The organism is Flavobacterium cheongpyeongense (assembly GCF_003202435.1).
Classification (GTDB): Bacteria; Bacteroidota; Bacteroidia; order Flavobacteriales; family Flavobacteriaceae; genus Flavobacterium; species Flavobacterium cheongpyeongense.
In genome coordinates, this window is the sequence record NZ_QJHK01000022.1 from 1 (window position 1) to 57,671 (window position 57,671).

The window sequence follows — 57,671 nt, forward strand, 5'->3', positions numbered from 1 at the left end:
CGTCGGTTATCACATAAGGGATGCTTACCGATCCGTTATAGTTGGCTGAGGGAGTGAAACTAATCACGCCCGCTGCGGTGATGTTAACCGTTCCGTTGGTCACGGCAATTACCTGAGCCGTGCCTGGGGTTAACGCTGTGCCGTTGATGCTGGTGATGCTTAATGTATCCCCATCTGTATCGGTATCTAAGCTTAACGGGGTCAGGGTCACGGTGCCTTCTTCGGCTACGGTATAGTTGTCGTCAACGGCTACCGGTGCACTATTTGCAACAGTTACTGTTAAAGTAGCACTTCTTAATTCATTAATACATACATTGTTAGAATGGCTGATAATTACTGTATAAACTTTGCCATTTAAACCTGTAACATTTGAAATATTTAAAGTTGCTGTATTAGTTCCGCTATAAACACCTGCATTACTTAAATTAACTCCATTTTCCTGCCATTGATACAATAATCCACTTGATGCATCTGTTGCGGGCGGAATTGTATAATTAGGTGTTCCCGATACAAAAGTAGTTGTATTTACAACATTTGCAACAACCGAAAAACTTGCTGAATTCCCTGCTGTTATTGTTTGATTACCAGGCGCAGTAGTTACCGTAGCGTTTGTTGCTGTTGTTACATTTGAATTAGTTCCTGAATAGGATGCTCCTGTAACTCTACCACTAGAGTCTACCTGACCAGATCCTATTACTCCCCCATAAGTTCCATCACTATTTGTATCTGTAGCACTACTTCCATAAGCTTCATTCGCATCATTACAACTATCATTATCGGAATCTAAATCAATTTGATCTGGCACGCCATCTTTGTCAGTATCACAAATATATTCAGATCGAAGAAATATTACTTGTTTTCTATTTACAGTTCCAATACGAGGTCCTGTAATACCAAATACAAATTGTCCAGCAGAATAATTATTAAACAATGCCTGATATGCATAAGTAAAATCAGTATCCAAAACATTTGGAGCAGGTATTACATTAGGTCTAAACGAATTATAACCAGATGGACCTCCAGACAAAAAACCATCAGCATTCAAATTTGAACCGATTAGCAAAGCCTCAGGACTTAATGCTGTAGCATATCCTCCAATATCACCATAATTATTACCCCCTCCATTACCATCTAAATCTGAAACAGTAATCCACAATTTATCAATTGCAGCAACTGTTCCTGTAGGATTACCAACTGTAGCTGAACCAGATTGAACAATACTTACCGAAAAAGTAACGTATGGATTTTCATTTGGCACTGCCCCTGTCAATTGTAAAGTACCTAAAGGAGTAGCTGTCGTTATATCTAATGTACCGGTTGGTACCTGTTTATTAATTACTCTTATGACAGCATCATAATTTACCCCTAAATAATTTATTGCATTCGTTTTTAGCAAATAATCTCCTGAGTTAATACTAGCTCCCGAACCCGTACCCGACAAGAACGTTAACCCATCCATAGCAACATTTGTAGTCGAACCTGAACATTCATTAGTATCTAAAATCCCATCATTATCATCATCTAAATCAACAGAATCCGACACACCATCACTATCTTTATCCAAAGGAATCATTGTAACAATAATATTCTTAGATACCTGACATCCATTTGTATTTGTATAAGTAACAAGTGCAGAACCTGCCGAAACTCCAGTTACTACCCCAGAGCTATTTACTGTTAAAATCGCTGTATTATTAGAAACCCACGGATTACTGCTAGCAGCAGTTGCACTACCTGTTAACGTTATTGAGGCTCCTTGTACTACCGAACTTAAACCCGTAATTGTAGGCAAAAGATTTACTGTTACAGTAGCTACTGATGAATTAGCAGTAGCACAAGAACCGTTTTGTAAAACAGCTCTATAATAAGTAGTCGCTGTTAAATTGGTTACTGTTAATGAGGTGGTAGTATTAGCAATAGTGATACCAGCAGTTGCAAAGTTATCTAATGATGATTCCCATCTTACTATTGAACCCGTATGTCCAGATAAACTTAAGTTGGTAGAATTAGTACCTGTACAAACAGAAGTACTTCCGCCAATTGTTCCACCGACCGTTGCTGGATCTATTGTTACAGCCACACTTCCTGTCATGGACGCGGTACATGTTGTAGAGGTATTAGTAGCAACAACCGTATAAGTTCCTGCCACTGTTTTATTTCCAAAACTAATTGCAGATCCTGTTCCCGCAACTACAGCTCCATTATTAACTCCGCCTAATTGTAATTGATAATTTACACCTGTTTGAGAATTACTTAATCCAACTACAACTCCTGATCCTCCTGAACAATAAGAACCACCTCCTGTTACAGTATAAACTGTTGGCGATACTAGAATTGCAGCATTACTAAATGAGGCTGAAGCTGCAGATATACAGGTTCCGTTACCTGCTCTTACTGTATAACTTGTACCTGTTACCATTCCTGTTATTGCTCCTCCTGCACCAACTATTGGTCCACTTGGAGTAAATGTATAAGCTAAAGTAGGATTATAATTGGATACCGTAGAACTGCCAGCTGCGGAGCAAGTTGGCGCAACAGATGTAATAGTTGGAACTGATTCTACCACACCAACACATAGATTACCACTTTTTGAAGTCGGACCACAAACAAAATTACTTTGCGTAACCAGATCCCTATAATCATAACCACTCATTCCTGCAGTTGCACCTGTAATGGTTAAAGTTCCGGTAGTAGCTCCTGAATATACACCACCGTTTGTAATATTAGTCCAGGACACTCCATTATTAGTACTTAATTGCCACTGATGTTGTGTCGTTCCTGAACCAGGAGTTGTAACAGTGGTTGTAAATGTTGTATTACCCCCAGCAGCTATAGATCTGTCTATTGGCGTCGCAGAATTTAAAACACTTGCAAAACCACCTGTATTGGTTGCGTTTGTATAATTTCCAGTATATGAAGCTGCAACTGGACCAGTTACAAGCCCCATGCTACTAACTGTTGGAACTCCTACTCCATAAACACCTCCGTCATTGCCATCGGCAGTAGATAAATTATAGTATTCATTGGCATCCGAACAGCCATCATTATCTGAATCTAAATCAAATTTATTTATAATTCCATCACTATCGCTATCACACATGCCAATCAAATTTGCATTGTCAAAATTAATAGCATTGTCCATTGATACAACATATGAATATGTCCCTGCTGGCAAGCTTACAGTACCTTCAATAAAAGTCCAACTCGTATTGTTGGTGACTGTAATATCTCCAGTAGTGGCCATTTGGGTTCCCCCGATTCCAGTACCACTCAAAATCCTTATAGATCCTACACCTGTGGCGGGAGCAGGATTACCAGTGGCAACATTTCTTGAAGAGAAAAACCCACTAAAAGTTAATACAGTTGTTCCTGCTCCTGTTAATGTAAAAGTTTGATAAAAATCATTTGAACCATTTGCTATATCTAAGTAATGTTGCTTTGTATTAACGCCAGCTAGCGCAGGATCAGCACTACTTTGCGGGCCAAATCCATTTGGATATACATAGGGTCCAGGTCCATCAACCTGAACTACGTTCGACTGACTCCCGCCTCCCAGAACCCAAGGGCTTATACTTACATTTATGTTATTTCCATCAGACAATCCGGAAACATTCTCAAAACTACCTGATAAGATTAAATTAGTACACTCATCAGTATCCAAAATCCCATCATTATCATCGTCTAAATCCTGAGAATTGATAATACCGTCTCCATCATAATCATCTGAGGGACCTGTTTGAGCATGTACAGAAACAACAAAACATAATAATATTACTGATAATATTGTTTTTGAAATTAAACATGCTCTTAATTTTTGTACAAAATAAGAAGGTATTAAACTGCAATTAGATAACAGTAATATTCTATTTTTGAACAAAATAAAAAACACATTAAAAGAATTTCTCTTAAAATAATTAAGCTCTTTAAAAGTAAAGTTAGACATAGACAACTCTGGTTTTGGTATAATAGAAACAAAAGATCCTGAAATACAAAAAGTATGTCAGAACAAATAATGGTTTAATTAAAAATTAAAATTTTGTGGTTCAGAAAAGATTTTTACGAGAATTTTATAACAGCACAGTGATATACTTTATCATAAATTACAGATTGAACCTACAAATGTTTTTTTATTATAAAAACATAAGCAAAAGTAAATAAACCAAAAAAGAATAAATATCTTAATCGGTAATCTGCATTTATAAACGTTGAAATAGACTTTTTTTAAAAAATAAACAGTATTAAACCTACAAATAAAAAGAGAGAATTTAGTAATTTCGAAATGTACTCAAAAAACATTTAGTACTTATAATCAGTGCTTTAACGGAATATCTTCTTTTCAAAAAAAGTGGATTACTATCCCATTAGCTTATTTCAAAAAATTAATATTTCTTCTTAAACCATCAAATTTGGTTCTTTTTACAGGAGAATTTTTAAAAACCATCTTAAAAGTTTCTTCTGTTATTTCAATCCAGTCTTTTTTGGAAAAAGAAAGCAGTTCCGGGTTTGGATTAAGCAATGGTTCTGAATGTGGCTTTGAGAAACGGTTCCAAGGACAAACATCCTGACACGTATCACAACCAAACATCCAATCATCGAATTTCCCTTTCATTTCGTAAGGGATATTCTCTTTGAGTTCGATTGTATAATAAGAGATGCATTTACTTCCGTCTACCACGTAAGGTGCGACTATAGCCTGCGTTGGACAGGCATCAATACAAGCTGTACATGAGCCACAGTGGTCTGTTACTGCTTGATCATATTCCAAATCTAAATCCAGAATAAGTTCTGCGATAAAATAAAAAGAGCCTACTTTTTGAGTTAATAAGTTACTGCTTTTTCCAATCCAGCCCAAACCGCTTTTGGCTGCCCATGCCTTATCCAAAACTGGTGCAGAATCTACAAAAGCCCGACCCGAAACATCTCCTATGTTTTCCTGAATTGAATAAAGAAATTCTTTCAGTTTTTCTTTAATAACAAAATGGTAATCCTGTCCATATGCATATTTTGAGATCTTGAAACTTTGATTGTTCTGAACTTCTGAAGGGTAATAGTTTAATAAAAGCGAAACCACACTTTTAGCACCATCAACCAATAATGTTGGATCTAAGCGTTTATCAAAATGGTTTTCCATATACTTCATTTGACCATTTTGGTTGTTTTTTAACCATTTTTCCAAACGAGGTGCCTCTTCTTCAAGGAATCCTGCTTTAGAAATACCACAGGAAAGAAAGCCAAGTCGTTTTGCTTCAGATTTAATCAATTTCGAGTATGTCTCTTTAGCGTTAATGCTCATCTTTTAGAAAATAAAACTTCAGCTCCAACCGGATTAAACGGTATCTTACGTTTAGCAGATTTAGTCACATATCTTTTTACAATATAAGAAAGTGTGAGGCACATTTCATAAATAGCAAAAACGGCTCCAATACACATTCGTGATCCGGCATCAAAAGGATAGAAACATTACAAGGAATGCTTTTTTTGTTCCCCAAGGAAAGGTTCCGGAATAAATTCATCCGGATTTTTCCAATATTTTAGGATCCTCTATTTTAAGAGAAAATGAATCCCTGTATTTATCGAAATATTTTTGATGAAACGGAATAGGATTTTTACGTATGCATTCAGCATCCAAAAGAAATCTTAATATTGAAAGCCTTTTTGGATAATTATATTTATTCCTAAACATTGATAAAATATTAAAATAATCCTCCTTGAATATTGGTATTTATTTTTCCTAAATGTTTATAAGCCTTATCAGTAACTTCACGTCCTCGTGGTGTACGCATAATGAATCCTTCCTGAATCAAAAAGGGTTCATATACCTCTTCAATGGTCTCACTACTTTCAGAAACAGCGGTGGCCAAAGTCGAAAGACCAACAGGTCCCCCTTTAAATTTGTTAATAATAGTTAACAATATCTTGTTATCCATTTCATCAAGACCATGTGCATCAACATTCAGTGCTTTTAAGGCATAACGGGAAATTTCGAGGTCAATAGTACCATTTCCTTTTATTTGGGCAAAATCACGTACCCTGCGCAGCAATGCATTAGCAATACGAGGTGTGCCTCGGCTACGTCCTGCTATTTCAATGGCAGCATCTAATGAAATTGGCATTTTAAGAATAGAAGAACTCCTTTCAACAATGGTCGTTAAAAGTTCAGTTGTATAATATTGTAAACGTGATGAAATTCCAAATCGAGCTCGCATTGGAGCTGTTAATAATCCTGAACGAGTAGTAGCTCCAATTAATGTAAAAGGATTTAAATTGATTTGAACCGTTCTTGCATTTGGTCCAGACTCTATCATAATGTCAATTTTGAAATCCTCCATAGCAGAATACAGATATTCTTCTACAATTGGGCTTAAACGATGAATTTCATCAATGAATAAAACATCTCTTTCGTCAAGATTTGTAAGTAATCCTGCTAAGTCGCCCGGTTTATCCAGAACCGGTCCGGAAGTAATTTTTATTCCAACTTCAAGTTCGTTTGCTAAAATATTCGCTAAAGTAGTTTTTCCTAATCCCGGAGGCCCATGAAAAAGAGTATGATCAAGTGCCTCACCACGCTGATTGGCTGCAGCAACAAAAATCTTTAAGTTTTCTAAAACCTGGTCTTGTCCGGCAAAATCATCAAATGATAGTGGACGCAATCTTTTTTCAAGATCTAACTCTTCTGGGTTGTATCCTTTTGCTGTAGGATCTAGATTTTCATTCATTCTACAAAGATATACAAAGTAATCAGTTTGTAAAACCGTAAAAGTAAGTGGATAAAACTTTAACTATTTACAATAATAGCCAAAGCCATTTAATTAAAGCCTTTTTATCTTTTTTGCTATCCAATATCTACTCCTGTGTAAGCTTTTTAATTAAAATGAATTATCAAACAGTCTTTGCTTTTATCAGAACCAAATACAATAATGAAACTATCCGCAGGAGCGCCTTTGCGCTAAAATACTATCCTAAAAGTACTCTTTAAGTAACTTTATAAGTATGGCGAATCGTGCATCTTTTTATTCGTATTCTCCAATAATGACTAAAAAGGAATGGTATCCGCTAATATTCCGCCCCTCTAAGTCTGGATGAAGATGGCTACTCGCAAACTGATTGGTTTATGTATACTCTGTGAACAGAGACTGATTCAATATAAGTTCAGGTTTAAAAACTACAAAATACCAAGAAAAGCTGCCTAATATGAGTTAAACTTATAAAGATTAATAAATAGAATAGGCCGTTTATTTTTAGATTTTTAACATTGTTTATTTCTTCAATTCTTTAAAAATTAATGCTACTCCTCCATTTGCTTTCAGATCAAAAGACAACTCTTCCCCCCCTTTTATTAATTGTTGTTTAACGGCAACTTTAGTTCTATTCTGAACCTCATCATTGTCTTGAAATGATTTCATTAAATACTTTTTTCCTTTTTCAAGAAATGTTGTTGGAACCTTGATTTTACGGGCTTGTTTATTTGTAATCGCCCCAACAAACCAGTCTGTATTATTTCTACGAGCTACAGTAATGTATTCTCCTATTTGTCCATTAAGCACTTTTGTTTCATCCCAAACTGTTTTTACTTCATCAAAAAACTCAATTTCGGGTTCGCCCTGATAATCCGAAGGTTGATCGTACCAATATAAAAACTGGACAGGGCTATAATAAACCACCGATAAAGCCAGTTGATGTGCATGGGTATTTTTTATTGCTTTGCTGTAATATGCAATAGTGTAATCGGCAGGACCGGCTAAAAAACGAGTAAATGGCAGAATGGCATTATGGTCAGCATCAGGCATTTCTTCGTTTCCACGAATTCCTTCCTGTGTCATTAAATTAGGATAGGTACGGCTAAAACCTGTTGGGCGATATTCGTCGTGAATGTCAACCATCAAACCATATTCGGCACATTTTTTTACCGCTTCATGCATCCACGTTGTCCAACGTTGATTTCCTACTTGTACAAAACCAAATTTTATCCCTTTGATTCCCCATTTTTTATAAAGAGGTAAAATAGTGTCTAATTGCTGAATCAACGCACGTTGGTTCACATATACCCAAATCCCAATTCCTTTTGAAGCAGCATAGGCTGCCAATTCCGGTATATTGAAATCTTTTGTTTCGGAAACTGTTGTCGCATCCGAACTCATTTTCATTTCTGGTCCATACCAGCCTGCATCCAAATGAACATATTGCAATCCTCTTTCATCTGCAAAATCGACACATTTTTTAGCATTCTCCTGGGTCATTTTTGATACACGAATTACTTTCCCGGGTTTAATCCAGGACACATCTTTCAATTGATTTTCAGGATTTAAATTTAAAACAATGGTATTGTTTGTAATTAAATCAGTCGCTTTCTCTGCAGCCATAATCAAACGCCATGGCGTAGCATAAGCAGGAATAACATCTACACTACCATATAGTGATGCCTGAAGCGTATTGCGCTTTTCAGTATTCAAACTAAATTTCATACGGGCATAATCGGTCATTTGAGCTTCAGCAATAGCTACAGTTAAACCATTAGCCAATTTCATTGTCAGTGGACGCTCGCTTTGTCCCTTCCAGTCTTTTAGAGGAAGTAATGAATATGGTCCCTGGGCCCATGGTTCGTAGTACGCCAATGTTTCTTCGGGCATGGTAAACTGCGTTTGTTCGCCTACAATATGTAGAAACAAACCGTTAGTTGGTTCCGGAAAATGGTATCGAACAGCAACTCCTTCGTTATAAGCACGAACAATTACGTTCATAAAATAACTTTTATTTTTATCGTAGCCCTCGGTTGCTACTTTCTTTACAGTCTCTCCTTTTTGAAATGAGATGATCATCTCATTATAGTTGTTACGGATAGTGGAATTTTCACCGTAAACAGGCTTCCATGTTTCATCTACAGCATTGCGCTGAACTCCTGTAAAATTTAAATTCTCACCCCATACTTTACAGGTATCATTTGGTATTGCAAGTGCTGATTCGAAAGTTTGATTTTCTATCAAAACACCTAGTTCCGATTCTAATAGTACTGTTTTCTCCTTAAAGGAAATTGTATAATACATTTGTTTTTCTTTTGAATCATTCTTTTTTTGATAAAAGGTAAATTCATAAGCTCCGTTTGGAGATTTCAATTTCTGAACTGTTTCCTGTAGTATAGACTGTGCCTGAATTGTTAAAAAACAAGAGAATAACATCCCTAAAACATACATTTTATTTTTTATCATTTTGTATTTGAATTATTTTAGACTACCAAAAATTTTATTGTCATTTAACTTTAAAATTTATTGTACTATATTAAAACTACGTTCTACATGCTCAGCCGATTGCAATTTTCCAGCAATCCCATATTGCCAAGCAACGACCGTAACCTTTACTGGAAATTTTGTTCTTGGAGGAATTTTAGTAAAATGTAACCTATCTTCTTCAATATAAGCAGGCCCTTCTTTTACGTAATAGTGTACTTTGGTTCCTATATCTGATTTAGCATTTAACTTTATCGTTTTTAATCCCAATTTCACATCATTTATTGTGTTGAAATTGATAATTTGTGTTTTACCTTCTTTATTTATTAATGGAAAGTGTAAATCAATTTGCTGAACTGCACTTTTATAATTTTCATCACCATCATTATGAGCCAAAAGCCAAATGTTATTGCTCCGTTTGGTATTATTAAACCCTAATTTATCGAAACTGATTTGAAAAATAGAATCGTTTATTTTTTTAACCGGCCCACAAATTCTATCAATTCCAATAGGCATTTTTACAAAATTACTTGTAGTTTTTACTCTTGAAGTGTCTGCAAAAAAAGCATTTAAATTAAAACTTATTCCATCTTCTAATGGTTTGAATATCAATTGAAAAACGGCATGAGTATTAACCGGTTTTAGTACTTCCCCATTTTGCTTAAACCCTATGTATTGATTTATTTTACCACGGGCTTGGGTATAAAAATCCTCTGTTGCTTTCGCCATTTGTTTGTCAAAAACCCACGAAGCTATTTTCCTGTCACCCTGGTATTTATTGTACTTAGCTGCTGCAAATTCTGGTATTGAGTCATGTCTCCATTTATCCATTAACCATCCAGAACTTGGATTTATTTTTTTAAGACTGGCGTAATGATCTACAGGCATCTTTGAGGGAAGCCTTTCCTTAGCTGCCTTTTTAATATAATCAGCAACATATTTTACCATCTGGTCAGAATAATCAAAATGTCCGTGGCCTGCATCGGCAAATAAAGTAATGACACTTTTGGGATGTTTTCCAATATACTTATATGCTGGTTGAATTCGTGCATCCCACCATTCATATTCACCCATTATAAACAAGGACGGAATTCCATCAATATTCTTGTTGCCCCAATCTGGATTTGGCTTTCCACTCCCTGTCAAATTACTTTGCGGTGTGTCTCCATGTACAGAAACTAAGGCTAAGGTACGTTCTGGATTAAAAGCAGCGTAATTCCATGGAAAACTTGCCATCGCCGAATGTCCAATAGGAATAATTGGTACATAAGCCAACTCCTGGTAACCTGATGTATTGGCCAATGTTTTAAAGATTTCATCAATAGCTTTATCTTCGTTTTTACTTATATCATAGGTCCAACTCGCTACAGGAGTAACCCAAACCTCAGCAAAACCAAGTTCTGTTAATACTTTTCTAAAGTAGGAATTCTCAAGCATCCCTTCTTCTATCATGTTGTGTTGACCAAACACAACCCCTTTAACTTGTTTGCAATTTTCTGGAATCCATAAAAACGCTTGCGGATGATCGTTTGTTTCTGGAGAAATAACGCTATTGACTTTTGCACTCCATTGCCATACTGATTGCGCTTGGATACCACAACTCAATTGAAAAAAGATTAATACTCTAAAAATTCGACTCATTTTTTGATTTCATTATTTTAAATTCCAATAAATGTTATAACGTTCTCTATGCAAATCAAATAAGGGTACAAAGGTTAATTCTTCTTTATCTCCAACTTTTATACTTTTAAAAGTTAATGGCTCCTTCGGAACTCTTTTTAACCATTTGTCAAACTGCCTCCCTTTAACTTCTAATTCATTATTAATTGTACCTGGTACAGCAAAGTCATAAGTATAATAATCATTGTGTAAGGCCGGATTAGAAAAAGGGGCAGGTTTTTCCATCCCTTTTGTTCCTAATTTTGCAGCCATAACAACTGGTCCATACATTAATGCTTTCATATTAGAATTCCCTTCTGAACTCCAATGCAATTCCATAGGAAATGTAATTTCAATTTTATCTTCGTTTCTCCAAATCCTGTCTAAATTGATATAACTCCCTTTAGCAGCTTTAACTTTTATTTTTTTTCCATTAACTTTTACAACAACCCCGGATGTAGCCCAAGATGGATACCGAATATTCAATCCCATTGTTAAAGGGCTGTCAACTGATACCGTTAGCTGTGTGGATTCTTCATATGGATATTTTGTTTCTTGCTTTAAGGTAAGTCCTTTTTCTTTCCATTTTAATTCTGATGGAATGAATAAATTCACATAAATGTCTTTATCATTATGATAATAAATCGTCTCCCCATATTTTGCTTGATTTTCAAATCCAGTTCCTACACAGCACCAAAAAGAATGTGTGGGTGTACTATATACTTTGTGTGCTCCGGGCAACATGGGTAAAAAATAAGCCACCATACCTGATTGAGGATCTTGTTGTCCCAAAATATGATTATACAAAGCCTTTTCATAAAAATCCATATATTTTACATTTCCTTCTAATCCATAAAGATGCTTGCTAAGCTTCAACATATTGTACACATTACACGATTCACCTGTATAGCCTGTTAAATGTTGCTCTTGTTCATCAGCTTTAAAAAATTTCTCTTTATCGCTATTGCTACCTGTCACAAAAGAATGATGATCTACGACCGTATTCCAAAAAAACTCCGGTATAGATTTATTATCCGTACCGCCCTCCAGTTCATAATCACGTACTAATCCTATCAGTTTTGGGATATATGTATTGGCATGTTTTTTATTTAAGTTGTCTTCATTTTTCTTCAAAGGGTCTAAGCTTTCATTATGATAGAAAAACGCTCCTAACCATTTGTATTTTTCATTTCCTGTAATGGCATATAGTGTGTAAAATGAATCGTTCATGCCTCCAAACTCATTTTTCAACATTATAGTTCGTTGTTCAGGAGTCACTTTTATCAACTTATCATAAGCCCAATTGGACATGCCGATCACTACTTCTAAAGCTAATTTATTATCTGCATAAAGATATTGGTCCATTAAACCCGCATAGAGTTTATGTAACGTATACCATGGAGCCCAAACACGTTGGCCTGCTATATTCCTATCAATTAAATTTTGAGGATAGGCACCTAAATAACCATTTTGTTTTAATGTTTTTTGTACTTCTGCAAGTCCAACCACTAAACTGTCGGCTTTCTCTTTATATACTTTATCTTTGGTGGAAGCATACAGCAATGACAATCCAGAAAGAATATGCCCCATGCTATGTCCTCTAAGTTCACAATCTAAGGATTCCCAACCGCCTAACTTTTCAGTTGTATCATATCCTCCTTCAACTCCACTGTAAACACCTGCACTGGTTCTAAAACTGTGTAATAAGCTATTTACTTTTAAAGATAAAATCCAGTTACTTTCTCTAAGCATATTGTCTTTAAACCTTGAATCTAGTAGCGTAATATCTTTCAAATCAAATGCAGCAACTTTTATAGATTTAGAATCATCCAAAGTAAATTTACCTTTATGTTGACCCGGATAATGTGATTGAGCAGTAGAAGCAATAACAACTCCTAATAGCATAACTGCTGTAATTGTAAATTTCATGATTTTTATTTGTTTCTATTTCTATTTTTCTATTCTAAACCATTCAAAATCAGCATATCCACCCATTCTAACATTGGGCTGACTTATGGCAAAAATTCCTATTTTAGCTGATATCCATAAATCTTTTTCAGCTTTGGATGGCTTTCCTATTCTGACAAAGTCAATTCCGTTTTCACTATAACTAAATTGGCAGTTTGCATCAGGAGTGGTGATTTTCATTCGCAATTGTACCTCATTAGATGACAATGGTTTTTCTTCGATCACTTTTTCCGGGGTTCCATCAATAGCATCAACACAATTTACCTGTTGTATCCAATACTTGCCATCATGAAAAGCAATTGCTGCATAAGTATAAGACTTACCCATCAAAAGCAATCCTGTTTTTTTACCTGATGTTTCCCATTCGGTTGTTAATTTTACTTTTGTAGTTGCTGTAAAATTGGGTGCTGGTAATTTTTGTAATAAAAGATTGGGAACGTTCCAAAGATTGGGTTCTTCCTTTTTGCTTATCGTAAAAAGTCTCAAATAATTTGTACCTGGAATTTGAGCACTCCATTTTACAGATGAGTTGGCATACCATTGCCATTGTAATCCCGGTTTTCCATTCTCAAATTCATCATTTTCCACGGGCTGCATTATGGGTAAATTATTCCCTGTTACTGGTTTTACACCAGAAGGTATGGGTTCACCAACTCCATTCCCATCTAAATCTTTTCCTATTACTGGCCAACCTTCTTTCCATTCCATTGGTTGCAAATGCAATACGCGACCGTAAACCCCCTGATCCTGGAAATGCATGAACCATGATTTGTCATCTTGTGTAGTTACCCAGGCTCCTTGATGTGGGCCATTTACAGCAGTACTGCCTTGTTCCAGTACAATTTTATCTTCATAAGGACCGTAAATATTTTTAGAACGCATGACTACCTGCCAACCCGTTTCCACTCCACCTGCGGGAGCAAAAATATAATAATAGCCGTCTTTTTTATACAGTTTAGGTCCTTCCATTGTATGGTGTTTGTCGTGTCCGTCAAAAACATTTTGTCCTTCATCTAAAACCATAGTCCCCTCTGCATTCATTTTGTTTATGGTTAGAACGCTGTTTATTCCGGCACGACTTCCAGCCCAAGCATGAATCAAATAAGTATTTTCTCCATCCCACAGCGGACAGGGGTCAATGATACCTTTTCCTGCCATTACCAATACTGGCTTTGACCATTTGCCATTAATATCATTGGTTTTTACCATATATACACCAAAATCAGGATCACCCCAATAAATATAAAATTCCCCTTTATGATAACGTATAGCAGGCGCCCAGACCCCTTTGCTATGTTGTGGAATATCAAAAACTTCCTCTGGTATTTGTTTTTCTAAAGCATAACTGATAATCTCCCAATTCACCAAATCTTTAGAATATAAAATAGGCAGACCGGGTACACAATTAAAACTACTGGCTGTCATATAATAATTATTTTCTACCCGAATTACATCCGGATCAGAATAATCGGCATATAAAATCGGATTGGTATACGTACCATCTCCAAGATCCGATTGCCAAACTTTGGAAATATAGTTTTTTGACAGATGTGTGGTTTCATTATTTACTGACTGTTTTTCGACTCCTGATTTACATCCAAAAAGCATCAGTAAATGTATTATAAGTATAAATTTGAAATATGATTTTCTGTATATCATTTTGATTTTCATTATAGATTACTAAATGATATTATTTAATAATAATTTGTAATGGGTTTGCAATAATTTCTGCTTGTTTATTAAGCATTTCGTCCCAGTCTGTAACGTCCGAAACCTGTCTGCTGCCAGTCCATGCAAAACCGGCATAATAGGTCAGTTTATTTTCCGGATTGGTTAGAATTAACAGATTACTTTGATCGGACTTATTTGAATCATTAGCAAAAGCAGTATCTATTATTCCTGGATTTAAGACAATCCCTTCGCCAACAAAAGAATCATCTATAGCTTCCCAATGGCGAAACCAACCTTTTACTTTATTAATATTTACTTCACCCTTTTTTTCATGTAAAGTAATTCCCAGAGTATAGTTTGGAATTTTTTTATCTGAACGAAAACTAATTTCAAATTTTGAAAAATTAGAATTCAAATCCAGCGAAATCCTTTTTGTTTCATGTACTCCATAACTACTCCAGGGAGCATAGGTCAGTTCAAAAACAGTACGTAATGGTCCCGTTGCTATTGTTTTGTAACTGGTATAATTTTTTGCTACCTGCAAGCTGTCATTTTCCCAAATTCCGGTTCCTCCCGTACCACGGCTTGCACCAACATGATATGGATCATAACCTTCTCCATGTTCTATATGGTAATATCCCGGACTGGCTACATTTTTTTTATACCAACTGTCAATAATGGAATAATCTACTTTCTTAAACCAAAGATCAATCCCGCTCGAAAGTGTGCCTCCTTCTTTATGCTCTTCTACTAATTGTTGTGCTACAGGTCCATAAGTCCTAAAAGCTACTTTGTTATTTTCCCAGGCATAGTCATCAATACGTTCCGGTACAAAACGGGAATAGGTTGTTATTTTACTTTCGGGCACTTTTACCGTATCGGAAACAATGGCATAATTTATGACACTTTTTGCTTTAATATCCACTTCGAACAGCAATTCATCTCCCTTTCCATCATTGTCATTATCAATCCATTGAGTTCTTAAGTATTCTTTAGAGTCTTGAATTTTAACCCGTATGTCTTTTTCTGAAGTCTTTTTTAATAGTTCCGATAAATTGCTTCGTTGAATACTAACCACTTCCTTACGATTGAAATCAAGATTGTTTTTTACTTCAACATTTATTCCCTGTAGCTTACTTTTTACAGAACAACCAGAAACAAATCCAATTACCAAAAGACTACCTACTATAGCATGTAATTTGAAACGTTTTTTCATTTTTCACAATTTTATTTTTTTATGAATTTCTCTTATGTCACCTATTAGATACCACAAATAACTTGTTTGTGGTATTTTCTGTTTTTGCTTGTCTTTTTTATTTCACTTTAAAAGAAACGCCCTCAACATGCTCTCCAACAAAGAATCGGGCCATATCGGCTGTTTTATACCATTTTGGTTTTTCTGGCATTTCATCATGCACTAAAACTCCGTTTATCTTGAGGTTTTCAAATGTTACATTCTTAACTTTTCTTTGCTCATTATATCCTGTTATTATTGAAATGTTTGAGTTCTGTCCATTATACTCAATATTACGAAATACTACATCTTCAATTCCTAAACCCGGAGCTGTACAATATTTTGTATTGTAGTACACTCTCAAATTAAGCAGCTGCCCTTCTCTAAAATCTTCTACTCTTATGTTTTCAAACAGCACATTTTTAGCCAGATTATTATCCCCTACATTGATAGCCATACAGCCCTGATAATCGAGCTGCATTTCTTTCTGATCCAGAATATCAATATTAAAGTAATTCAGGTTTTCCAGAACATCCGGTTTCTCACTGTTTCCATGGGTGCCTATGAGAATTGGATGTCCAACATCTGCCCAAAGTGTAGCATTTTGCATCGTTACATTCTTGCATCCTCCTTTAAATCCTTTTCGGGTACCATACACAGTGGTACAATCATCGGAAGAACGAACAAAAATATGGTCATAAAATACATTGTTACTCGCCATTACATTCATGCCGTCTCCCCAGCCAAAAAAACTGATTGTTTTGACATTGTTAATTTTTACATCATCAGATCCGCCTGTAAAACATTGGGACGCAAAAACACCTTCTACTTTTACATTTTTAGAATTGGCGATATGAATTCCAAGTCGGACTTCCTGATCTACCATACCTCTTCCCACTATGTTTACATTTGAAACACTGTCGAGTGCAATTTGGCCTTTCAGTACAGCACCACCAGCCAGATAGACCGTTTTATTAGAAGGTACCTTTAATTTTTGATTCGGTAATTCGTGGATTCCGGGTCCAAAATATATTACATTAGGGTCTTTCGAATCCGGAATATTTTTTTCAATTGGATTCGCAAATAAATGAAGGTTGTGAAAAATATCATTATTTATTTCTACCGATAAACTGGCTGAATTTGATAGGGAGAAAGTTAACGTATTTCCTTTTATTTTTGATTTTATGCCGTAAGACAAAGGTCTTATTCTGGCATTATTTATAACTCCTTTGTTTGAAGTAACAGCAACCTCAACAATTCCTGAGAAATCAAAATAAGCCATCGAGGCTTTTTGAACTGAATGTCCCGAGCCTACGACTTGATCTACTTTTACTTCATATTCAAACAAGTCTTTCCACTCTCCTCCGGGTTTTCTGACTTTTACCGAGAAATCATTATTGTGCATGGTCTTTACAATATCCTGAGACGTATGATAAACGACTAAAGTATCTTTGGGATTTGCAAAACCGTTCAAAGTTAGAAAACAAAAAAATATCGTAACTATAGATACATATTTTACTTTAAATATCATTTTAATTATTCTTTAAAAACTCCATTACTAATCGATTAAAATCTTCTGGATTTTCCAGATTACTTACATGTCCTGCATTAGATACAATAACTTGTTTTGCTGACGGTACACATTCTAATAATTTATTTGGACGTTCCTTCTCAACTTCGCCTGTCAAGACCATTACGGGAACAGTTATTTTTTGTTTCTTTAAAATAGCCTCTGCATCATTCCCCAACACCAATCGAGGTTCGGCATGCAATGGTTGCCATTGATTCCATTTAAAAATCATATCCCAAACAGGTTTTCTTATTTTTTCTAAATTGGTTCCTCCTTTACTCATCAAACCGTTTAACCAATCCCATTTTTGGTACATGGTTCCGCGTTTTATTATTTTTTCAATTTCAGCTTTTCTAATAGTAAACTGTTCGGTTGTCCAAGGTTGAGATGGTCCCGGCACCGGAAAAATATCACCGCTGGCCATTGTAGCTGACAAAAGTCTATCCTGATGTAACGCTAAAAAATCCGTTGCTATAAATCCTCCCATAGAAAGTCCGACTAAATGTGCCTTTTTTATTTTAAGCTTATTCATCAACTTTAAAAGATCTTCAGCATGCAGAAACTCTACTCCTTCTTTTGGCATATCCGAATGGCCATATCCACGGCAATCATAACGAACGGTTCTGTATTTTTTGGCAAACTCAAAAAACTGAGGATCCCATTCGCTATGATCAAAAGAATGTCCGTGAATAAAAATTAGAGGCTCTCCTGTTCCTGATTCTTCATAATATAATTTGGCGTTACCCACATTTACAAAACCAGTTTTGACATTTTTTGGCAAAGCTGCGTTTTTATATACATCACGAACCATAATGGGCAAAACCGGACTATTATAAAATGACGAAAAACCTGCCTTATTGGCTTTTTCAACATTTACATGAGTCAGGAAAAAACCATAGGTCTGAGTTGTTTTGTCAATCCAGGGATAAGCGCCAGCCCAGCTGGGACTGCTAATTAAAATTGCATTGCCTTTAGCATCCACTTCTTCTCTCCATTCTCCTAACCCATAAATTCCATTCTGTTTTTCAGCCCTGACCTGTTCTGTATATTCGTGACTGGCAACGTTTGCATTCCTGATTTGGTCTGCCTGCATCTCGGCAACAGACTCTTTTTTTAGAATTTGATTCCCTTTATAATTCCCATCATGACTTATCATTTCCAAAAAATGTGCGTAATCATACAGCGTACTTTTAGCTCCACCTCCCAACATTGGGCTATGCCCACCACCATTATCCACTGGCACAAAATGGGTGTTTTTCATTCCCAATGGCATAGCAATATTTTCTTGAAAAATAGTTTCAAAATCTTTTCCTGTAGCCAATTCTGCCATTCTGCCTGCTACCTGCATAGCCAATCCTCCATAATGAAAAGCAGTTCCAGGTTGTGAATCAGCCGGTAAATTAACAATGTGTTTAACTGATTCTTCTAATGTCTGATAATTATCTGTTACGGAATCCTTCGGCTGATAATCCGGAAAACCGGAAGTATGTGAAAAAAGTTGTCTTAGAGTAGCTTCTCCTTTAGCATCTTGAAATTCAGGCAACCATTTTTTAACTTTGTCATCCCAAGAAAGAGTAGTCTTTTCTACAACTGCAGCAATTGTTGCCGCAGCAAGCCATTTTCCGGCAGAAGCGATAAAAACTTGTGTCTCTTTATTATAATTCCCAAAATATTTTTGATAAATGACAGCATCATTTTTTGTTATCAAAATAGAAGCTCCGGAATAATAACCGTTTACTACCCAGGCTTGAATTTTTTTTTCTATAGCCGAAAAATCATATTTCCTGTTCTTTTTTTGATGCTCGATCTGCCCTGTCAAATTGCTACAAATGACCATTGAGCCAAACAATATTAAAATGGTATGAATTTTAGTAGGTATGTAAGCAAAAATCTTCATTATTTAATTGTAATTTTAACCGTTTGACAAGGCAATGCTGGTAAGGTAAAATTTACAAAATTCTCTTTTTTATTGTAATTCCCTTTGTATACAACTCCCGCTGCATCTATAAATGTAGCTGTATTGATTTTTGCATCTACCAAAACGATTAAATTTGAAACTGTATCAGCATTGAAAGAAAGTGTTCCGTTTTCCGATTTTAATACTGCTGTACCTATTTTATTCCCTAAATCAATGGTGTACTTTCCATTTGAAATGTTTTTTCCATTGCCCAGAAAAAGTGTAAAATCGCCTGCTTTTTCACTGATTATGCCATAACTTCCCGTTGCAGATAATTTTTTGAAAGACATTTTTTCATCAGCTGAAGTATTCGAAAAAATAAAATCTTCTTTGCCTGATTTGTTGGTTACATGAATCCCTGTAAAATCATCTTTTCCAAAATAATCCACCGATTGAATGTTTGTTGTATTATTCAAAGCAGGTTCATAAATAGCCACAAAAGGTCTGTTCCAGGCTTCTCCATTTTGTCTGACAATCAATGTTGGTATTGGATTTTTGTTAATTTCATCAGGCAGCAAGTCATGACTTAATGCTGTTGATTTTGGCGAAAGAACTGAAAAAACTTCTCTATCCGCTTGCCCCTGGAACCACAGGTTCATATTTACGGTTTTGTCCTGAAGTTTTAAGTTGAATTTTCCTTTAAAATCCTGAGCTGTCTCTGTAGATTTTTTGTCCCACATATAATCATAAGCCATCAAATCGCCATCTCCAAAAGCTAATTTAGAAGTAGGTTTTAAATCTAATGGTGTTCCATTTGTTGTCGTTAGTTCTAAATTTTGTCCTAGGTTATGAAAGAAATATTCGTTTTTCACATTGTCCCCTTTATTTTGAGTCGAACGGAAAATATCAATATAATAACCTTCCTCGGGATCGTTCTTGACAATTCCCATCACACGACGTTGGTTGCTATCGGTTTCAGGTTCTAAAAAGGAAACATCTGAAAAAGTAATACCGGGCAGAATTCCTTCAGTAAGGCCACTTTTAGGATAAGCGGCATTTACATTGAAAGCATGATTGCTCTTCATCTCCGGATATTTAGATTTGCCATTAACTATTACGGTATTATGTGCAGGAAATTGAGTATAATACTCGGCATATTCAATAGAAAAATAACTGGTACCATGTCCCATTTCCGGAGCTAATGGCAAACCTTTTCCATACAATTCCATCGCAATTCCATTTGAATGCATATGATTTCCGAAAGAACCGATTTGGCTAATCATGAGTGCCGAATCACCATCTCCCTGACGTTGTACCAGCCAACTGTTGTGGGGTACATAAAATAATGGAGTGGTAAAATCAATCAGTTTCCCCATCTGAATTGTTTTATCAAATGTCAAAGCTTTACCGCCAAAAAGATCCTGTATATTGTTTCCTGTAAATTTGCCTTCGACTTTACCTTCGGCATAAATAGTTTTGTACATTTTGGTAAAATAGGTCTCATCTTCTTTTTTACCATACTTTTGTGCATTCTCAATCATATACCGAATGGGTTCATTACGTAATTTCCCGTAATGACCATCTCCAAATGAAACCATGTATTTATTTGGATAAAGATATTGTGCACTTGACTTTACTGCCTGTTTTAATATGGGTATTTCTTTTAACAAATCGATGTCAAAATTGCGGTCATAGAACTCGGCAAACGAAATAAAATCACTTAAAACATTCATCGAATAGCCGGGACTTTCGTTCCAAATTCCTGTTTCTTTATCATAACCATAATCTATCAATTTATTCATGGACCATTGCCTGGTTGACGTTTGGTTCATGATCTGATCCAAATAATATTGCGCACCTTTTCCATTTTCGTATGCTGAATTATTTTCTAACACCAACGCTATATGTGAAATATGTGCTGCCTGCAGTAGATTCCAATTATTAAAACTTACTCCATTTTTAATTTGTAAATCTGCCCATTTTTGCAAAGTGGCATCATAAATTTTTATACTTTCCGGGCTTTTATCGCGTATAAAATCATGTAAAAAATCATAACATTGCGTTATTTCATTTAATATATGATCCTGAATAACTTCAAACTGAATATAACTAACTAAAGTTTGATGATGACCGTGACTTAAATCAATCGGTTCATTCAAATAGTAAACCCCTTTTAAATAGGTATCCAGAACATTGTATGCTAAATTTGCATATTCTTCCTCTCTTGTATACCAATATAGAAATGCTGCATCTCTGGCAATGCTTAAAATTTGTCTGTTTATAGTATTCGTAATCCCACTTGTAGCTGCTATAGGTCCCCATTCCCAAACATTGGTAGTACTATTTTGAAGATACAAACCGCGTGGATCGTCCATATAAGGCTTGATATCCTCTATTTTAGGTGTTTTGTAATTTGAGGGTGTACCTCTGCCTCCAATAAACTTTACCGTAGGAACAGGAGCCTCGCCATCGGCATGGTCGTATTTTCCGCCATTAATGTAAACTTGCGTTGATTTGGTTTTCCAATACATCTGCAATCGGGAAACCAACCACGTTTTATCTGTTTTATAGTAATCTATATATGGGGCAACATTATTTTTAGTTTTTTTGATGATAGCCGCTGCCCAATCTTCTTTTTCTACTCGTTCTTTTATCTGATTCAACGACATGTCTTTGCCAAAAACACGTGGATGCAGTGTTCCTATATTTTGAGGAACAGGTAAATTTTGAGCATGTACAGCATTCATTGAAATCAATAGAAAAAAAAGTAGGGAGATTTTATTTTGCATGTCTATCATTTTATATTTTTAGTAAGCTACAAAAAATTTGGTTACTAGTTGCTGACATACCATCAGCAACTATTTCTTGAGTAACCAAATAAAAACAAACTAAATAAATTTGTATTGTATTCATTCACAGGATTTAGAAACTCCTTGGTTTGTATACTTATAAAGGTATCGAATTATTAAATTTTATTTTAGTCTATCGAATTGTTCGTTCTTTTCAAATTGCAATAAACAGTTGCTGATTAAACAATCAGCAACTGTAAAAATAAAATACACTTAACTATACAAATCAACCAAAATCTGTATTCTGTTTAATCTATATTACATAACCATCGGGTTTAAGAAGAATGGCAGCACTATAGAATTATTATTTTTTGTCTGGTATTCAATGCTGAATTATCAGTGTAAACCTGTTCTATTATTTTCCATAATTTTTTCAATATTACTGACAATTCATTTTATTTGTGATAAATTATCATTCATTTGATATAAATTATAAACCATAAACAATCGCAATCCTGCTATATTGTTGACTTTTTCTATTTAAGATCTATTTCTCAAAAAATTCAACCGACATTATCATTACAATTAATTTTGATTGCCCGTAATTACTCATAATTTAAAAAGATTTATATATAAAAAGTCATGAATTTATTCCGTTTTACAGCGAATTTTGGAAGTAAGGACATTTGTTGATTACCCTTTATAGGGAAAAGAGAGATAAATTCAGGCAGTTTGTAAATGTAGAAGTAAAGAGCACGATAATGACACGTTCAAACTTGCCATTCTTTGTATGGTAACAAAACCATATTTTTATTAACAATAACCATGAAAGGATTTAATTAAAGAAAATCAAAAAAAAATTAGGATTTAAAAGCTTATGACTCTGTTTGAACATGGCTCATAAGCTTCACAATTGGGGTTCATACCTATACTGGAAGGAATTGATGAAACATGATTTTACCGTCGAATCTAGAGAAATAGAAGAAGATAAAGTATTCGGGATCGTGCTGCTTGAAAATCAATATGCAATTAGTTATTAAACAATTTTTTTAGAAAATTATCACCCAAAAAACACCTTGAGCTGTATCTTAATGAATTTCTTTGCAGGCTAATTAGAAGATATTTAAAAGAAAAGTTACCCGAAAGGCTTTTAACCACCGGTATTACGGGGTTATATCATTTATAGCTAAAAACAGACAGTCAATCCAAAAATCAATTACTATAAAATAACAAAGCTGACTACTAATTAAAAAGTAGCCAGCCTTTACTATTTATTTTTTTTGTGTAATAAATTGAATTTGTTTAGAAGTAATTTATTTTAATATACTCCTGACCAGGTATAGGAAGGAGATACAATAGCCTGTGTAGTATTGTTAAAAAATAAACTACCAAATCCAACTTCGTCTGTAATGGTTGAAGTTGCTCCTTCAATTGTATTATTATTAATAACCTGTAATGTATAAGGCATATTCATACCTCGATAATTATGATAGTAATTATAAGCCATATACCAAATAGGACGAAATCTACCACGATTAGTTGATGAAATTGAAGTAACAGGGTATGTAACGCCCCAAATAGAAGTCGCTGGTGTCCATGATGTCCATGTTACTGAATTTGCAAGATTATACTTGGCCGTATATTCCATAGCTTTACCAATAACCCCACTACGGGAATCATAAAGAGTCGTACTTCCCTGGTTATATGATATTTGAGCAGCTTCGAGGAAACTAGCTAAACCCAACTGCACATAATATTGATCCCTTGCTGCCTCGAGTGGTTGTCCTGAATTTAAAAAAGCAGTTTGAATTGTACCAACATCAGCACCATTAGCAGCTGTTTTTTTAAAATAATTTTCCCCAAGATTATACATTGTTAAATTTTGTGAAAAAACACCAAAAGCCATAAGGAATTTCCCTTGACTTGAACCCCATGAAGGCCATCCATCTCTCACAAATGGTACAGCTAAACCGTATTGTGTTGCATAGTTTGTCATACAATTGTACATAATATTAAACATGCTAATTGCTTTTTGTTTTTTTGCAGCAGTAAAGCTGGTATAGTTATAAATCATATCGGCTCCATATACCATAAAATGCATTCCATAACCAACAGAGAGCTGCCAATCATTGTCAGGATATTGAATTGAGGTTAAAGTTGAGCTCCATGAATCTAGCAATTCCAATGCCTTATCTGCATACCTACTAGTTCCTGTCATATTCCACATTACTCCATTTACAAAAACTGCCATAGCATCGTTCTCGTAGTCGCTCTTAAATAAATTTCTGCCTACTTGTGTATGTGCATGCGATGTGTAAGTTGGTGATAAAAACGCACTATATTTCGTTTGAAAATTAGCAAATGTTGTCTTATAAGGTTCAACACCTGCAATTGCTTTATTATAAGCAAACTGCATCTGACTTTTGGTTAAAACTGTACCTGGGTGAACAAATGAACTTGAAGTTTTAAGTGTCGTAGCAGTATTCTCTAGAACTGCTTCATTTACTTCTGCTTTTGTCTCAAAATTTTCCTCTTCTTTAGAACAACTGGAAAATACTACAAGTATGAGACTTGTAAATAATAAAATTTTTTTCATGGTGGTTAAAATTGGTTAGTTAATAAAATTTTAATTTCGTAATCTATCACTCGGCTTATGATATCAATTATTAATATCCATCTTCAAGATCAAAACTACATTTGTATATCACACAAAAAACACAAATAAATTCAAGCTATAATTTTCTATTTTACATCTACATAAATACTTTCATACTTACTTGAAGGATTAAGAAATAGATTTTAAAAAAGAAATGATTCATTTCTTTTTTAGAACTAGTAATCACTATAAAATAAATTAGCAAACCTATTATGTCTGATACCTCGTATGAGACATTAAGAGGATTAACATTGTTCCCAAATTTATTTATATAAACACTAATTAATTATAAAATAAATTTCATTATGTATAAATTAAAACCCATTAAATTACAAAAACCAAAAAATTGAAGTATTTTTTTATTAAATAAACATATAAAGCCCTCTCAATATTAAAATTTGAAATGGTTTTGTATTTTTTATGATTGGCTATTTGATAAAAACAAAATCATCTTTAAGCAGTAATTTTGTTCATTAAACTATGCATGTACACGAGTCTCATTAATCCGAACTCATGACACTTCTAAAAACTTTTAAAGAAAATATCCTAACCCCATTAGAACAAATACACTTTTTATACATGCCCTATACCCTATTTGAAGGTTATCAAACAAAAGAGGCTGTCCGAAGACAGCCTAATCATATTATTTATTTTTTGAAAGATGTATTATTAAAGAATAAACTGCCCCAACCTACTTGGTCAGTAATAGTCCTGAACAGATAAAAAATGTGTTTTTTCTGCTATTTTCAATTCAAATCTATGAGAATCCGTAAAATCAGTTTCCTCCACAAATTATTTTCATTGTATTAGTTAAAAAACACACCCGTAGTATATCAAAAATATATCCAACGGGTGTAATTTCCAAGTACGATTAGTATCTTATTTTGAATACAATAAAGTACCGAATCCTAAATCATCATATCCTCCACTATTAGGATTTAAATCACCACTTCCGCCTTCAGGATACCCTATGTCTTTAGCTATTTTAATATAACGTGCGGTAATTCCTTTGTCTTTTGTATAATGATTATAAATTCTCTCCCATACTGGTCTAATTTGACCTCTTCCAGCATCATCAGCTGCTGTTGTATGTGTTTCATTGACACAATTGGTATAAGTTGTAAATGGCACTGATAATCTGGCTGCATTAAATTTTGCTACATATTCAGCCCCTTTCAATATCATATTGTCATTATAGCCATAAATATCTAAACCTTGATTTTCTCCCATTTGGGCAATAGAACCAAGCATACCAATAACCATTAAAGTATGTCCCTGATCACGACCGCTTTCCTGAATTTGACCTAAATCAATATCGTCGTTGCTGCTTTTAGGATGAATATAATTGATTGCTTTTTTTAATTGTCCATTACCTGCTCCTTTCATTAAGTAATCAATCACATAAGTGTACTTGTATACATCATCATTTAATACTGCTATGGACATAATAGAAGCTAAATTACACAAATCCCAATTTGCCCAATATACTGTATTACAGTTATTATAATGTGTCTGTAAAAATTGATAGTTTTCAGTATAAAATACATCCAGCATCCATTTTTTAAATTTTCCGAAGTCGTTAACATTCCAACCTGAATAATCACGCATGATTTCAGCTGCATTGGCAAACTGATAACCGTAAATCCCGGCAGCTAATGCTTTATTAGAATCACCGCTGATAGAAGTACAAGTGGCTGCCCAAGCATTTAATATCTGTATGGACTTATTGGCATAAGCCACATCTCCCGTAATTTTCCAGCGAATCGCTGTTAGATAAGCGGCATGTGCATCTTGCATTGCTGCTCCATAATTGTCTGCTGCTGGCTCTTCTCTAGAACCTCCACCTCTGATAAGCTTTACTACCGGGCCTTTCATTACATAATTGGCAGATGCATGACTGTTTGAAATCAATTTATTATAACCTGAAATCCAAGGATCGATCTGAGCAGCCACTTTTGCCTTCATTCTGTCAAAATCTGACTGAGAATGCAATAATCCGGGATGAGCAAAAATCATATTTGCAGGTACTGTAATATCTTCTGTTTTTACAACTTCAATCTCGTCTTTTTTTTCTGGCAATCCATAGTCATAACTACAAGCAACAAAACATAAAGAGCTAATTATTGCGATTGCGATTTTTGTTTTTATCATTTTTTCAATATTTTAATTTTCTAAAATTAGACCAAGAATAAGGATGTTATTCTTGGTCAATAAATTACTTAACCCTAAAATAAATAAATTCTTGATTTAGTATTCTTTGTCTTCAATTGTGTTTTTAATCTTACTAATCATTTTCAACTCTTATTTTTTGTAATAAATTGTATATATCTGATTATCTGACAAAACAGAGTTAAATATCTGGAATTTATCAATTTTCCCTCCAAAAGCAGGTTCATTTGGTGTACCATAAGTACTAGCACCAATGTATGCACGATTCTGATTGTATAATGTCAAATCGTATGCAGCAGGCAGTGTTCCCGTTTTTACCAGTAATCCGTCCATATATATTTTACATTGTTTATTTGCTTTTGATGTTGTCATAGCTACATGATGCCATCCTTCTACAGGTATCTGAGAATTAGTAATGACATTAGTTTCATTATAACCTGCAAAACCTGTCACGTTTTCAAAAATAGTACGCCCTACCAAATTATCACCAGCTCCATTCCACCAACCGGCAGCTTTTCCTAAAAGACACAAACGATTTCCTCTGGAAGCCCCAAATTCAAAAATTGGTGTCCACTCTGTTTTAACTGGCCAGTTTACCCAACAAGAAACGGTCAGTTCATTATGTTGTGCCACGTTTACAGGTAAGGCTAAAATTTGATTAAAAATGTTGCTATTAGTACCTCCGGCAGCATTTGCATAACCTGCAAGAGAAACAGCCTTACCGCTTACTCCTGTAACATAACTTATTGGAGAACCTAAACCTTGTGTATAAGTTGCTGCCGTTCCTCCAAAGGTAGCATTCAAATTATCTTCAAAATCTAATTGATAAGTCGCATTAGGAACCGCAACTAAGTAAGCAAAATTAGGACCAACAACCGGATAGCCGTTCACCGTTAATGTAATTTTGCCTGAAGTAAAACCAGATGGTACTGTAGCAGTTATTGTTGTTCCGGACTCAACTGAATTTACTATTCCGCTTGTTCCGTTAAATGATATACCCAATTTTGATAAATCACTACCAAAACCTGTACCTGTAATAGTAATTACATCATCCGGAGAACCTGCATCAGCACTAACCGACTCAATAACCGGTGGAGGAATCACGGTAAAAACACTTTCTACATCGTGACTATGAGTCCATATTTGTAGCGTAACTTTGCCACTTACAGCTTTTTTAGGCACGGTCACCACTATTTGACTATCTTCACAAGATACAACCGAGGTGGCTGGAATACCTCCAAAAAACACTTTTACAGCTTCTTTTAAAGTACCGAAGTTTTTTCCGCTAATAACAACATTAGTTTCCGGAAACCCTTCATTAGGGCTTATCCCGGTAATTGTAAAATCCGGATAAGTAACCAGAGGTTTTCCTTCAAAATCTTTTTCCTGATCACTACAGGAAGCTATTAATACTATACTAAATAGTACTATTACAGCTTTTATTTTATTTTTTATAATATGTTTCATACTAGTATTCGTTTAAAAGTTACTAATTAATAACCTGGATTTTGTAACAATTTTGTATTCATCTGCAGCTGTGACGTTGGCAAAGGAAATAAATAATGTTTACGTTGAAAATTTCTGTTATCTGTTGGATCAAGTAACAAAGCTTTTAGGTTTCCTTTTCCTGTAGCAACTGAAAGTTCTCCATACGGATAAGCCGTTGGTTTATACAAATTAATATTTCCTTCGTAATCAGTTGCCTGAATTACTGAACCTAATATGGGTTCGTTTAATATCTGCTCTGCCACACCCCATCTTTTTAAATCATCATAGCGGGTATTTTCACCAAACAATTCAACGGCTCTTTCTCTTCTAATTTCGTCCAACATATTCAAATTATTAGTAGTAACAAAAGTATTTGTTAATGCTGGAAGCCCTGCTCTTTGACGAATCAGATTTATCGATTCATTCAACTGTCCGTCAGTAATTGTACCATTCAATTCATACAAAGCTTCTGCATACATCAAATATACTTCGGCTAATCTAATTTGAGGGTAATCGGCTGATTCTGTATTTGCTGCTCTATAAGTACCATAATTATATGCCCTAAATTTTCTATTAGCATAACCCGAACCACTATCTCCTCCCGGACCAAACAATTTTATGGCTCCAGAAACCGGAATTGCATCGGTGGCTAAATCAACAAAATAAGAAGTCAATCTATAATCACGGTTTCTATACTCGTCCCCTACTTTTACATATCCTTGAAACAAAGGCGATTTGTCTACAGGTAAACCATCTGAACAAAGAAACATGTCCATAAATTTTCTGGAAGGAGCCAATCTTGAACCAACCGTATGACTTAAATTGGTATTGCCTGTTAATAAACTAAAATCGTACTTATTATAAAGAATAAACTCTTTATTTGTTGATTTATCCAATCCTGCAGGGTTAGAGCCTGCATCTTCCAGATTAAACAAATAATACATACTAAAATTATTCAACTCTGCATTATGATTCCATAATTCATAACCACCATTACTCATTACATCTTTGGTTAATTCAATTACTTCTTCTAAATAAGCTTGTGTATTCGATGCATTACCAGTTGTTCCCGCTCCATTTGAAACACCATCTCCATCTGTAGTGGTACCTACATATTTTTCCCAAGTAGCTTCATACAATAAAACCCTGGCTTTAAAAGCCTTAGCAGCCCATTTACTAAGATGTCCTTTGTCTGATGCTGCTATATTTTGCTCTAATGGCAAATCAGGAATAGCTTCATTTAAATCGGTTATGATTTGGTTCATCACTTCGTAACGGCTGTTGCGTTTTCCATATAACACCCCGTCATTAACATCTACTACAGTGGTTACAACAGGTACTCCACCGTATCTTTTTAGTAAAAAGAAATGATGCCATGCTCTGAAAAATTTTGCTGCTGCTACATATTGAGCAATATCAGTTTTATTACCTTGGTATTGTGCCGCAGCATTTAATAAAATATTATTTGCCCTAATATATTTATAAGGATTTCTCCAATATATGTCGGATACAGGAGCAATTGTATTTCCCCTTCCTTCATCCTGACTTAAAGAGGTCAAGTCGGTGCCAAAATCCATGAAGTTGTATATATTGCTGCCATCAACCCCTCTCCAGCTCACCATTTTATTATAAAAATCATTGGATGCTGCTTTAAAATCTGCTGGTGTTTTAAAATAAGAAGCCTCTGTTTGCGCATCAAGAGGATCTAAATCTAAGTAATCACTCTGACAGCTTGTAAATAATAATACTGAAGACAGTACTAATGTTGTTACTATATTTTTCATATTAGTCTTTTTAATAATTAAAAGGAAACATTTAATCCTAAAGAAAAGGTTCTGGTAAATGGATAGATGTTATTTGAACTATCTCCAAATTCAGGATCGTATCCATCTTTAACTTTTGAAAATTCAAACAAATCATTTCCTGAAAAATAAACCCTAAACTTATCTAATTGAAATTGGGCAATTTTTAAATCTTTTAAAGTATATCCCACTATTAACGATTTCAGCCTGATATAACGGTTATTTTGCAAGGCAAAATCATTATTTTCCCAGTTCCATGCTGCTCTTGTTGTATTAGTTGTCAATCTTGGATAAGCTGCATCAGTATTTTCAGGTGTCCAGGTTTTACCTAAATAAGCAGTTGTTTGGCTACCATAAATTGTATTAAAAGGATAAGACAAGAAACCTGTTCTTAGCACATTTTGCTCTAAAACTCCTTGAAAAAAGGTTGAAACATCAAATTTACCATAAGTAGCACTTAAGTTAACACCATATACATAATGCGCTGCTGTGTCCCCCATAAATTTGAGATCTTTAGCATCTATCATCCCGTCATTATTTAAATCCACTCTTTTAGTGTCTCCTGGTCGTAAAACATTTAATCCTGAAGGAAGTGCCCCATTGTTATTGGTGTTTGCATAATAAGCATCTACTTCAGCCTGGGTTTGAAAAAGTGCTGTTTGATACAAGAAAACAGGATTTAAAGGATGCCCTAACACGCCATTATAATTAACTCCCGGAGTGATAACTTCAGCATTTTCTTTTTTAAGCAGGATATTTCTGGTGTCTCCCATATTAGCCGAAACACTATATTTTAATTTACCTATTTCACCTCTGTAACCCAAAGAAACCTCCCATCCTTTGGTTTCAAGTTCACCTGCATTTGTTTTTGGAGCAAGACCACCTAATACATCCGGATAAATAATATCAGTAAGCATTCCTACATTTTTTTTCGTAAAAAAATCATACGATCCAAATAATTTTGTGTCAAAGAAATTAAAATCGGCACCGTAGGTTTTCATCACAACTCGTTCCCATGAATTTTGATTAGAAGTTATTCCATTAACCCAACTAGAGGCTTGTTGCGCTGCCGTGGTTCCAAAAACGGCACTACCATTACTAATATTAGAAATGTAACTATAATTACCAACACCTGATTGTGATCCCATTTCTCCATAAGAATATCTCAATTTCAAATGACTTAATGGCTTGATATTTTTCATAAACCCTTCTTCAGACACAACCCATCCTGCCTGTATTCCTCCGAAATTATTCCATTTATTTCCAGGCCCAAACTGAGAAGAACCATCACGTCTGCCACTCCCTTCAAACAAGTATTTATTTTTATAAGCATAATTGAATCGTCCCAGATAAGAATACAATCCTTTATGTCCTCTGCCTCCTGTTGCTTCCACCTTATTTTCAATAGACCCCATATTTATATCATACACTCCATTATCAATAAAGCCTTTTCTATAACCATACAATCGAACATCTTCCGTTTTTTCAGCAGTCATCCCTAAAAGAGCTGCAAAACTGTGATTCCCAAAACTTTTATCGTAATTTAAAAATCCACCATAATTTTGATACGTAATTTGTTTATTTTCCTGTCTTATAGAAGACTCCGAGTTAACTGACTCAGGTGCTAAAGTACCATACCAGCTATACTGAGGAACTGTTATAACATAATTCAGATTATTAAAAAAATCTTTGTTATAAGCCACTTTCGTTTGAAAAGTTAAACCATCATACAATTTGAATGTAGCTGCTACATTCATCATGATCTGGTCTCTGGTCGTTTTATCTCTCCCTCCATCTACAGTAGCCGCAACATTATTACGATTCCCTGCTATATTAAAGTTAGCATACCATTGTCCGAAAGGGTTTCTTGATGGAAAAAATGGTGGGTCTTGTGATACCGAACCGTCCATACCAGAAGAAGGTGATGAAAGATCGTATTTAAAATACGAAATATTGGTTTCTAATTTCAACCATTTGTTTACATTATAATCATAGTTCAATCTTACATTATACTGCTTTTTTCCATCGTAAGCCGTTTGAAGGGCACCAACATCTTCTGAATATCCATAAGATACCCTGTAATTGGTATTATCAGTACCTCCCGAAATACTACCATTGTGATAAGTAGAAACAGAACGACCAAACATCTCCTCATATCTTGGAGAATTCGATATATAGATATTACCCCAAAATTGGGTTGGGTAAATTCCCGCATACCCTGTTTTCATTAACTCTAAATTTTCTTTAGACTGCCATCCCCAATAATTGGCCTGGGCTCCATCTTGTTCCGCTGCATCTAACCAAGCTGTTGCGTATTGTTGCATAGTTGGTGTTTGAGGTCTAATCCCTAAAACATTTACCCTTGTTGTTGTAGCAAGTTCCACTTTCATTTTTCCATTTTTCCCCTTTTTGGTAGTTACCATAATAACTCCATTTGAGGCTCTCGAACCATAAAGTGCCGCTGAAGCATCTTTTAAGACAGTAACCGATTGAATATCGTCAGGGTTCATATTATAGAAAGCTTCATTATTAATAGCTGGATTACCATCAATAACAATAAGAGGAGAGCCACCATTGATAGAAGTAGCCCCTCTAATTTGTAAATTAAGACCTTCTCTTCCTGGTCTGGACGAATTACGGGTAACTACTAAACCTGGCGTTTGCCCCTGCAAAGACAATGCTGGATTTGTGACTGCCCTGTCTTGCAAAGATTTAGCTGTTACTGTTTCAATAGAACCTGTGGAAGTTATTTTCTTTTGTGTTCCATAAGCCACAACTATTACCTCCTTTAAAGCTGCAACATCATTTTCTAAAGTTACATTGATAATTCTTTGCGCATCTACACGGATTTCTTTAGTTTTAAGACCTACAGAGCTAAAAACAAGTATTACATCCGGAGAACTTACAGTAATGGTATAGCTTCCGTCAAAATCGGTAGTCACGCCTCCTTTAACACCTTTTATAGTAACATTTGCCCCCGGGATTCCTAAATTATCCTCTGCTGAAGTTACCTTCCCTTTAATTATTATTTGATCTGCTTCTTCATTTCGTACATAACTCTTCGAAATGTTTGACTCTTCTTTACTTAGGGCAAAAGACTGGAAAGAAAAGCAAATAAGGAAAGACAAAACCAAAGATGGTTTAAGCCTGAGCCATAAATTTGTTTTTATTAAAAAATTCATTTTCATAGTGATCACTTTTTGTTAGTAAATTAGTTGGTTTATTATTTTAATTTCGTTTTTGATCTAAATATTTTAGACTCTCAGGAATGGTTACGTTTTTTTAAAAAAATTCACATTTATTTTTTTTTAGCTTAATAATTTTGATATACATAATTTTATAGTGATTTAAATAGCATATCACGAATAATACCCATACAATATTAAATATTTAAAGAATATTAGCGCTATAACAAATCATTCAAAGACTATAACTTATCATCCATTTTGATATTTGCATCTATTTTCCCCTACAAAAACTAATTATAAAAACAAAAAGCGGTAAAAAAACAGTTTTTGAATGTGTTGATTAAGTTTAATTTGTTGACATAAAACAGCCCTAATACCGATTATCTATTCAATATTGCCTTATAAAAATGAGCCTGTTTTTATATTACATCGCATTATATCATTTATGCATATAAACAAACGAGAACAATTAGTAGCTGTATATAAAAAAAGCCTGATTTTAAATTTAAAATCAGGCTGATTAGTTCAACTTTTATTTATGTACAAAATTGGTTTTACTCCTTTTTTTCTTTTTGATCCTGAATATACTGAGTTGGAGTAACTTTAAAAACTTCCTTAAATGTTTTTGTAAAATAGGCAGTCGAGTTAAAACCACAATTATGAGCCACTTCTTTTATCGAATAATTATTTGTCAACAATAATTCAGAAGCATACTTTAATCGGATGGTTCTAATAAAATTACTGGGATTCTGACCTGTCAGCGAACTTATTTTTCGATAAAATTGTGATCTTCCCATGCCCAGATTTCCAATTAAATCATCCAGCGTAAAATCAATATTAGTAACATTCGCTATTACAATCTTAGTTGATTTTTCTAAAAATTGTTCGTCAAGGGAATTAACAGTCATCTCAGACGAAGGAACAATACCGCCAATAGCTGAGAAACGATCACGCACTCTTTTTCTGGCTTCCAAAAGATTAACAACTCTCGCCTTTAAAATATTCATATTAAATGGTTTTGAAATATAACCATCTGCACCTGTCTGATAGCCCTGAAGAACATCCTCGTCCAGATTCCTTGCCGTTAATAGTAAAATTGGAATATGACTGATTTCAAAATCATTTTTAACTTCATGACACAATTCAAATCCATCCATTTTAGGCATCATCACATCACTAATTATGACATCAGGGAAATATTTACGTATTTTCTCTAACCCTTCGACACCATTAGTTGCTTCTTTAACTTTGAACTGGTCGCTTAATTCATTTTTAATATGATTGCGAAGCACTTTGTTGTCTTCAATTAGGAGTACTACTGGTTTATTTCCTTTTTCTTCCTCTCTGCTTACATCCTGAAGGACATCAGCTTCATCTGTAATAGCAATTTCATAGGCCACTGATTCTATGCTGTCCATTTGCTTATTAGGCAAAATATTCAGTTTGAAACCTTTTCTGACCTGTTTACCGTCTGTTTTTATATCTGTTGGAATTTGAACCGTAAATGTTGATCCGGATTTATATTCACTTTCCACCGAAATTTCACCCTGATGTAATTCGACTAAACTTTTGGTGTAATTCAACCCTATTCCTGTTCCCGTTTTTGAAGAATCTGCATGGAAAAATCGTTGAAAAACCTCTTTCAATTGTTTCTTTTTAAATCCAATCCCTGTATCCGTAATTTTAATCTGAATCATTTTCTGAGAAGTCACAGGACTAAAAAAGAACCACTTATATTTTTTCTTAAAGCTTTCCTCTTCAGAAATCGAAATCTTAATTATCCCTTTATTATTCGTGAATTTGATAGCATTTGATAATAAATTGGCCAGTATTTTTTCAATTTTATCCGGATCGAACATACCATAATACTCTTTTAACGAAGACTCAAAAACAAACCGAATGTTTTTGGTCTTTGCCAAATCTTCAAACAAGTAAAATATCTCTTTAGAAAACTTAACTATATCAAGATTAGTTACTTCCAAATATGATTTCCCTGATTCAATTTTTCTGAGATCCAAAAGCTGATCTACCAGATACAGCAGTCGCTTACTGCTCTTCTGAATCAAATTAGCTGATTTTTTAACTTCTTCAACATCATTTAATTGAGATAATATTTTCTCAACTGGATTTAATATCAACGTCAGGGGCGTTCTGAACTCATGGGAGACATTGATAAAAAAACGGAGTTTCATCTGATCTAGTTCGTGTTCTTTCTTTTCATTTATTTTTTTAGCGTAAAAATCCAATACAAGCCATACACCTCCTATAAGTATCAAAAAATAAAATAAATAAGCCCACCATGTTTTCCAGAAAGGAGGAAGTACTTTGATTAAAAGACTGGTCTTTCCAGCACTTTTCCATTGTCCGTCTATTGAGGCTATAACTTCAAATTTATAGATCCCCGGTGCTAAATTGGAATAATTAGCTATTCTGTTTTTATTTACAGTAATAAAATCATGATCCAGACCAATCATCTTATAAGCATATTTGACACGTTCAGGATTTTGAAAATTTAAAGCAACGAATCCAAACGAAATATAACCTTCATTATACTTTAATTCCAGCTCGGCAAGATTTGATATGGATTTATTAAAAAGTACCCTTCCATTTATGGTATCACCGGCATTTATTCTTTTATTAAACACCTTAATATCAGTAATAATTGGCACAACTTTATTTGAACTAAGGGAAATATCATTAGGATAAAAAATATTAAAACCATTTATTCCGCCAACAATAATCCGTCCATCAAAGGTTTTTGCAATCGATTTGCTTTGAAACTCCAGCCCTTGCAATCCATCATGCACATTAAAATTTTTAATATTTTGGGTTTTCGGGTTTAATAATGACAATCCGCTTTTAGTACTAATCCATATATTTTTATCATGGTCTTCCTGAATTCCCACGACCAGATTATTTGGAAGTCCATTATTAGAGGAATAAGAATGCTTCAATTTTAAGTTCCTGTCTAATTGATATAATCCCATATCAGTGCTAACCCAGATATTTCCTTTATAATCTTCTGTTATATGATTGATACGATTGCCTTGAATATTCTTAATTTTTATCTCTTCAAAATTAATATTATCGGGGATTCTTTTATTTAAACTACTTAATTTCACATAACAAAGCCCTAATGAAGTCCCCACCCATAAGCGGTTCTGAGAATCTGTAAATAGAGAAAAAACAAAGTTGCTGATCAGACTTTTCGGATTATTTACTATATTCTTAAACTTAAAAAACTTTTCAGACTCGGTATCAAATAAATTTAATCCTGTTGTTGAAGTGCCAAGCCATATTCGTTTTTGATTGTCTTTTGCAGCACACCAAACCGTATTTTGACCAATTGAGAACGGATTTCCCGGATCATTTTCATATCTTTTTACTAATCCGGTGTCGGCATTGAACTTATTGAGTCCTTTGTCCCAGGTACACACCCATAAAATATTATTTTCTCCTTCTAATAAATATAAAATCTTGTTGGAGCTTAGGGAACCGGAATTTCCCGGAATTGTCTTATAATGTTTAAAAGATCCGTTTTTATTATCAAGCAAATCCAGCCCTCCTCCATCTGTACCAATCCAAATCCTCCTTTTACTGTCTTCTATCACAGATTGGGCAATCTTAGTACTTAGTCCTTTATCACTGTTTGGTTTATAAAAATGATGCCCAAATGAAGATTTAAATAAAGCCAATTTGTTGATTCCTTTATTATATGTAGCAATCCAGTAAATACCGTCTTTATCTTCTAAGACTTTTGAAGGCTGGTTATTAGGCAATGAATACGAATCATTATGATCTTGTATTAAATGCTGAATTGCTCCTTTATTTTTATCTATCAAATAGATTCCGCTGCCATCTGTAGATGCCCAGACAAGTCCCTTCTTATCCTGAAATAAATGGAATATTGGTATCGTGTAATTTACTGTTGCTACTTTTTTAATTGCCCTTTTTTTAATATCAAAAACATAAAGATGGGCCATATCGTTTCCAATCCAAAAATCACCATTTTTATCAATCAGGATTTGCTTTGGCAAATGATCTAAATACTGCTTCTTTTCAAAAACAATATTAATTCTTTCAAAAGAATCTGCTTTTGGATTGTATCTGTTTAAATGATTTCCATTTGTCCCTATCCAAATGTTACCGTACTTATCCTGAACAATGCTCGTTATATTATTATTGTCTATGGATTTTTTATTCTTTGGAGCATTTACATAACGAATAAAATCTAAATTATCAAAAGAAGGTGTAATCGAAGAAGCCAGATTAATTTTTAATAATCCATTTTTTGTCCCCACCCAAAGTAAATTTGTTTTTTTATCAAATAACAGACTATTTATTTCTTCTCTTAAATTTATTCTTTTAACATTTTTACTGTAAAGATTCACTCTGTAAAACTTTTGTGAGTCTTTGTCAAAAATATTTAACCCATTACTTGTACCCACCCATAACAATCCTTTACTATCTTCTGTTATTGTATTAATCCTGTTATTACTAATAGAATACGGATCATTAATGATAGGTCTGTAAATTTCAAATTCATAACCATTGTACATATCAAGACCATCTATTGTCCCAAACCACAAAAAACCCTCGCTATCCTGAAATATTTCAACACTGGTACTACTTGAAAGACCATTATTTGTATCGAAATTTTCAATTTTCAAATTAGAATATTGAGAAAAACTGAGTTTAAAAGAAAGGATGATCAACCAGATAATTATTGATTTTTTCATTGATCTGAATTAAATAGATAGTATTTATATTGTATTATTAAAATTTAACGTATTGTCAAAGTTAAAAATTAAATAGATGTCGACAATAAACAATAAATTAAAAACAATATTTTACTTAAATAAATACAATATTAACGAAAAAATAACATTTAAAATAAGAATACTAACCTATTTAAAATTTTGTAGAAAAATTAAAATTCCTTTATCAACTGTCAAAAGAGATTCTTTACCTTAATTCAATAAACAAACTTTTGAGAAAAAGGATTATAAAAGAATACCCATTCGATATTTTATTAATTGTAGCAGATCTGCATAACCATAGTAGTATTAGAAACAATTACAATGTACAACATAATCAACTAATAATTATTGATTTACATCCTAATAAATCAGATATTATTTCAAAAATTGATGCTTTTCGTTAATATATTAATCCGTTGGGTATAATTAAAATTTTTATTTGATATCAAAACAGTAGACTAAAATTGAATGAAGCTCTATACTTCTGGAAATTATTGTCATACTGAATCATTTGTATTGTCTTAGGATCAACTTAATGGAAGGCTTTTTTCTTCGAAAAGACTTCTACTTTGTTCAGCCTGATAACTGTTTTGAATTACACCCAACGGATTATACTACTAAATTCTTATTTATTCATTAGACGGCTTACCAATGGTTGCCAGAATACCACCATCAACATAGATAACCTGTCCATTAACAAATCTACTGGCATCAGAAGCTAAAAAAACAGCTGTTCCGGCAAGATCCTCAGGATTTCCCCAACGACCGGCGGGGGTTCTTCCGATAATAAAATCATTAAACGGATGACCATCTACACGAATTGGAGCCGTTTGTGATGTTGCGAAATATCCCGGTCCTATTGCATTTACCTGAATATTGTGTTTTGCCCATTCGGTAGCTAAATTTTTAGTCAACATTTTTAATCCTCCTTTTGCAGAAGCATAAGCACTTACATTATCACGTCCTAATTCACTCATCATCGAACAGATATTAATAATCTTACCGGACTGTCTGGCTATCATAGATTTAGCCACTAATTTTGACATAATAAATGGTCCTACTAAATCTACATCTATTACTTTACGAAAATCTGCAACCGGCATATCAATGGCTAAAACGCGCATAATAATTCCGGCATTGTTGACCAAAATGTCAATTTTGCCATGTCTGGCTTCCATCTCAGCTATTTGCTTTTCGGCTTCCGCCTCGTCAGTAACATCAAAAACATAACCTGTTGCGGTAAAACCGGATTGTCTATATTGCTCAATTGCAGCATCCAAAGGCTCCTGAGTATTATTGCTAATAATTAATTCGGCACCGGCTTTTGCTAATCCTTCTGCCATTGCCATTCCTAAACCATGTATCCCTCCTGTTATTAATGCTGTTTTACCTTTAAGGCTAAATAAATCCATTGCTTTTTTTTTAATTGTTTTGTTTAATATTTAATTACTTTGAAGAAAGGCTTTCCGACAATTCTTCGAGGGTTCTTCCTTTTGTCTCAGGCATTTTAAAAAATACCCAAAGCAATTGCCACACCATCATGAGACAAAAAACACAGAATACGGTAGTAGCCCCAACCTCTTTGAATAAGAAGGGTATAAATGAAGGAATCAACGCTGCTAGAACCCAGTGAACAGATGTACCAAATGACGTACCTGCTGCCCTGAGCTTATTAGGGAATAATTCTGAAATAAATACCCAGATTACAGAACCCTGCCCAATGGCGTGGGATGCTATAAATAAAAAGAAAAATACAGGTACAGCCATTCCTTTCCATTGAGAGTAAAAAGCTATTGTTACCAACCCTAACGAAATAATATACCCTAAGGATCCTATATACATTAGTGTTTTTCGTCCGTATTTATCAATTAATGAAATGCCTATCAGGGTAAAAATCAGGTTTACCACTCCGATACCGATACTGCTGAAAAATGAAGCTGATTTTTCAAGCCCTGCCAATTCAAAAATTCTTGGTGCATAATATAAAAATGCATTAATTCCTGAAAACTGATTGAACAACGCTATAAAAAATGCGAGCATTAAAGGTTTTCTGTACTTTTTCATAAAAATAGATTCATCAAAAAGTTCCTGCTGTTTTTCATTATCCATTGCCGCAATTTCTAATGCTGTTTCTTCATTGGAATTGACTTGTTTTAGAATAGCAATTGCTTTATCGCGGTCTTTTTTGTACTGATAAATCCAGCGTGGGCTTTCAGGGATCCCAAAAACCAATAAAGTATACACAAGAGCTGGTGCTGACTGAACCCCAAGCATCCATCTCCACGAGTTTTCTCCTATATCCTGTAATAAATAGTTAGAAAAAAAAGCAATAAGAATACCAAACACAATATTAAACTGGTAAAGTGCAACTAGCTTCCCTCTGTCTTTTGCAGGTGCAATCTCAGAAACATAAGTGGGTGCTGCAATAGTTGAGGCACCGATCCCTAATCCTCCCAAGAAACGAAAAACAGAAAAAATAACAGAGTCATTGGCAAAAGCTGTTCCAACAGCCGAAAGAAAAAATAAAACTCCAATTAATATTAAAGTCTTCTTTCTGCCCATAATATTAGTAGGAACAGCACCAAAAATAGCACCTATAACAGTTCCCCAAAGCGCCGAGGACATAACTACCAGACCATGATACAAATCTGATGAGTTCCATAATTGTTGCAATTGTTTGTCGGCTCCCGAAATTACAACGGTATCAAATCCGAATAAAAATCCGGCCAACGCCACTACAATTGACCAGTAAACTATTTTTTTATTATTCATTTTTTTTTGTTTTAATTTAATATTGAAATCTCTAAATAGTTCTCTTAGCCTCTTTTTCCTGATTTCTTTTTATGATTTCTTTTTGTTGGCTAATCATTTTTATAACTTAATAAAGATTCTCCCTGTAGCAATTTTTTATACCTCAATAAAGCTTCTACATAATAATAATCTGCATAAATAATAGAATAATCTATCTCAGAACCAGCAGGCTTATGGCCTGTTGAGTGTAATAAACAAGCAGAGTTTTTGTCCTTACTCTGATAATTTTCTGAGAGCTCTTTTAACATATTTTCTGCTTTATCAAAATATTCCTTTTTTAAAACCGGATCACTGGTATATGTTGACAATTCTAAAAGAGCTGAAGCTACAACTGCGGCTGCAGAAGCATCTTTTGGTGTATTTGGAATAGCAGGGTCGTCAAAATCCCAATATGGAATTAAATCTTGTGGTAATCTGTCTAAATAAACCCTGGATACTTTTTGCGCAAAATCTAAAAATTTAAGATCTTTTGTTTCTCTGTAAACCATCGTATATCCATATATTGCCCAAGCCTGACCGCGAGCCCACATACTACTGTCACTGTATCCCTGATGGGTTGTTGCTTTTATCTTTTTTCCTGTTTTTTTATCATAAACCACAACATGATAAGAGGTATAATCTGGCCTGAAGTGATTTTGCATGGTAACTGTGGCATGACTAACAGCCATATCGTACAAAGCTTTATTACTGCCGTTTTTAGACGCCCAAAACAATAGCTCCAGATTAATCATGTTATCCATGATGGTATTATGCTGGGGCCATTCCATATTTGGTACTGCTCTGGGCCAGGACAAAATGGTTCCTACTTTTGGATTAAAAAGTGTTGCTAAAGTATCGGCTGTTTTTAAGATGACTTCTTTATATTCCGGATTTCTGGTTAGTCTATAGCCATTTCCATAACTATTAAAAACCTGAAAACCAAGATCGTGATCTACTGCCGGATTAATAGAAAGCGGCATAAGATATTGGGTAAATTTATCTGCAGATTCTTCCCATTTCCTGTCGCCTGTAAATTCATATAAATACCAAAGTTCTCCAGGCCAGAAACCACTGGTCCAGTCCTTATAATCAACATAATTCCACTTTTGAGTATTGGTTGCTATACTTCTTGGAATGTTTCCTTCATTGGGTATTAATTTTATAGCACTTTCAGATTGTTTTGCACAATATGCTAATTCTGCATCTACATCAAAGTCTTTATTTGGTTTACTATAATTTATTTTATTAGCACAGCCTGTCACAACCATTGCAACAAAAAGCGAACCTATAATTTGTGATTTAATATTCATAATATATATTTTACGATAAAGTCTTATTTATTCAAATCCAGATAAATGATAAAGCGCTCCTGTTGCAGGTCATAAATTGGCTTTAGGATTATATCTTTTTTATTTATTTTAAATTTGAGCGTGCTATATACTCCGTTAATGGATTTTTCTATTTTTTTTGTTGTCGGCTCAAGGCTGCTCAAAAGCCCGGCACGTACATGATCGTAATAAATATAATAGTCATTGTACAATACAGAATGCTATATGCAACCATTCCTTCATTTCCCATTTTGCCTGCCAGTATTACAACCCCATAAGTTACTGCCACGATATTAGGATTATCAGATGTGTAAACAACTTTGATCTGCATGCCCTATATATGACTATGCCTTCTAAGATCACGATCTAGCGATTCCCATCTGCCTAATTTGGTAACAGTAAAACAGCCTTCTTCCTGACTGCTAAAAATCCCAGCATTGGTCTTAAGCCTATTGACCAAAATATCCATAATCTACTTGCTTTCACATATCATTTTATCCTTGAAACGGGCTGTAAAGTAATTTTAAATCATGAAGATCAAATGCCAAAATCTTTACATTTTTACTATCGTCCAACTCCAGTTTTAATGAATGCTGCCCGGCATAATGAGATTGTCTATTCATATAAACAGACATTACCATAACTAAGACAAAACACTTAATCCTTCTGTTTAAATTTTTAAATTAAATTTTTCGTATAATTCTTAAAATCATAACTGTTGTAACGCTTTATTTTGATCAAATACTCAACAACAATTCAATTGTTTATTACTAATTAAAAACATGTTTCTTTAACAATTCAATATTAGTCAGAATAACACAGTTAGACGATAAATTATAATGCAATCACTATAAATTATAGATATTATGGAAAGAAAACCATGCAGAAATAGGGGATAAAAGCTAATATGTACCCTAGAATTAAATAAAAGATATTAGATTTAGAATCCAATGTGATTCATCCAATCCAAACAAATTTCAAAATTTGACATACCTGATAGACCAGAGAAAAAACATGTTGTTTAAGTAGTTGCGCAGAGATTATCGTATACCAATTTTTACTTTAAAAAACAGCAATTAAATTCGAAAAACGAAATACAAAACAGCTTACTCTATATTAATAATTGAACTCAGGTTTTAAAAAAAACAGATCCTGCTAAAACATTGCCTAATAAATCTGTTCTAACGGCAGGGTAAATTTAAAACAACTGCCTTTATCATGCTGACTTTCTACCCAAATCTTGCCATTATGGATGTTTATGAATTCCGTGCAAAGCAATAATCCGAGTCCGCTGCCAACTTCATTTTGGGTTCCTTTTTGGATCACTTTTCTGTTTATTTTAAATAACTTTTCTTTGATATCATCAGGAATTCCAATACCGTTGTCAGTAACAGATATTGCTACTTTTTGGTCTGTTTTTGATAGTCTTACTTCAATTTTACCGTTTCTATCAGTAAATTTAATGGCATTACTCAGTAAATTACGTAAAATAGTATCAATCATATTTTTATCTGCTTCAGCTTCGATAAGATCTGCTGATTCAAAAAAAAGAGTTATATTTTTATTTAATGCGGCACTTTTATTCAGATCTATATTTTCTTCAATCAATGTATTTAGCACTATTTTTTGGGGACTGAATACAATCATTCCGGTTTGCACACGTGACCATTCTAATAGGTTTTCGAGTAGTTTGTAGCTGTTTTTATTGGATTGACAGAGCATTTCTGAAATTTCCCTGATTTCCTCCTTATCATATTTATCGATGTCTTCAAATAATAATTCTGAGAGGGAAACAGCTGATCCTAATGGTCCTCTTAAATCATGTGATATAATAGAAAAGAATTGGTTTTTGTCCTCCAGAAGCTTCTGGATTTTCTGATCCTGCTTTTCTTTTACCAGCAATAAAAAACCCACGATTCCAACAAGGGTCAATAAAAATAAACCGATGCTATAAAAACTATCCAGTATGTCGTGGGAGAAAAACTGATTCTTGGGATGCATATACCTGTAAATTGCCCGCATTACAATCAGAATCTCAAATCCGATATAGCAGAATACATAAAAGGCTCTGAAGAAATTTTGGCCTTTTTCAGTAAAATAATGAATTGTTGCGGGCAAATAAATAGCAAATACTCCGATAGCTACAATTAAAACCCGCGTGTTCATTGTGCTTCCTAAAAAAGTTCCCAGATTGAAAACGAATATGGCAACAATAGTAATTGCAATTTGAAGCCTGTAACGTTTCTTTGCATGAACTTTAAGAAGCGATAACATCGCTATCGTTTCATAACAGCAGGCACAAAAAATCATGGAGTTTGCAACATTAATCGAGATAAAATCGTCAATGCTGTTTCTCAGGATAATCAATACCCATGCGATGGTCAGCAGTAGTTTACCTAAACCAAACCATTTTAGGGTTTTTCTGTTATCACTTGTAGCATAGGAAAAGGAATAACTGAAAATAAGGATGCAGGTAAAAAAATTGCCCCAAAAATAAAGTAAAAAAATAGTTTTTGGATCAACAAGTCCAATCAAATAAATGGTTGGTACATTTGTTTTTTTTATCGTAAAAGCCATTATGACAAGGGAGGCTGCAATGCAAAATATTGAGGCTTTTAATTTTGATTTCATATTTGCAGGAGTTTGTTTTTTGGGGTATATTGATTATGTTCTTTCAGAATAATTTAGTTTTTGAGGATGGATTTTCATCAGGAGTGATTTTCGGTAGAAAATTACATCAAGAACAAAAAAGTTTTCTTCAAAATGCATCTCGACACATAATTTGTTCTGTTTCCCTAAAAAAAAAATTGAACGGATGTTATCTTTTGCCCCCTCTGTAATAAAATGGTCAAGGTTTTTAGCAGCCCTGAGGATTCGAGTTTTTCTGTAAAAAAATCCATACTAAAATATCTTATAAAATTTTAGTATGGATTATTTAATAAAAAGAGTTCCTTATTTAACCATTAATTTTATGTTAGCTTTGTTGTTTACCATAACAAGATATAACCCCGTTTTTAAATTGTGGTTTATTTGGATCGTAGACGAAGTAGGTAAAATATTATTCTCTAATACTAATTGGCCTAAAAGGTTATAAATTTTCACATTTACATTAGATTCAGATAATAAATTTCCTAAATCTAAATTAAAACTATTTTCATTAGAAGGATTAGGATATATACTTACATCATTTCCAACTTGATAGTCATTCACGCCTAACGTAGTGGCAGTCACGTAAGTCTCTATTGCAGCAGTGCTGTCAAAAGTTGCGATCCAGTCTACTTTGTAACTAGTCTCTGTTACTGGATTATCTGCCACAATCAAGTGCAACATTCTATAGGTTAAATTACCTCCGGCAAAATCAGCATCGTTAGTTAGTTTAAAATAATATGTTTTGTCTCCATTTGAATCAGTAAACGATCCATCTGGTGATCCACTATTCCAGGCAGTGTTATCCCAAGCATTAGTTGTTGGACCTGTAGATCGGTTCATTTCAAATTTTAAAGCACCAGATGGTCGGGCTCCTTTAAATTTAATTGCAATATAGGCATCATTAGTAGAATTAAGAGTGATGTAATTTCCTGAATTTCCAGCAAGATTATACCAAATATCCCCACGATATTTTCCATTCGACTGAAGTCCCATACTCATATTCCAAAATCCTCCACTCACGCTCGCAGATGCTCCTGAATCAGCGGTAGTCCATCCTGTAACAACATTAGTAAAATTACCATCTAATGTGCCTCCTATAAATTGTTGGGCTTTTGAAGTGCCTGAAAAACAAAACAAAATAAGTAGAAGTATTCCCGTTAAATTGTTTTGCTTTTTTAAGTGTAATTTTTTTTTCATTTTCTTTAAAATATTATTTGTTAGTAATAGGTTAAATGTATTTTTTTAAAATAAAATTGACTATAAAACATTATCCATATAGTATAAATCATAGTGCATTTCACATATTTAAGTAACTGATTTTAAGCGTAAAGCAATTTTTACATGAAAACGAGTCAAAATTTATGATGCATCAGTATAGGCTTTTGTGATCATCGATTGTGTACATAGCAAATGTCAGAATCAGATCTAATTTTTGGAAAAAGCGGGTGTATTGTTATTTCTGGTTTAGCTGTGAAATTTTGGAATTGGGAAATATTTCCAAATTTAAAGGTTACTGAGACCATTTTTTTAATTAAACTTTCGTAGGACAAGCTGTATAATATAAAAAAAAACTATATTTACAAAAACAATCGGTTGTGTAAAATACAACTAACTATAAAACAACCAAATAAACCTCAAAAAAATGAAAAAAAAATCTTTAAAAAAACTAATGAGCCCAATGGCTGGAGTACTACTTGTATTGGCTAGCTGCACGACAGACGATACAAATTATAAAGAAGTAACCAATGTTTCAGGTGTACGAACTGAAGGCTATGTTACAGCTGAAAATAGGACTATAAGTTCAAAACAAGGAACAAGCGGAAGCTTTTTTTGGACATTGTATCAAGAAGGAGGTACGGCTGATATAAAACAAGGAACCAATGGCAACTTTTCAATCACTTACAGCAATTGTAAGGATGTCGTTGGTGGAAAAGGATGGAATCCGGGTTCTGCAAAAAACATTGGCTATAACATTGGATCATTGTCGGGCAGTTATGACTTTGTTGGAGTGTATGGATGGACTACCAGCCCCTTAATTGAATATTATATTTGTGAAAAAGGCAATAATATAAATGGTTCTGCTGTAAATACTGTAAGTAGTGATGGTCATACTTACAATTTTGTTAGAAACCAAAGAGTAAATGCACCTTCTATTATTGGTACCGCAACTTTTTGGCAATACATAGATCGTTGGGGAGGTTCTTCTACAGGTTCTAATAAAACAATCACAATGGCCAACCATATTAATAACTGGAAAAACAAAGGTGGAAAAGGTTTTGGTTCATTCAATTATCAAGTTTTTGCTATTGAAGCTTTTAACGGAAAAACAGGTTCTATCAATGCAACCGTTTGGTAACCAAATCGTATTTCTATTTTTTAAAAATGCTAGATGATAACTCGTCCAGCATTTTTAGCTATATACTTAAACTACAAGTCTAAAAAACAACCAAATGAAAAAAATAGTATTTTATATTATTAACTTATCGATAATTATTCTCTTTTTATCCTGTTCAAAAAAAACACCCAAAGATTTTGTTTTGGTAAAAGGGGGCGTATTCAAAAATATCTATTCTAAGTTTTATGCTAAAAATGAAAAAATTAACGATTTTTATATTGGAATAAATGAAATCACTCAAAAAGAATGGAAATCAACAATGGGGAATAACCCCTCTCATTTTTTGTGTGATTCTTTGCCTGTAGAAACAATAAGCTGGTATGATTGCATTGAATATTGTAATGCCCGAAGTGAAAAAGAAGGTTTAGAAAAATATTATATTGTTGATAAAACAAAGAAAGATCCAAACAATAATAATGAATATGATGATGTAAAATGGATCATTACTATCCAAGCTGAATCAAAAGGATACCGATTACCTACAGAAGCAGAATGGGAGTATGCAGCCAGCGGTGGCCAACTTAGTAAAAACTATAAATATAGTGGTAGCGATGATCCAGATACAACTACTTGGTCTTGGAGAAATTCTGGAGATAAATTATTAACCGGCGATTGGAATTGGAAAAATATAGAGGCTAATCATTGCCAAACAAAAACTGTAGGAAGCAAATTAAAAAATGAACTTGGGCTAAATGATATGTCAGGGAATGTTAGAGAATGGTGTTACGATTCGAATATAAACAACAAAACAGGAGAACCTTTTAGTCGCGCCTGGAAGGGAGGTGGTTGGATTGGTGCTTTATTTTGTTGTGAAACTAATTTTAGAGCCAATTTTCAAGCCAATGGAAAAGGGCCTGATCAGGGTTTTAGAATTTGTAGAAATTTGTAAACTTAGTTAATAAATCAACTCGTGTCCGGAATTATAATAACCTAATCGAAAATCAATACAAATTTTAACTCCTAACAGAACTTCTTACTTTATATGTACATAAAACATCATTAAGACTTGCTAATTCTAGGGTTTACATAAAGTATTCCTACAAAATACTTCAGCCAACAAGTTGCTAAATCGCACAAGACTCTTTTTGTTTATAAAACATCGTTGCTTTTTATTTCCAGTTTGTGTACTATAATAATTAAAAAATTCAGCTCTTATGAACAATTTTAGTTCAACTTCTCTCTCTATCTAATAAGAAAATAACACCATTTATTCATCTAAAACAGACTAAAATATGCGAAGTTATTTTTCTTCAAGCTAAGGCTAAAATCATTCCATAGCCTTAGCTACGGAATGATTTTTTGAGAATGTATTGGAGAAAAGAAGGAATAGATTGGACTATTTTATATGTATAAATGGTCTAAACAGTGATTTTAAAACTTGATTTGCTTTATTAAGTAATACAATCATTTTTATGATTCCTTTTTATGATTCGATATCCTAAAATTGAGCCTAAAATAATAGACGGAATTACCCAGCCATCAATAGGAGCTGGTGGTTCAACATCATCTACGTCTCCAGGAAAAGGGGGCTGAGCATGTAAACTAACAGTTACTAATAAAAATAAATAAAACAACTTGAAATTTTTCACAACTTTTAATTATTTAATGATTAGTTTTTTAATAACTGATTTCCCTCCTCTTTCTATCCTCACAAAATAAATTCCTGTAGGGAATGATTGATTTAGATTTACAGTCTCACCTATTCCTACCGTTTTGCTGTAAATTAATTGCCCCAAACTATTTATAATACTAACCTTTGATTCCTGAGTACTATCTGTAAATGTTAAATTAATTAGCTCCCCGTTTGATGGATTTGGATACAAAAAAATTTCGTTTTTTAATGTTGGATTACTAACAAAAACAATTTTAAACCGATCTGGAGCAATACTTGCGGTATTAGCCGCATTAACAGAAAAATTATAACTTATTGGAGCTGTTTCCGGTATTTCTGTATAGGTTTGATTTAGCTGATCAAACAGCTTAGCTGTAACCCCTTCAATGTTTTGTCCTTCAACTACCAGTGTATAATTTGTTGAACGATAGGTGTTAATATCCAATTGAATTTCATCTGCTGCAACAGGTAATGCCCTGCTTTCGATACTTAATAATTTACCGTCTGTTTTTGTGGCCAGATTTTCATCTAGATTAATCAGTTTACCGGCATCATTTGCATCAATTTCATTGGTTTTATCAGTACCAAATACAACAACCAGACCATCTGCAGGAGGTCCTTGTGCTATTAGGGTATTTTTATCGTATAAAGTAACACGAAGGTTTGGTACTAATACCTCTTCAGCTTTTGCGAAACGAAATACGTTTTGATTGGTATTCGCTGTATATTTATTAGCTTCTGTAAAGTTTAATGTGGTAGCTGCCGTTGCATTTGCCTGAACAAAACATGATTGCCCAGGTTGCAGGTAATTATTAACATCAGAGGAGATACTATTTATTTCTGTTGTTAAATCTCTGGCTACATAAGCCCCCCTGGTGCTTAAAGTAGGATCCCAGACATAATAAAATTGTTTCAGGTTTGTGGCACTGCTTACCGTAGTTTTCATATTCACAGGCGACTGATATGGATTTCCTACAAAAAGATAGTTGTCTGCAACAGCACTTTGTGAAATTCCTTTTGTACCTGTAAATAAAGTTCCTGTAGCTCTAAGGGTTGTATTGGTAGGCGTTGGTGTATTGGTTGCCAAACTAATAGTCCTGTCCCCACGCACTATTAATCGGGTTGGGATTCCTGGCTCCAGTATATTGTTATTGCTATTGGTTACTGCTATCCACGACTGTGTTGCATAATCAAAAGTAAACATTGAAGGATTATTGGTGCCTGTAGGATCAAAACCATTAGCGGCTCCGCCTGTTCCGGTTATATGCGTGCCTAAACCTGCTGCATTGCTTCCGCCTTCCTGCAAGTTGGCATAAATGGATGTACTTGTGGTTACAGGCGAAGAATAAAATCGATAAACACGTCTTGCCGGGATATAACGCTCTACGGTTACATTAATCGCATTGAATAAAGTACCGGTTAGTGTTCCAAAGCGGGCTGTTGCTGTAGCATCTGATTTAAATGTGATATTTCTTCCTCCAAAATCAGCACTTCCTGATATTGTTAGTGTATTCTCCGGACTTACAGTTAAAGTTCCTGTTCCCGAAACGATAAGATCACCTGCAACTGTAAAATCCTGATTAAGAACAGGATTCCCTGAATTGATAGAAATTGTATTAGAAGATACAGGTACTACCCCTGATGACCAGTTAGAACCCACATTCCATAAATTGTTAGTAGTTCCTACCCATGAGATATTAGAAGCGATCTCTTCAAATGCTCCCATAGTCGGGACAGTACGGGTTTTAACCAAATAATCTGTAGTAATTCCGGATATTGCTGTCCCTGCCAATGAAGCGGCTACTTTGTAATCCAGAACACTGGTTCCACCTGCATGAGTAAATTGCGGGTCGATATTTAAACTGTTACCATCACGACCCGTTGCCGTTTTCCAGTCTGTCAAAGTGGTTTGATCAACAGTATTAAACCGAGCCAATACAGTTCCTGTGCCTGACACATAATAGTCATTATAATCCATTGAAGTAGGTGCTGTTGATAAACTGGCAGCATAATGCGAACCCGATGCTGTACCAGTATTGCTCCTTGTGTTTATAAAAAGGTTACTTTTTACAGATCCCGTACCTACTGAACTAAAGGAGAAAAGAGCGTATGATTTATTAGAAGCAGCTGTAGCAGATCCACTAATATGTACCGTATTGAAATATAATTCAGCATAACCTCCTGTTGTTGTAAAACCTGAATCTGCAGCAGTAATTCCATATATAGTAGCGTTTGTAGTTCCTTTAATACTTACAACATTATTAAATACCTTAGTATGCTTAGGAGACTGCAAAAGAATTTTAATCCCTAATAATATAGCTCCTGTAGAACTGGCATCTGCTACAGATACATCACTTATAAAATTACCTGATATCTCATTATTATTAAAATTTGAAGGGTCACAAAAAACCCCGACTACCTGAACAGCATTAGATCCTAAAGACGGATTATTATTTTTAATATTCCAAATCCTGTTCCCTTTTATTATGAAATCCTGATTAGATCTTGCAAAAATTCCAACTACACTTGAATCAACAATATCTGTATTTACACCATAAGCCGTTAAGTTCGATATCGAATTATTTATAATATTTGCTTTTATAGGACAAAGAATTCCGGTTACCCCTGAAACACCTCCCCCTGAAATAGAATAATTTGTGATATCTGAAATGGTATTACCAATAATTTCATATCCAGTTGCATTCATTATTCCAAATTCCGTTTTAATTCCTGCAAGCCTGACAGCTGAGACACCTGTCGCATTAATATTTCTAATCGTATTATTTTGTATATTCACAGTTAAACTATTCCCACTTTTGTATATGCCTGTAAATGCAGAATAGTCTATCAAAGTTATGTTAGCCACCAGATTCCCCTCTACCTTTATATTTCCTGTAGCAAAAGCAGCATTAATGTTGATACCATTAACAAAACCATCGACACCTTTGTATTTAATTGCATCAGCAGTGCTTGGTGAACCTATCGTATTTCCAACAACAGTACCTACATTAAGAGTGCCCCCGGATAACAGTAAACCATTAAACGATCCGGTTATATAATTCCCTGAATTTATCCAGTTAAATCCTTTAATTGTATTCCCTTGTATACTGCTTGCTGTTCCTATACCAACATTAATAGCAATTCCTGAAAATTGATTATTACTCCCCACTGCATTACCAGCAGCACCCGCATATGATTTTTCCCAGGTTCCTGTACATTGTACACCGCTTCCTCCAATAAAATTGTTGGAAACCGTAAAATTCACACCTGCATTATTAACATTAATTGCTGTAAAAGCATAGGAACTACCAATACTTCCGTCAGTATTAAATTGTGTGGTCTCATAAAAACTGTTCCCAGAAATCGTCCAGGCAGTTGAATTTGTAGAAAGGTTAACACCATTAGAAGCAGCAATTTTATTTAGGAAATCATAAATACTATTATTACTGATTGTATTGTTATCATTTTCCTTTGCACTGGTTCCTAAAGAATATATAGTATTTAAAGGTCTGTTTGCATTGGCAGCGTTGGTAATATTATTATTATCAATGGTATTGCTATCATTACCGGTAGTGCCTGTAGTTGTACTAAAATTAATGATCCCGCCAGTAGCATCTAACGTAGAACCTTTTATGTAGGCATATTTTATGATATTTGAACTCGCATCGTTAATAAACCGAATGGTTGAAGTTCCTGCTGTAGAAGCGACGCTGGCATTTGAAATCGTAAGGTTCTTAGTTCCGGTCTGATTAACCCTACCGTCAATAACTACATTATCTGCACCATCAAGGTCAATAAGTGCTCCATTTACAGTACCTGAAATCGTTTTACCAGTAGCCGTAGGGTAAACTATAACACTAGTATAACTGGCACTTCCTGTACCACTGGCATTCAGGACTGCTGTAGTGGTCTCTGTAGTATTATCAATCACCTGTAACGTAATTGTTCCTGTTAATACACCAGAGTTAATTGCATCAAACGCCGCTTTTAATGTAGTATAATCACCTCCTGTTGCACCTATCGTTTTTGTTATCTGTGCAAAACCGGCTGACGACAGCAGCAAAAGCCATCCAAAAACAACTGTTTTTAAGTTGTTTCCGAAATAAAAATAAATGTAATCTTTCATCATATATGATTATTAATTTATAATTATTTGATTGTTTGTATAAAAATTTAAAAAAACAAATACTGAGTTCATTATACCTATTAAAACACAAACACTCCTAAATAGTTGATAGTAAAATATAAAATATTGTTTTCAAAAATAGTGAATTCAGGAAACGTTTGGACAATAAAGAATTGTTGTACTTTTTTTCTCCCAACAATTGTAAACCCCTGTGAATATTGAAAATATAACGAAAAACAAGGCGTAAAAGAATTGAAAGAACTTCTTTGATACTATGTGTTAATCGCTAAATAAACGATAAATTATAGTATTTGGTTTTTAAGTTATACTATTTACTAATACAGCAATTTAACACTATAATATTATATAATGTTTTTCTATAATATATTATCAAAAATACAAATAATTACCTACATTTAAGAATACTCCTTAAAAAAAATAATAAAAAAAAATATAATTGTTATCTCGCTTACAAACAAAACCGGCTAAAAAAAATTAAAGATGAAGTTGCTAAGACTTTAAAATAACTATTTAAACCATTAAAATGAATTAATCATGAAAAATTAAATCTTCTTAAAATAACAATAGTAAGCCATAAAAAGACTATCAGAACCAATTTATAGCAAACCATTATATCTGAATTATTGTTCTTTATTTTATCAACAATTAATTACAGAAATGATGCACATGACTTAAAACAATTGAAACACTACATGCTATGCTGCTACAATCCAATCGATAGCAGGTGTTGACACCCTAGAATTACAGGAAAACAAACGCAACCAGAGCTATATGATTCCGGCAATTAATCTATTGGCTGAAAGGTTTTAAAACCAGGAGTTCATCTGAATGCTACAAATAATAATGCCTTCACAAGAGGTTATGAACAGACCTCACAATACAATCTCAGTTTAGGTGTTCCCAGACAAATTATGATTACTGCAAAAAATGTAAATTATACTCCTATCGCTATTTGTACTACCTAACAAGACCCGATAAGAAGGCATTTTCAATTGCTTACAAACTCAAAAGTGCTGCAAGCGTAACTGACAAAAGCGGTACTGAAACAAATAAAACCTAGGGTAACTGTATTGCAAAAGCGAAAATTCATAGTTTCGGCTCCAAAACTTCGAAAAATACTGCTAACCAGATCATGAGCTAAATTATTATCCTGTCAATGCCTAAAACAGAATCTGATTGTTGCGATAAAGAATCAAAATATATCACTCAATACCCTACCTTAAAAAATTATAGGCAATTCAAATTTTGATGGAGGTTCAAAAATAGCTCCCCTGCTCCTTCTGTTGCTTTCAATACAACTGTTTTTGTTAAGCCTTCAAACATTGGTAGTACAAGTCAGAAATATTTTGGTAAACCTCAATTAATAATCCTAAATTAAATGGTGTAATTGAAGATTTTAAGATCTATAGTATAATATCCTGTCTGCTATAGAATAGCTAAACCTCGTGTATTGACCGAAATGAATATGATAATAAAAAAATTGTTATTTATCCTAAGTAAATTAGAAACTACAGATTTTTTGTTACGACAAATACGAATCAATTATAAAGAAACTAAAGGTGAAATTAGCTACTTTGACAATGCAGGTTATTTATCTAAATCAGTAAAAAATGATTGTGTTACCATCAATATAGCACTTAATCAATTTACAGGGTTCTGTTTATATTTTATTTTGTAATAATCAATATTTCTCTAAGTTACTTGTAAAACAATAGCAAGAGGCTTTTTTGCACTACTGATCGAATTTGATTTACAATATCATAATCATATATATCTTACCCTGAAATTTTAACATCAATTCCTATGCTACTTCAATATTGATAAAACTCCATTTAAAAAATCCCAACGTATTGTAATATGAAAGGCAGGAATAGTAACATTGTTTTATATATGTCAAAAAGATCAAGCTATAAATCCATAATAAAAAACTAGTTAAAAAAATAAAACGTTTATAATGAATTTTAAAATTCAATTATAAACGTTTTTTTAATCTATGAAACGAAGGAATCAAAACAGATAAGGTTTTCAGTCCTTCTAATAGATAAATTTTTAATGATGAAGCACTTCTTCACCTTCCATCATCGGTACATTTTGTGGTACAAAATCTACATCATGATTAGGGTTGCTGTAATCATATGGCCAACGATATACGTGAGGAATTTCACCTGGCCAGTTACCGTGGATATGTTCAACTGGAGTTGTCCATTCTAATGTTGTAGATTTCCATGGATTTTGTACTGCTTTCTTACCGTAGAAGATACTGCTAAAGAAGTTATACAAGAATACTAATTGGAAAGCTCCTCCAATAAGAGCAAATGTTGTAATTAAAACATTCACATTTTGTAAATCATCAAATAAAGGGAAGTTTGTGTTTGTATAATAACGTCTTGGTAAACCTGCTAATCCTATAAAATGCATTGGGAAGAAAACTCCGTAAGCACAAACTGCAGTAACCCAAAAGTGTATATACCCCAAGTTTTTGTTTAACATTCTTCCATACATTTTAGGGAACCAGTGGTAAATACCAGCGAACATTCCGTAAAGTGCAGAGATACCCATAACTAAATGAAAGTGAGCAATTACGAAGTAAGTATCGTGAACGTTAATATCTAAAGTACTATCCCCTAAAATGATTCCTGTCAAACCTCCAGTAATGAAAGTTGAAACCATTCCTATAGAGAATAACATTGCAGGGTTAAATTGTAAATTACCTTTCCATAAAGTTGTAATCCAGTTAAATGCTTTTACAGCAGAAGGAATTGCAATCAATAAAGTAGTAAATGTAAATACTGATCCTAAGAAAGGGTTCATCCCAGAAAGGAACATATGGTGTCCCCAAACAATTGTAGATAAAAATGCAATTGCAAGAACAGACATAATCATCGCTCTGTAACCGAAAATTGGTTTACGAGAGTTCGTAGCCATAATTTCAGAAACCAGACCCATAGCTGGTAAAATAACAATATAAACTTCAGGATGACCTAAAAACCAAAATAAGTGCTCAAACAATACAGGTGAACCTCCTTGGTAGTGTAAAACCTCACCTGCAATATAGATATCTGACAAGAAGAACGAAGTACCAAAACTTCTGTCGAATATTAATAATAAAGCAGCTGATAATAACACTGGAAATGAAATAACACCGATAATAGCTGTTACGAAAAAAGTCCAGATTGTAAGTGGAAGCCTAGTCATAGACATTCCTTTTGTTCTTAAGTTAATTACAGTAACAATATAATTTAAAGATCCCATCAAAGAAGATGCAATAAAAATTGCCATAGAAACTAACCATAAAGTCATACCTGTTCCTGATCCAGGAATCGCCTGAGGCAAAGCACTCAATGGTGGATAGATCGTCCAACCTGCAGATGCTGGTCCAGCCTCAACAAATAAGGAACATAACATGATGACAGCTGATAAGAAAAACAACCAATATGAAATCATATTCATAAATCCGGAAGCCATATCTCTTGCACCAATTTGAAGTGGAATAAGTAAATTACTAAAAGTACCACTCAAACCAGCCGTTAGCACAAAGAAAACCATTATAGTTCCGTGAATTGTAACTAAAGCTAAATAAATATCATTAGCCATTACACCATCAGGTGCAAATTTATCTCCTAATAAAACATTAAATATTTTGAAAGACTCCTCAGGCCAAGCTAATTGCATTCTGAAAAGCAAGGACATTGCAATACCAATTATACCCATTATAATACCGGTAATTAAGTATTGTTTCGCAATCATTTTGTGATCAATACTAAAAATATATTTAGTAATGAAAGTGTCTTTATGATGATGTTCGTGCTCGTGATCGTGTCCGTGATCGTGATCGTGATCGTGCGCTTCTGCTGACATATTTGTGTACTTTAAATTTTCTTAATAATATTATTTGATCGCAACTTTAGCTACAGCTGCTTTAACAGTATCAACTACAGCTTTAACAGTATCAATAACTTTAGCTGTACCATCTGTTGCAGGAGTTGCTCCTTCAACTGGTTTTTCTGCATCTGCTGCAGCTTTAATATCCTGAGCCAAAGTAGTTTTTTCGCTCAACCATTTTTTATAATCCTCAGGAGAATCCACCACAACTTTCATTTGCATATTGTAATGAGAGGCTCCACAAATTTTATTACATAATAATAAATAGTCAAATGTATAAGGATCTAAAGCTGTACCTCCTTTAGCAATAAGTTCAGCACTTTTTTCAGCTCTAAGTTTATTAATATTAGCTACTTTCTCAACCATAAAAGGGAGTTCTCTGTATTCAGCAGTTGTATATGTAGGAACAAAAGCAAATTCTGTAACCATTCCAGGAACGCAGTTCATTTGTGCTCTAAAGTGTGGAAAATATGCTGAATGCAGTACATCCTGCGAACGCATTTTAAAATGCACTTTTTTACCTTTAGGAATATGCAATTCTGAAACTACAATATCATCCTGAGAGTTTTTATCAGACATATCAACACCTAAAGTATTAACACCTTCTATTAAACGAACATTAGCCTTACCTAAAGTATTATCAGCTCCAGCGTATCTTGCAGTCCACTTGAATTGCTGTGCATATAATTCAATTTCGATAACATCTTCATCTTTATCTACAAACATGATATTATTCCATGCATACAAACCATAAAGGATTAAAACTGCTAAAACAACAGATGGTATAATACTCCAG

31 protein-coding genes and 1 pseudogene (1 of these 32 running past the window's edge) are annotated in these 57,671 nt (G+C 34.0%); 3 read left to right on the forward strand and 29 right to left on the reverse strand.

Annotation, left to right across the window (positions count from 1 at the left end; translation table 11 throughout):
- From DMB65_RS18780 to DMB65_RS18840, 13 genes and pseudogenes are all read right to left on the reverse strand, one after another.
- A partial coding sequence (locus DMB65_RS18780; protein ID WP_133249520.1) for a beta strand repeat-containing protein occupies window positions 1–3,943 on the reverse strand: 3,943 nt, incomplete at its 3' end.
- A 423-nt stretch (window positions 3,944–4,366) separates the two neighbouring features.
- Window positions 4,367–5,293, reverse strand: coding sequence for a tRNA epoxyqueuosine(34) reductase QueG (queG, locus tag DMB65_RS18785; protein WP_110308173.1), 927 nt, complete (start codon window positions 5,291–5,293; stop codon window positions 4,367–4,369).
- Window positions 5,290–5,445 (reverse strand): annotated as a pseudogene (locus DMB65_RS22525) (cytochrome P450); the annotation flags it as partial. The pseudogene DMB65_RS22525 and the gene queG, both read right to left, overlap by 4 nt.
- 248 nt (window positions 5,446–5,693) lie before the next feature.
- Complete coding sequence (gene ruvB, locus DMB65_RS18795; RefSeq protein ID WP_110308174.1) at window positions 5,694–6,716, reverse strand: Holliday junction branch migration DNA helicase RuvB; 1,023 nt, start codon at window positions 6,714–6,716, stop codon at window positions 5,694–5,696.
- Window positions 6,717–7,256: 540 nt separating this feature from the next.
- Entirely contained in the window at window positions 7,257–9,203 is a 1,947-nt protein-coding gene (locus DMB65_RS18800; RefSeq protein ID WP_110308175.1) for a glycoside hydrolase family 97 protein, read from the reverse strand.
- 57 nt (window positions 9,204–9,260) lie between these two features.
- On the reverse strand, window positions 9,261–10,862 hold the full coding sequence (locus DMB65_RS18805) for a hypothetical protein (RefSeq protein WP_110308176.1): 1,602 nt from the start codon (window positions 10,860–10,862) through the stop codon (window positions 9,261–9,263).
- Window positions 10,863–10,874: 12 nt separating this feature from the next.
- Window positions 10,875–12,809 carry a glycoside hydrolase family 127 protein gene (locus DMB65_RS18810; RefSeq protein ID WP_110308177.1) on the reverse strand — a complete coding sequence of 645 codons (1,935 nt, stop codon included), beginning with the start codon at window positions 12,807–12,809 and terminating at the stop codon, window positions 10,875–10,877.
- Window positions 12,810–12,830: 21 nt separating this feature from the next.
- Entirely contained in the window at window positions 12,831–14,507 is a 1,677-nt protein-coding gene (locus DMB65_RS18815; protein WP_110308207.1) for a glycoside hydrolase family 43 protein, read from the reverse strand.
- A 31-nt stretch (window positions 14,508–14,538) separates the two neighbouring features.
- Window positions 14,539–15,735, reverse strand: coding sequence for a DUF4861 family protein (locus DMB65_RS18820; RefSeq protein ID WP_110308178.1), 1,197 nt, complete (start codon window positions 15,733–15,735; stop codon window positions 14,539–14,541).
- A gap of 97 nt (window positions 15,736–15,832) precedes the next feature.
- On the reverse strand, window positions 15,833–17,284 hold the full coding sequence (locus DMB65_RS18825; RefSeq protein ID WP_196239580.1) for a glycosyl hydrolase family 28 protein: 1,452 nt from the start codon (window positions 17,282–17,284) through the stop codon (window positions 15,833–15,835).
- A 1-nt stretch (window position 17,285) separates the two neighbouring features.
- The gene (locus DMB65_RS18830; RefSeq protein WP_110308179.1) at window positions 17,286–19,220 is read right to left on the reverse strand and encodes an alpha/beta fold hydrolase; all 1,935 of its coding nucleotides are present in this window, start codon (window positions 19,218–19,220) and stop codon (window positions 17,286–17,288) included.
- Entirely contained in the window at window positions 19,220–22,009 is a 2,790-nt protein-coding gene (locus DMB65_RS18835; RefSeq protein WP_165835000.1) for a heparinase II/III family protein, read from the reverse strand. Before DMB65_RS18835 ends, DMB65_RS18830 begins: the two co-directional genes overlap by 1 nt.
- 1,318 nt (window positions 22,010–23,327) lie before the next feature.
- Entirely contained in the window at window positions 23,328–24,605 is a 1,278-nt protein-coding gene (locus DMB65_RS18840; protein WP_110308181.1) for an alginate lyase family protein, read from the reverse strand.
- A 573-nt stretch (window positions 24,606–25,178) separates the two neighbouring features.
- Between DMB65_RS18840 and DMB65_RS22225 the strand changes: the two genes are divergently transcribed.
- Window positions 25,179–25,388 carry a hypothetical protein gene (locus DMB65_RS22225; protein ID WP_165835001.1) on the forward strand — a complete coding sequence of 70 codons (210 nt, stop codon included), beginning with the start codon at window positions 25,179–25,181 and terminating at the stop codon, window positions 25,386–25,388.
- Between the two features lie 156 nt (window positions 25,389–25,544).
- Here the strand turns inward: DMB65_RS22225 and DMB65_RS18845 are convergent, their stop codons facing one another.
- The 12 genes from DMB65_RS18845 to DMB65_RS18890 form a co-directional block, all read right to left on the reverse strand.
- Window positions 25,545–26,816 carry an alginate lyase family protein gene (locus DMB65_RS18845; RefSeq protein WP_110308182.1) on the reverse strand — a complete coding sequence of 424 codons (1,272 nt, stop codon included), beginning with the start codon at window positions 26,814–26,816 and terminating at the stop codon, window positions 25,545–25,547.
- Window positions 26,817–26,966: 150 nt separating this feature from the next.
- On the reverse strand, window positions 26,967–28,301 hold the full coding sequence (locus tag DMB65_RS18850; protein ID WP_110308183.1) for a LamG-like jellyroll fold domain-containing protein: 1,335 nt from the start codon (window positions 28,299–28,301) through the stop codon (window positions 26,967–26,969).
- 26 nt (window positions 28,302–28,327) lie between these two features.
- A complete protein-coding gene (locus DMB65_RS18855) occupies window positions 28,328–30,106 on the reverse strand; it encodes a RagB/SusD family nutrient uptake outer membrane protein (RefSeq protein ID WP_110308184.1) in 1,779 nt (592 codons plus the stop codon).
- Window positions 30,107–30,123: 17 nt separating this feature from the next.
- Window positions 30,124–33,312 (reverse strand): SusC/RagA family TonB-linked outer membrane protein, encoded by a 3,189-nt coding sequence (locus DMB65_RS18860; RefSeq protein ID WP_110308185.1) that lies wholly within the window; start codon window positions 33,310–33,312, stop codon window positions 30,124–30,126.
- A gap of 554 nt (window positions 33,313–33,866) precedes the next feature.
- Window positions 33,867–38,051, reverse strand: coding sequence for a two-component regulator propeller domain-containing protein (locus tag DMB65_RS18865; RefSeq protein WP_110308186.1), 4,185 nt, complete (start codon window positions 38,049–38,051; stop codon window positions 33,867–33,869).
- A gap of 650 nt (window positions 38,052–38,701) precedes the next feature.
- The gene (locus DMB65_RS18870; RefSeq protein WP_110308187.1) at window positions 38,702–39,484 is read right to left on the reverse strand and encodes a gluconate 5-dehydrogenase; all 783 of its coding nucleotides are present in this window, start codon (window positions 39,482–39,484) and stop codon (window positions 38,702–38,704) included.
- Between the two features lie 34 nt (window positions 39,485–39,518).
- Window positions 39,519–40,844, reverse strand: coding sequence for a sugar porter family MFS transporter (locus DMB65_RS18875; RefSeq protein WP_110308188.1), 1,326 nt, complete (start codon window positions 40,842–40,844; stop codon window positions 39,519–39,521).
- An 89-nt stretch (window positions 40,845–40,933) separates the two neighbouring features.
- Window positions 40,934–42,172, reverse strand: a complete 1,239-nt coding sequence (locus tag DMB65_RS18880; protein ID WP_110308189.1) for a glycoside hydrolase family 88 protein — start codon at window positions 42,170–42,172, stop codon at window positions 40,934–40,936.
- Between the two features lie 178 nt (window positions 42,173–42,350).
- Entirely contained in the window at window positions 42,351–42,521 is a 171-nt protein-coding gene (locus tag DMB65_RS22230) for a hypothetical protein (RefSeq protein ID WP_165835002.1), read from the reverse strand.
- Window positions 42,522–42,684: 163 nt separating this feature from the next.
- Window positions 42,685–42,813, reverse strand: coding sequence for a hypothetical protein (locus DMB65_RS22600; protein ID WP_262511964.1), 129 nt, complete (start codon window positions 42,811–42,813; stop codon window positions 42,685–42,687).
- A 544-nt stretch (window positions 42,814–43,357) separates the two neighbouring features.
- Entirely contained in the window at window positions 43,358–44,821 is a 1,464-nt protein-coding gene (locus tag DMB65_RS18885; protein ID WP_110308190.1) for a sensor histidine kinase, read from the reverse strand.
- Window positions 44,822–45,142: 321 nt separating this feature from the next.
- Window positions 45,143–46,036, reverse strand: coding sequence for a T9SS type A sorting domain-containing protein (locus tag DMB65_RS18890; protein ID WP_110308191.1), 894 nt, complete (start codon window positions 46,034–46,036; stop codon window positions 45,143–45,145).
- A 445-nt stretch (window positions 46,037–46,481) separates the two neighbouring features.
- Here DMB65_RS18890 and DMB65_RS18895 point away from each other — a divergent pair, with 445 nt between their 5' ends.
- On the forward strand, window positions 46,482–47,195 hold the full coding sequence (locus DMB65_RS18895; protein WP_230470720.1) for a glycoside hydrolase family 11 protein: 714 nt from the start codon (window positions 46,482–46,484) through the stop codon (window positions 47,193–47,195).
- Window positions 47,196–47,289: 94 nt separating this feature from the next.
- Complete coding sequence (locus DMB65_RS18900) at window positions 47,290–48,123, forward strand: formylglycine-generating enzyme family protein (protein ID WP_110308192.1); 834 nt, start codon at window positions 47,290–47,292, stop codon at window positions 48,121–48,123.
- A 502-nt stretch (window positions 48,124–48,625) separates the two neighbouring features.
- On the opposite strand, the gene DMB65_RS18905 is transcribed toward DMB65_RS18900, so the two are convergent.
- The 4 genes from DMB65_RS18905 to DMB65_RS18920 form a co-directional block, all read right to left on the reverse strand.
- The gene (locus tag DMB65_RS18905) at window positions 48,626–48,823 is read right to left on the reverse strand and encodes a hypothetical protein (RefSeq protein ID WP_123955362.1); all 198 of its coding nucleotides are present in this window, start codon (window positions 48,821–48,823) and stop codon (window positions 48,626–48,628) included.
- 9 nt (window positions 48,824–48,832) lie between these two features.
- Window positions 48,833–52,975 carry a T9SS type A sorting domain-containing protein gene (locus DMB65_RS18910; protein WP_110308194.1) on the reverse strand — a complete coding sequence of 1,381 codons (4,143 nt, stop codon included), beginning with the start codon at window positions 52,973–52,975 and terminating at the stop codon, window positions 48,833–48,835.
- A gap of 2,067 nt (window positions 52,976–55,042) precedes the next feature.
- The gene (locus DMB65_RS18915; protein ID WP_110308195.1) at window positions 55,043–56,851 is read right to left on the reverse strand and encodes a cytochrome c oxidase subunit I; all 1,809 of its coding nucleotides are present in this window, start codon (window positions 56,849–56,851) and stop codon (window positions 55,043–55,045) included.
- Between the two features lie 30 nt (window positions 56,852–56,881).
- Window positions 56,882–57,671, reverse strand: the 3' portion of a protein-coding gene (locus DMB65_RS18920; protein ID WP_110308196.1) for a cytochrome c oxidase subunit II. Its footprint extends 401 nt past the window's final position; 790 of the gene's 1,191 nt are visible here — the last part of the coding sequence; its start codon lies beyond the right edge, outside the window; it ends in the stop codon at window positions 56,882–56,884.

Excerpts from the sequence above, each read along its gene's own strand:
- DMB65_RS18855 (WP_110308184.1), bottom strand. The coding sequence starts at position 30,106 with ATGAAAAATATAGTAACAACATTAGTACTGTCTTCAGTATTATTATTT.
- DMB65_RS18870 (WP_110308187.1), bottom strand. The coding sequence starts at position 39,484 with ATGGATTTATTTAGCCTTAAAGGTAAAACAGCATTAATAACAGGAGGG.
- DMB65_RS18820 (WP_110308178.1), bottom strand. The coding sequence starts at position 15,735 with ATGAAAAAACGTTTCAAATTACATGCTATAGTAGGTAGTCTTTTGGTA.
- DMB65_RS18845 (WP_110308182.1), bottom strand. The coding sequence starts at position 26,816 with ATGATAAAAACAAAAATCGCAATCGCAATAATTAGCTCTTTATGTTTT.
- DMB65_RS18825 (WP_196239580.1), bottom strand. The coding sequence starts at position 17,284 with ATGATATTTAAAGTAAAATATGTATCTATAGTTACGATATTTTTTTGT.
- DMB65_RS18860 (WP_110308185.1), bottom strand. The coding sequence starts at position 33,312 with ATGAAAATGAATTTTTTAATAAAAACAAATTTATGGCTCAGGCTTAAA.
- DMB65_RS18800 (WP_110308175.1), bottom strand. The coding sequence starts at position 9,203 with ATGATAAAAAATAAAATGTATGTTTTAGGGATGTTATTCTCTTGTTTT.
- DMB65_RS18880 (WP_110308189.1), bottom strand. The coding sequence starts at position 42,172 with ATGAATATTAAATCACAAATTATAGGTTCGCTTTTTGTTGCAATGGTT.
- queG (WP_110308173.1), bottom strand. The coding sequence starts at position 5,293 with ATGAGCATTAACGCTAAAGAGACATACTCGAAATTGATTAAATCTGAA.
- DMB65_RS18895 (WP_230470720.1), top strand. The coding sequence starts at position 46,482 with ATGAAAAAAAAATCTTTAAAAAAACTAATGAGCCCAATGGCTGGAGTA.
- ruvB (WP_110308174.1), bottom strand. The coding sequence starts at position 6,716 with ATGAATGAAAATCTAGATCCTACAGCAAAAGGATACAACCCAGAAGAG.
- DMB65_RS18840 (WP_110308181.1), bottom strand. The coding sequence starts at position 24,605 with ATGAAAAAAATTTTATTATTTACAAGTCTCATACTTGTAGTATTTTCC.
- DMB65_RS22600 (WP_262511964.1), bottom strand. The coding sequence starts at position 42,813 with ATGAATAGACAATCTCATTATGCCGGGCAGCATTCATTAAAACTGGAG.
- DMB65_RS18850 (WP_110308183.1), bottom strand. The coding sequence starts at position 28,301 with ATGAAACATATTATAAAAAATAAAATAAAAGCTGTAATAGTACTATTT.
- DMB65_RS18890 (WP_110308191.1), bottom strand. The coding sequence starts at position 46,036 with ATGAAAAAAAAATTACACTTAAAAAAGCAAAACAATTTAACGGGAATA.
- DMB65_RS18810 (WP_110308177.1), bottom strand. The coding sequence starts at position 12,809 with ATGAAATTTACAATTACAGCAGTTATGCTATTAGGAGTTGTTATTGCT.
- DMB65_RS18885 (WP_110308190.1), bottom strand. The coding sequence starts at position 44,821 with ATGAAATCAAAATTAAAAGCCTCAATATTTTGCATTGCAGCCTCCCTT.
- DMB65_RS22225 (WP_165835001.1), top strand. The coding sequence starts at position 25,179 with ATGACACTTCTAAAAACTTTTAAAGAAAATATCCTAACCCCATTAGAA.
- DMB65_RS18865 (WP_110308186.1), bottom strand. The coding sequence starts at position 38,051 with ATGAAAAAATCAATAATTATCTGGTTGATCATCCTTTCTTTTAAACTC.
- DMB65_RS18805 (WP_110308176.1), bottom strand. The coding sequence starts at position 10,862 with ATGAGTCGAATTTTTAGAGTATTAATCTTTTTTCAATTGAGTTGTGGT.
- DMB65_RS18915 (WP_110308195.1), bottom strand. The coding sequence starts at position 56,851 with ATGTCAGCAGAAGCGCACGATCACGATCACGATCACGGACACGATCAC.
- DMB65_RS18910 (WP_110308194.1), bottom strand. The coding sequence starts at position 52,975 with ATGATGAAAGATTACATTTATTTTTATTTCGGAAACAACTTAAAAACA.
- DMB65_RS18835 (WP_165835000.1), bottom strand. The coding sequence starts at position 22,009 with ATGCAAAATAAAATCTCCCTACTTTTTTTTCTATTGATTTCAATGAAT.
- DMB65_RS18815 (WP_110308207.1), bottom strand. The coding sequence starts at position 14,507 with ATGATATACAGAAAATCATATTTCAAATTTATACTTATAATACATTTA.
- DMB65_RS22230 (WP_165835002.1), bottom strand. The coding sequence starts at position 42,521 with ATGCAGATCAAAGTTGTTTACACATCTGATAATCCTAATATCGTGGCA.
- DMB65_RS18900 (WP_110308192.1), top strand. The coding sequence starts at position 47,290 with ATGAAAAAAATAGTATTTTATATTATTAACTTATCGATAATTATTCTC.
- DMB65_RS18875 (WP_110308188.1), bottom strand. The coding sequence starts at position 40,844 with ATGAATAATAAAAAAATAGTTTACTGGTCAATTGTAGTGGCGTTGGCC.
- DMB65_RS18830 (WP_110308179.1), bottom strand. The coding sequence starts at position 19,220 with ATGAAGATTTTTGCTTACATACCTACTAAAATTCATACCATTTTAATA.